This is a genomic window from Billgrantia zhangzhouensis (genome assembly GCF_021404465.1).
GTDB classification, from domain to species: domain Bacteria; phylum Pseudomonadota; class Gammaproteobacteria; order Pseudomonadales; family Halomonadaceae; genus Halomonas; species Halomonas zhangzhouensis.
The window spans coordinates 170,666-226,298 of record NZ_JABFTT010000007.1 but is presented as its reverse complement, the minus strand read 5'-3'; the positions used below and the strand labels follow the sequence as shown (position 1 = coordinate 226,298).

54 protein-coding genes (2 of these 54 cut by a window edge) are annotated in these 55,633 nt (G+C 64.7%); 23 read left to right on the top strand and 31 right to left on the bottom strand.

What is annotated here, in order from left to right:
- Positions 1–114 carry the 3' end of an SIMPL domain-containing protein gene (locus tag HOP51_RS11200; protein WP_234273987.1) on the top strand. Its footprint begins 651 nt before the window's first position, so 114 of the gene's 765 nt are visible here — the last part of the coding sequence; the start codon falls outside the window, past its left edge; it ends in the stop codon at positions 112–114.
- Here the strand turns inward: HOP51_RS11200 and serS are convergent.
- Positions 92–1,381 carry a serine--tRNA ligase gene (serS, locus tag HOP51_RS11195; RefSeq protein WP_234273986.1) on the bottom strand — a complete coding sequence of 430 codons (1,290 nt, stop codon included), beginning with the start codon at positions 1,379–1,381 and terminating at the stop codon, positions 92–94. The two genes, HOP51_RS11200 and serS, sit on opposite strands and share 23 nt — an antisense overlap.
- A gap of 182 nt (positions 1,382–1,563) precedes the next feature.
- Here serS and HOP51_RS11190 point away from each other — a divergent pair, with 182 nt between their 5' ends.
- Entirely contained in the window at positions 1,564–4,836 is a 3,273-nt protein-coding gene (locus HOP51_RS11190; protein ID WP_234273985.1) for an FAD-binding and (Fe-S)-binding domain-containing protein, read from the top strand.
- 366 nt (positions 4,837–5,202) lie between these two features.
- Here the strand turns inward: HOP51_RS11190 and trpC are convergent, their stop codons facing one another.
- On the bottom strand, positions 5,203–6,009 hold the full coding sequence (gene trpC / locus HOP51_RS11185) for an indole-3-glycerol phosphate synthase TrpC (protein WP_234273984.1): 807 nt from the start codon (positions 6,007–6,009) through the stop codon (positions 5,203–5,205).
- Positions 6,010–6,190: 181 nt separating this feature from the next.
- Here trpC and HOP51_RS11180 point away from each other — a divergent pair, with 181 nt between their 5' ends.
- Positions 6,191–7,054 (top strand): 4'-phosphopantetheinyl transferase family protein, encoded by an 864-nt coding sequence (locus HOP51_RS11180; protein ID WP_234273983.1) that lies wholly within the window; start codon positions 6,191–6,193, stop codon positions 7,052–7,054.
- On the opposite strand, the gene trpD is transcribed toward HOP51_RS11180, so the two are convergent.
- The gene (gene trpD, locus HOP51_RS11175; protein WP_234273982.1) at positions 7,032–8,051 is read right to left on the bottom strand and encodes an anthranilate phosphoribosyltransferase; all 1,020 of its coding nucleotides are present in this window, start codon (positions 8,049–8,051) and stop codon (positions 7,032–7,034) included. The two genes, HOP51_RS11180 and trpD, sit on opposite strands and share 23 nt — an antisense overlap.
- Before the next feature lie 26 nt (positions 8,052–8,077).
- Entirely contained in the window at positions 8,078–8,662 is a 585-nt protein-coding gene (locus tag HOP51_RS11170; protein WP_234273981.1) for an anthranilate synthase component II, read from the bottom strand.
- A gap of 349 nt (positions 8,663–9,011) precedes the next feature.
- On the opposite strand from HOP51_RS11170, the gene HOP51_RS11165 reads away from it, so the two are divergent.
- Positions 9,012–9,980: a metal ABC transporter solute-binding protein, Zn/Mn family gene (locus tag HOP51_RS11165; protein ID WP_338073044.1), complete on the top strand. Its 969-nt coding sequence runs from the start codon at positions 9,012–9,014 to the stop codon at positions 9,978–9,980.
- Between the two features lie 86 nt (positions 9,981–10,066).
- Here the strand turns inward: HOP51_RS11165 and trpE are convergent, their stop codons facing one another.
- The 4 genes from trpE to rpe all read right to left on the bottom strand — a co-directional run bounded on the left by trpE (position 10,067) and on the right by rpe (position 13,444).
- A complete protein-coding gene (trpE, locus tag HOP51_RS11160) occupies positions 10,067–11,551 on the bottom strand; it encodes an anthranilate synthase component I (protein ID WP_234274005.1) in 1,485 nt (494 codons plus the stop codon).
- 240 nt (positions 11,552–11,791) lie between these two features.
- Complete coding sequence (locus tag HOP51_RS11155) at positions 11,792–12,457, bottom strand: phosphoglycolate phosphatase (protein ID WP_234273980.1); 666 nt, start codon at positions 12,455–12,457, stop codon at positions 11,792–11,794.
- Positions 12,458–12,468: 11 nt separating this feature from the next.
- Entirely contained in the window at positions 12,469–12,702 is a 234-nt protein-coding gene (locus tag HOP51_RS11150; RefSeq protein ID WP_234273979.1) for a GIY-YIG nuclease family protein, read from the bottom strand.
- 43 nt (positions 12,703–12,745) lie between these two features.
- Entirely contained in the window at positions 12,746–13,444 is a 699-nt protein-coding gene (gene rpe / locus HOP51_RS11145; RefSeq protein ID WP_234273978.1) for a ribulose-phosphate 3-epimerase, read from the bottom strand.
- Between the two features lie 180 nt (positions 13,445–13,624).
- Here rpe and cysP point away from each other — a divergent pair, with 180 nt between their 5' ends.
- From cysP to HOP51_RS11125, 4 genes are read left to right on the top strand one after another with little or no spacing between them, the layout of a single operon-like run.
- Positions 13,625–14,635 carry a thiosulfate ABC transporter substrate-binding protein CysP gene (cysP, locus tag HOP51_RS11140; protein WP_234273977.1) on the top strand — a complete coding sequence of 337 codons (1,011 nt, stop codon included), beginning with the start codon at positions 13,625–13,627 and terminating at the stop codon, positions 14,633–14,635.
- A 40-nt stretch (positions 14,636–14,675) separates the two neighbouring features.
- Positions 14,676–15,539, top strand: a complete 864-nt coding sequence (cysT, locus tag HOP51_RS11135) for a sulfate ABC transporter permease subunit CysT (RefSeq protein ID WP_234273976.1) — start codon at positions 14,676–14,678, stop codon at positions 15,537–15,539.
- Positions 15,539–16,366 carry a sulfate ABC transporter permease subunit CysW gene (gene cysW, locus HOP51_RS11130; protein WP_234273975.1) on the top strand — a complete coding sequence of 276 codons (828 nt, stop codon included), beginning with the start codon at positions 15,539–15,541 and terminating at the stop codon, positions 16,364–16,366. The genes cysT and cysW overlap by 1 nt, the downstream gene beginning before the upstream one ends.
- A complete protein-coding gene (locus tag HOP51_RS11125) occupies positions 16,363–17,460 on the top strand; it encodes a sulfate/molybdate ABC transporter ATP-binding protein (RefSeq protein WP_234273974.1) in 1,098 nt (365 codons plus the stop codon). Before cysW ends, HOP51_RS11125 begins: the two co-directional genes overlap by 4 nt.
- A 12-nt stretch (positions 17,461–17,472) precedes the next feature.
- Here HOP51_RS11125 and HOP51_RS11120 read toward each other — a convergent pair whose 3' ends face one another.
- The gene (locus HOP51_RS11120; protein WP_234273973.1) at positions 17,473–17,925 is read right to left on the bottom strand and encodes a GNAT family N-acetyltransferase; all 453 of its coding nucleotides are present in this window, start codon (positions 17,923–17,925) and stop codon (positions 17,473–17,475) included.
- Between the two features lie 193 nt (positions 17,926–18,118).
- Here HOP51_RS11120 and HOP51_RS11115 point away from each other — a divergent pair, with 193 nt between their 5' ends.
- On the top strand, positions 18,119–18,709 hold the full coding sequence (locus HOP51_RS11115; protein ID WP_234273972.1) for a YajG family lipoprotein: 591 nt from the start codon (positions 18,119–18,121) through the stop codon (positions 18,707–18,709).
- Between the two features lie 55 nt (positions 18,710–18,764).
- Here HOP51_RS11115 and HOP51_RS11110 read toward each other — a convergent pair whose 3' ends face one another.
- From HOP51_RS11110 to HOP51_RS11100, 3 genes are all read right to left on the bottom strand, one after another.
- A complete protein-coding gene (locus HOP51_RS11110) occupies positions 18,765–19,406 on the bottom strand; it encodes a class I SAM-dependent methyltransferase (RefSeq protein ID WP_234273971.1) in 642 nt (213 codons plus the stop codon).
- Between the two features lie 20 nt (positions 19,407–19,426).
- Positions 19,427–20,008: a TIGR04211 family SH3 domain-containing protein gene (locus tag HOP51_RS11105; RefSeq protein ID WP_234274004.1), complete on the bottom strand. Its 582-nt coding sequence runs from the start codon at positions 20,006–20,008 to the stop codon at positions 19,427–19,429.
- 198 nt (positions 20,009–20,206) lie between these two features.
- Positions 20,207–20,536, bottom strand: a complete 330-nt coding sequence (locus HOP51_RS11100; RefSeq protein WP_234273970.1) for a DUF1820 family protein — start codon at positions 20,534–20,536, stop codon at positions 20,207–20,209.
- A 222-nt stretch (positions 20,537–20,758) separates the two neighbouring features.
- On the opposite strand from HOP51_RS11100, the gene miaB reads away from it, so the two are divergent.
- The 5 genes from miaB (at position 20,759) to lnt (ending at position 26,161) form a co-directional block, all read left to right on the top strand.
- Positions 20,759–22,102 carry a tRNA (N6-isopentenyl adenosine(37)-C2)-methylthiotransferase MiaB gene (miaB, locus tag HOP51_RS11095; protein WP_234273969.1) on the top strand — a complete coding sequence of 448 codons (1,344 nt, stop codon included), beginning with the start codon at positions 20,759–20,761 and terminating at the stop codon, positions 22,100–22,102.
- 127 nt (positions 22,103–22,229) lie between these two features.
- Positions 22,230–23,306, top strand: a complete 1,077-nt coding sequence (locus tag HOP51_RS11090; protein ID WP_234273968.1) for a PhoH family protein — start codon at positions 22,230–22,232, stop codon at positions 23,304–23,306.
- Positions 23,303–23,821 carry an rRNA maturation RNase YbeY gene (ybeY, locus tag HOP51_RS11085; protein WP_234273967.1) on the top strand — a complete coding sequence of 173 codons (519 nt, stop codon included), beginning with the start codon at positions 23,303–23,305 and terminating at the stop codon, positions 23,819–23,821. Before HOP51_RS11090 ends, ybeY begins: the two co-directional genes overlap by 4 nt.
- Positions 23,818–24,687, top strand: a complete 870-nt coding sequence (locus tag HOP51_RS11080) for an HlyC/CorC family transporter (protein WP_234273966.1) — start codon at positions 23,818–23,820, stop codon at positions 24,685–24,687. Before ybeY ends, HOP51_RS11080 begins: the two co-directional genes overlap by 4 nt.
- A gap of 4 nt (positions 24,688–24,691) precedes the next feature.
- Positions 24,692–26,161, top strand: coding sequence for an apolipoprotein N-acyltransferase (lnt, locus tag HOP51_RS11075; RefSeq protein ID WP_234273965.1), 1,470 nt, complete (start codon positions 24,692–24,694; stop codon positions 26,159–26,161).
- On the opposite strand, the gene HOP51_RS11070 is transcribed toward lnt, so the two are convergent.
- The gene (locus HOP51_RS11070) at positions 26,158–27,156 is read right to left on the bottom strand and encodes a LacI family DNA-binding transcriptional regulator (RefSeq protein ID WP_234273964.1); all 999 of its coding nucleotides are present in this window, start codon (positions 27,154–27,156) and stop codon (positions 26,158–26,160) included. The two genes, lnt and HOP51_RS11070, sit on opposite strands and share 4 nt — an antisense overlap.
- Positions 27,157–27,277: 121 nt before the next feature.
- Between HOP51_RS11070 and HOP51_RS11065 the strand changes: the two genes are divergently transcribed.
- The 5 genes from HOP51_RS11065 (at position 27,278) to HOP51_RS11045 (ending at position 31,946) form a co-directional block, all read left to right on the top strand.
- On the top strand, positions 27,278–28,255 hold the full coding sequence (locus HOP51_RS11065; protein WP_234273963.1) for an ABC transporter ATP-binding protein: 978 nt from the start codon (positions 27,278–27,280) through the stop codon (positions 28,253–28,255).
- Positions 28,256–28,269: 14 nt separating this feature from the next.
- Complete coding sequence (locus HOP51_RS11060; protein ID WP_234273962.1) at positions 28,270–29,400, top strand: extracellular solute-binding protein; 1,131 nt, start codon at positions 28,270–28,272, stop codon at positions 29,398–29,400.
- An 82-nt stretch (positions 29,401–29,482) separates the two neighbouring features.
- Positions 29,483–30,337 carry an ABC transporter permease gene (locus tag HOP51_RS11055; protein WP_234273961.1) on the top strand — a complete coding sequence of 285 codons (855 nt, stop codon included), beginning with the start codon at positions 29,483–29,485 and terminating at the stop codon, positions 30,335–30,337.
- The gene (locus tag HOP51_RS11050; RefSeq protein ID WP_234273960.1) at positions 30,334–31,158 is read left to right on the top strand and encodes an ABC transporter permease; all 825 of its coding nucleotides are present in this window, start codon (positions 30,334–30,336) and stop codon (positions 31,156–31,158) included. Before HOP51_RS11055 ends, HOP51_RS11050 begins: the two co-directional genes overlap by 4 nt.
- A 14-nt stretch (positions 31,159–31,172) precedes the next feature.
- The gene (locus tag HOP51_RS11045; RefSeq protein WP_234273959.1) at positions 31,173–31,946 is read left to right on the top strand and encodes a metallophosphoesterase; all 774 of its coding nucleotides are present in this window, start codon (positions 31,173–31,175) and stop codon (positions 31,944–31,946) included.
- 70 nt (positions 31,947–32,016) lie between these two features.
- Here HOP51_RS11045 and phaC read toward each other — a convergent pair whose 3' ends face one another.
- From phaC to prmB, 5 genes are all read right to left on the bottom strand, one after another.
- Positions 32,017–33,840, bottom strand: coding sequence for a class I poly(R)-hydroxyalkanoic acid synthase (gene phaC, locus HOP51_RS11040; protein ID WP_234273958.1), 1,824 nt, complete (start codon positions 33,838–33,840; stop codon positions 32,017–32,019).
- A gap of 121 nt (positions 33,841–33,961) precedes the next feature.
- Positions 33,962–34,429 carry a phasin family protein gene (locus HOP51_RS11035; RefSeq protein WP_234273957.1) on the bottom strand — a complete coding sequence of 156 codons (468 nt, stop codon included), beginning with the start codon at positions 34,427–34,429 and terminating at the stop codon, positions 33,962–33,964.
- A 215-nt stretch (positions 34,430–34,644) separates the two neighbouring features.
- Positions 34,645–35,028 (bottom strand): DUF6489 family protein, encoded by a 384-nt coding sequence (locus HOP51_RS11030; RefSeq protein ID WP_234273956.1) that lies wholly within the window; start codon positions 35,026–35,028, stop codon positions 34,645–34,647.
- A gap of 74 nt (positions 35,029–35,102) precedes the next feature.
- Positions 35,103–36,188 carry a chorismate synthase gene (aroC, locus tag HOP51_RS11025; protein ID WP_234273955.1) on the bottom strand — a complete coding sequence of 362 codons (1,086 nt, stop codon included), beginning with the start codon at positions 36,186–36,188 and terminating at the stop codon, positions 35,103–35,105.
- Between the two features lie 30 nt (positions 36,189–36,218).
- Positions 36,219–37,169, bottom strand: coding sequence for a 50S ribosomal protein L3 N(5)-glutamine methyltransferase (gene prmB, locus HOP51_RS11020; protein WP_234273954.1), 951 nt, complete (start codon positions 37,167–37,169; stop codon positions 36,219–36,221).
- A gap of 118 nt (positions 37,170–37,287) precedes the next feature.
- On the opposite strand from prmB, the gene HOP51_RS11015 reads away from it, so the two are divergent.
- Complete coding sequence (locus tag HOP51_RS11015) at positions 37,288–37,866, top strand: Smr/MutS family protein (RefSeq protein WP_234273953.1); 579 nt, start codon at positions 37,288–37,290, stop codon at positions 37,864–37,866.
- Here HOP51_RS11015 and HOP51_RS11010 read toward each other — a convergent pair.
- The 3 genes from HOP51_RS11010 to HOP51_RS11000 are packed head-to-tail and all read right to left on the bottom strand — an operon-like array spanning position 37,863 to position 40,619.
- Positions 37,863–38,924 carry a patatin-like phospholipase family protein gene (locus HOP51_RS11010; protein ID WP_234273952.1) on the bottom strand — a complete coding sequence of 354 codons (1,062 nt, stop codon included), beginning with the start codon at positions 38,922–38,924 and terminating at the stop codon, positions 37,863–37,865. The two genes, HOP51_RS11015 and HOP51_RS11010, sit on opposite strands and share 4 nt — an antisense overlap.
- A 19-nt stretch (positions 38,925–38,943) precedes the next feature.
- Positions 38,944–39,807 carry an alpha/beta hydrolase gene (locus HOP51_RS11005; protein ID WP_234273951.1) on the bottom strand — a complete coding sequence of 288 codons (864 nt, stop codon included), beginning with the start codon at positions 39,805–39,807 and terminating at the stop codon, positions 38,944–38,946.
- The gene (locus tag HOP51_RS11000) at positions 39,804–40,619 is read right to left on the bottom strand and encodes an alpha/beta fold hydrolase (RefSeq protein ID WP_234273950.1); all 816 of its coding nucleotides are present in this window, start codon (positions 40,617–40,619) and stop codon (positions 39,804–39,806) included. Before HOP51_RS11000 ends, HOP51_RS11005 begins: the two co-directional genes overlap by 4 nt.
- A gap of 218 nt (positions 40,620–40,837) precedes the next feature.
- On the opposite strand from HOP51_RS11000, the gene HOP51_RS10995 reads away from it, so the two are divergent.
- A complete protein-coding gene (locus HOP51_RS10995; protein ID WP_234273949.1) occupies positions 40,838–41,785 on the top strand; it encodes an AEC family transporter in 948 nt (315 codons plus the stop codon).
- 7 nt (positions 41,786–41,792) lie between these two features.
- On the opposite strand, the gene sixA is transcribed toward HOP51_RS10995, so the two are convergent.
- The 7 genes from sixA to HOP51_RS10960 all read right to left on the bottom strand — a co-directional run bounded on the left by sixA (position 41,793) and on the right by HOP51_RS10960 (position 49,706).
- Complete coding sequence (sixA, locus tag HOP51_RS10990) at positions 41,793–42,266, bottom strand: phosphohistidine phosphatase SixA (protein WP_234273948.1); 474 nt, start codon at positions 42,264–42,266, stop codon at positions 41,793–41,795.
- A complete protein-coding gene (locus HOP51_RS10985; RefSeq protein ID WP_234273947.1) occupies positions 42,263–43,336 on the bottom strand; it encodes an NAD(P)H-dependent glycerol-3-phosphate dehydrogenase in 1,074 nt (357 codons plus the stop codon). The genes sixA and HOP51_RS10985 overlap by 4 nt, the downstream gene beginning before the upstream one ends.
- 115 nt (positions 43,337–43,451) lie before the next feature.
- Complete coding sequence (locus HOP51_RS10980) at positions 43,452–44,894, bottom strand: NAD(P)(+) transhydrogenase (Re/Si-specific) subunit beta (protein WP_234273946.1); 1,443 nt, start codon at positions 44,892–44,894, stop codon at positions 43,452–43,454.
- Between the two features lie 16 nt (positions 44,895–44,910).
- Positions 44,911–46,482, bottom strand: coding sequence for a Re/Si-specific NAD(P)(+) transhydrogenase subunit alpha (locus HOP51_RS10975; protein ID WP_234273945.1), 1,572 nt, complete (start codon positions 46,480–46,482; stop codon positions 44,911–44,913).
- A gap of 242 nt (positions 46,483–46,724) precedes the next feature.
- Positions 46,725–48,629, bottom strand: coding sequence for a molecular chaperone HtpG (htpG, locus tag HOP51_RS10970; RefSeq protein ID WP_234273944.1), 1,905 nt, complete (start codon positions 48,627–48,629; stop codon positions 46,725–46,727).
- 92 nt (positions 48,630–48,721) lie between these two features.
- Positions 48,722–49,192 carry a PaaI family thioesterase gene (locus HOP51_RS10965; protein ID WP_234273943.1) on the bottom strand — a complete coding sequence of 157 codons (471 nt, stop codon included), beginning with the start codon at positions 49,190–49,192 and terminating at the stop codon, positions 48,722–48,724.
- Positions 49,185–49,706, bottom strand: a complete 522-nt coding sequence (locus HOP51_RS10960; RefSeq protein ID WP_234273942.1) for a PaaI family thioesterase — start codon at positions 49,704–49,706, stop codon at positions 49,185–49,187. The genes HOP51_RS10965 and HOP51_RS10960 overlap by 8 nt, the downstream gene beginning before the upstream one ends.
- Positions 49,707–49,900: 194 nt before the next feature.
- Between HOP51_RS10960 and HOP51_RS10955 the strand changes: the two genes are divergently transcribed.
- A complete protein-coding gene (locus HOP51_RS10955) occupies positions 49,901–51,853 on the top strand; it encodes a transglycosylase SLT domain-containing protein (protein ID WP_234273941.1) in 1,953 nt (650 codons plus the stop codon).
- A 14-nt stretch (positions 51,854–51,867) separates the two neighbouring features.
- Here HOP51_RS10955 and HOP51_RS10950 read toward each other — a convergent pair whose 3' ends face one another.
- Positions 51,868–52,509 (bottom strand): LysE family translocator, encoded by a 642-nt coding sequence (locus HOP51_RS10950; RefSeq protein ID WP_234273940.1) that lies wholly within the window; start codon positions 52,507–52,509, stop codon positions 51,868–51,870.
- A gap of 372 nt (positions 52,510–52,881) precedes the next feature.
- Between HOP51_RS10950 and HOP51_RS10945 the strand changes: the two genes are divergently transcribed.
- The gene (locus HOP51_RS10945) at positions 52,882–53,088 is read left to right on the top strand and encodes a cold-shock protein (RefSeq protein ID WP_111413787.1); all 207 of its coding nucleotides are present in this window, start codon (positions 52,882–52,884) and stop codon (positions 53,086–53,088) included.
- A 110-nt stretch (positions 53,089–53,198) separates the two neighbouring features.
- On the opposite strand, the gene HOP51_RS10940 is transcribed toward HOP51_RS10945, so the two are convergent.
- Complete coding sequence (locus tag HOP51_RS10940) at positions 53,199–53,900, bottom strand: hypothetical protein (protein WP_234273939.1); 702 nt, start codon at positions 53,898–53,900, stop codon at positions 53,199–53,201.
- A 149-nt stretch (positions 53,901–54,049) separates the two neighbouring features.
- Positions 54,050–55,633: the 3' portion of a M48 family metallopeptidase gene (locus HOP51_RS10935; protein WP_234273938.1), read on the bottom strand. The gene runs 324 nt beyond the window's last position; 1,584 of the gene's 1,908 nt are visible here — the last part of the coding sequence; the start codon falls outside the window, past its right edge — the gene reads right to left on this strand; the stop codon is at positions 54,050–54,052.

Below are 55,633 nucleotides of genomic sequence, written 5' to 3'. Positions count from 1 at the left end.
CGCATGATGGCAATGAGCGCTGACGCCCGGGAGAGTACCCAGCAGGCCGAGTACCGCCCCGGGACGATCGTCATCGAGGCGGGCGTCAGCGTCAGTTGGGAGATCGAGAATTGATAGTGGCGATGCCACCCAGATAGGGACGCAGCGACTCGGGCACGGTGATGGAGCCATCGGCATTCTGGTGGTTCTCCATCACTGCGATGAGGCAGCGTCCCACCGCCAGGCCCGAGCCGTTGAGCGTATGCAACAGCTGCGGCTTCTTCTGCTCGGGATGGCGGAAGCGCGCCTGCATGCGTCGCGCCTGAAAATCCTCGCAGTTGGAGACCGAAGAAATCTCGCGGTAGGTCTGCTGGCTTGGCAGCCATACTTCCAGATCGTAGGTCTTGGCCGCGCCAAAGCCCATGTCACCGGTACATAGCGTGACCACCCGGTAGGGCAACTCGAGCGCCTGCAGGATCGCCTCGGCGTGTCCACGCATCTCTTCGAGCGCCTCATAGCTCTTCTCGGGCTCGACCAGTTGCACCATCTCGACCTTGTCGAACTGGTGCTGGCGGATCATGCCGCGGGTATCGCGGCCGTGGGATCCCGCCTCGCTACGGAAACATGGCGTGTGAGCGGTAAGCTTTAGCGGCAGCACCTTATGCTCGAGGATCTCGTCGCGGACGAAGTTGGTCAGCGGCACCTCGGCGGTAGGGATGAGGTGAAAGCTGCGCTCGTCGTCCAGCCGAAACAGATCCTCCCCGAACTTGGGTAATTGGCCGGTGCCGAACAGCGAAGCCTCGTTGACCATGTAGGGGACGTAGCACTCCTCGTAGCCGTGCTCGAGGGTCTGCTTGTCGAGCATGAACTGCGCCAGCGCCCGGTGCAGGCGGGCGATCTGGCCACGCATCACGGCAAAGCGCGAACCGGTCAGCTTGGCCGCCAGTTCGAAGTCCAGCTCTCCCTTGAGCCCGCCCAGGTCGACATGGTCGCGAACTTCGAAGTCATATTCGCGCGGCGTACCCCAGCGGTGCAGCTCGACGTTGTCTTCCTCACTCTCGCCTGCCGGCACGCTGTCGTGGGGCAGGTTGGGAATGCCACTGACCAGGGCATCCCACTCCTCCTGTACTTCCGCCAGTTGCCGCTTGGCGGCATCGAGGCGGTCACCGAGATCATTCACCTCGTCGAGCAGCGGCTGGATGTCCTCGCCGGATGCCTTGGCCTTGCCGATCGCCTTGGAGCGGGTATTGCGCTCGTTCTGCAGGGACTCGGTCTCGGTCTGCAGCTCGCGGCGCCGGGACTCCAGCGCCTCGAGTCGCTCGGTGTCGAGGGCGAAACCCCGTTTGGCCAATCGTTGGGCAACCGTATCGAGGTCGCTGCGCAGCAGTTTGGGATCGAGCATGGAATCCGGTCCGTAACAGTCGGTGAATCGGAAAATCGAGCCGTCCATTGTAGGCAAAAGGCCGTGAGGGCGCCACGCGCTCACGGCCCGGGATGCGCATCACCGTCCTATCGCGGTAAAGTAGCGCCACTCCCTGCCGTCTCGCCCATCGGGCGGCATCCAACGACCGAATACGACTAGCCATGATCTCAAGACTGGACACCACCGGCTCTCCTGCCATCGCAGGCTTGGGCGCTCACTACCTGCGTTTTCTCGAGGCGCTGAAAGGCTCGGGCTTCGAGGGTGAGGTTGCCCCCGACTATGCCGATCGCACGGTGCTGGCCACCGACAACTCGATCTACCAGCGCCTGCCCCAGGCGGCACTGTTCCCGCGCCACGCCACCGACCTCGAGCGCATCGCCCGGCTCGCCGCCGACCCCGAGCATCGCCAGGTGGTGCTCACGCCCCGAGGTGGCGGCACCGGTACCAACGGACAGTCTCTCACCGATGGCCTGGTGGTGGACGTTTCCCGTCATATGAACGCGATTCTCGAGATCGACGTCGAACAGCGCCGGGTGCGCGTGCAGGCCGGCGTGGTCAAGGATCAGCTCAACGCAGCGTTGAAGCCTCACGGACTGTTCTTCGCCCCTGACCTCTCCACTTCCAATCGCGCCACCATCGGCGGCATGATCTCCACCGACGCCAGCGGCCAGGGCAGTTGCGAGTACGGCAAGACCCGCGATCATGTACTCGAGCTCGACACCGTGCTGCTTGGCGGCGAGCGGCTGGTCAGCCGCCCGGTGGACGACGGCGAGCTGGAGACACTGTGTCACCACCGCGGCGTGATCGGCGACGCCTACCGTACCGCCCGCGAGATCATCGACACCCAGCGCGAGCTGATCGCAGCCAAGTTCCCGCCGCTCAACCGCTGCCTGACCGGCTACGATCTGGCGCATCTCAGGGACGCGGAAGGTCGTCTCGACATCAACAGCCTGCTGTGTGGCTCCGAGGGTTCACTCGGGTTCCTCAACGAGGCCGTGCTCAACGTGCTGCCGATCCCCAACCACTCGACCCTGGTCAACGTGCGCTATGCCGGTTTCATGGACGCCCTGCGCGACGCCAAGGCGCTGATGGCTTCCGCGGCCAGACCCACTTCCATCGAGACGGTGGACGACAGGGTACTGCTGCTGGCCATGGAGGATTTCGTCTGGGACAGCGTGGCGGAATTCTTTCCCAGCGAGGCGCCCCTGGGCACTTCCGAGGACGAACCCGGCACTGCCGAGGGCGATGCCGTCACGGTCGAGCGCCAGGCGGTGGCCATCCGCGGCATCAACCTGATCGAGTTCAACGACGACGATCCCGAGCGACTCGCCGAGCGCGTCGCCGCCTTCTGTCGTCATCTGGAAGCGGATGAGAGCGTGCCACGCCTCGGCTACACCCTGGCGCAAGGTCGCGATCAGATCCAGCAGGTCTACGGCATGCGCAAGCGCGCCGTGGGACTGCTGGGCAATGCCAGGGTCGATGCCAAGGGCGAGAAGCGTCCGATTCCCTTCGTCGAGGACACTGCGGTACCGCCGGAGCATCTGGCCGATTTCATCGCCGAGTTCCGCGCCGCGCTGGACGCCCGCGGGCTCAGCTACGGCATGTTCGGCCACGTCGATGCCGGCGTGCTGCACGTGCGCCCGGCCATCGACATGAAGGACCCGGAACAGGAACGGCTGATCCGCGAGGTCTCCGACGAAGTGGCGGAGCTGACCCACAAGTACGGCGGCCTGCTGTGGGGCGAGCATGGCAAGGGGGTGCGCTCCGAGTATGCGCCCAAGTTCTTCGGCGAGCTCTACCCCAGCCTGCAGCGGGTCAAGGCCGCCTTCGACCCACACAATCAGCTGAATCCCGGCAAGATTGCGACTCCATCCAATCCGCCCGCAGCCGCGGGGCTCTCTATCCCGCCCGATGCCGCGGGCAAGGCGTCTACCGCCAGTGCCCCTCTCCAAGCGGAGGCGGTAAGACTGGTCGACCCGGGCCTGCTGACCATAGACGGCGTGCCCACCCGCGGCCAGTTCGACCGCCAGATCGACGAGCGCGTGTGGCAGGCTCATGCCGCCACGGTGTACTGCAACGGCAACGGCGCCTGCTACAACTACGATCCCTTTGATGCCATGTGCCCCTCATGGAAGGCGACACGCGATCGCATCCACTCGCCCAAGGGACGCGCCAGCCTCGTTCGCGAGTGGCTGCGCCTGCAGGGCAATGCCGGGATCGATCTGGTGGAAGAGGCACGCCAGCAGCGCCAGGAGGGCGCCTGGGGCTTTCTCAAGCACCTGCCGGCTCGGGCACGCAACACCTGGCGCCGCCGCAACGAGACCGACTTTTCCCACGAGGTCTACGACGCCATGGCGGGCTGCCTGGCTTGCAAGTCCTGCGCCGGGCAATGCCCCGTGAAGGTCAACGTGCCGGACTCGCGCTCGCAGTTCCTCGAGGTCTACCATGGCCGCTACCTGCGCCCGGTGCGGGACTACCTGATCGGCGGCATGGAGTTCTTCGTGCCCTATCTCGCCTACGCCGCGCCGCTGTACAACGCCGCGCTGAACCAGCGCCTGGTGGACCGCCTGCTGTCACGGCACATCGGCCTGGTCGACAGCCCACGCCTGTCGCGCGCACGGCTGGCCAAGCAACTGCGCACCTGGGGCGTCGCCGAGGCTACACCGATCTCACTGGGCCTGCTCAGCGAGGCGCAGAAGGCCAGCAGCGTGGTCATCGTGCAGGACGCCTTCACCAGCCACTTCGAGGCCGAACGGGTGATGGACATCGTCGAGCTGCTCTCGCGCCTGGATATCAAGGTGTTCGTCGCCCCCTACTCAGCCAACGGCAAGCCGCTGCACGTGCAGGGCTTCCTTGGGGCCTTCGAGCGCACGGCAGCGAAACAGGCCCGACGGCTGCGCGCCCTGGCCGAGTTCGACGTGCCGCTGGTGGGTATCGACCCGGCCATGACCCTCACCTACCGCCAGGAGTACGTGAAAGCGCTGGGGCCCGATGCCGTGCCCGAGGTGCTGATGCTGCAGGAGTGGCTGGTGGCCCAGGGCACGCGCCTGGTGCCTCCCGCTCTCGCCCGGAAACTCGAGCAACTCGACGACCCGAACTTCCGGCTGCTCTCCCACTGCACCGAGAAGACCAACGCTCCCGGCAGCCCCAAGGCGTGGCAACAGGTATTCGCCGCCTTTGGCTTCGAACTCGAACTCCTCGCCACCGGCTGCTGCGGCATGTCCGGCACTTACGGTCATGAGGCGCGCAACCTCGAGACCTCGAAGACCATTTACGCCCAGTCGTGGCAGTCGGTGGTTGAAGACAAGATGAACCAGGGCCGGCTGCTGGCCACCGGCTACTCCTGCCGCAGCCAGGTCAGCCGCCTCTCCGGCCAGGCTCTGCCGCATCCGCTGCAGGGGCTGCTCAGCCACCTGCGTCAGCTAAGCTGGTAAACGGGCAAGGCTGGCGGGATACCCGCCAGCCTTGCTGGCCAAACAAGTCATACCAGCAGAAAAAACAAGCTGGAAGAGACTGAAACCCGAGCCTCGCACGCTGATACTGAGTTCGGCTCGGTCCATCAAAGCCCGCACCATCTTGCGCAGTTGCTCGACCTCGAGCTGTCACCGCGGCACCGGCTGGGATGCTATAGCTCGCGGCGCTTGCTATCTCGACCCCGAACTTGGCAGTGCCAATACCTGCAATGACAAGGCGCTCCCTGCCGCGCTCCGGCTTTTCCGGAGCAGATGCCTCGCCTGGCGCATCAGCGCGAGGACTATCTCGCTCACTATGAGCCTGTCGAGGAGTAATTCGCGCAACGCTCAGTAGAACAGCCGCCGCAGCGCTTCGCCCGGTTCCTGCGCGCGCATGAAAGCTTCGCCGACCAGAAAACCATGCACGTCGTGCTCGCGCATGCGCAGCACGTCGGCCTGGGTATGAATGCCGGATTCCGTCACCACGGTCACCTCGGCGGGAATCCGCGGAAGCAGCTCCAGGGTGGTTTCCAGGCGGGTCTCGAAGGTGTGCAGGTTGCGGTTGTTGATGCCCACCAGGCCGATGCCGAGCTTGAGCGCGCGCTCGAGCTCCAGGGCGTCATGCACCTCGACCAGCACGTCCATGCCCAGCGCCGTCGCCTGCTGGTAGAGGTCGGTCATCCGGGCATCGTCTAGCGCTGCGACGATCAGCAAAATGCAATCGGCACCAATGGCGCGTGCCTCGCTGACCTGATAGCCGTGCACGATGAAATCCTTGCGGATGACCGGTAGATCGCACGCCTCGCGGGCCGCGATGAGGAAGTCCTCGTGGCCCTGGAAGAAATCGGCGTCGGTCAGCACCGAAAGGCAAGCGGCACCGCCGGCGGCGTAACTCGCGGCGATCTCGGCGGGGCGAAAGTCTTCGCGGATGACGCCCTTGGAGGGCGAGGCCTTCTTGATCTCGGCAATCACCGCCGGATCGCCCTCGGCGATGCGTCGGTCCAGGGCGGCGATGAAGCCGCGCGGGGCGCTCTGGCGCTGAGCCAGCTCCAGCAGCTCGGCTTCGGACACGGCGCGGCTGCGCTCGGCCACTTCTCTGTCCTTGCGGGCCAGGATGCGGGTGAGAATGGTCGGGGCGTCCTTGGTTGGGCTCATGGTACTGTCTCGGTGCAGGCGGCGCAGGCCGCGGGTGATGCCGGTAAGCGTTCCATCTTACCTAGCCCCGGCTCGACATGGAAAGTCACAGTGCCCAAAGTCGGCGCGTAGCCTCCCTACCACCAACTCTAATACCAGCACGACATGGCGCCGACACTCCGGCCCATGCCAGAATCCGCTCATGGACACGCTCCCTTCCTTTATCGGCCCTTTTACCAGCGACTGGCCCTGGGATTCCCCCCTGCCGGGTATCCGTCTGGTCGCGACTCGCTTCGACCCTGCGCTTTTCGATGAGCAGGCAGGCGCGTGCGCCCCTTCAGACTGCCATGGTGTCACCCTTCCACCCCGCCTGCATGGTGCCATTGCCAAGCGGCAGGCAGAGTATGTCGCCGGGCGCCTTTGCGCCCAGCGTGCACTGTGGCTGCTGGACGGTCGGGACGCCTGCCCGGGAATGAACGATGATCGCTCCCCCCGCTGGCCCGTGGATTGCGTGGGCGCCCTCACCCATAACGACGGCTGGGCCGCGGCCCTGGTCGCCCACCGGCAGGCCTATCTAGGACTCGGGCTGGACGCCGAGCGGCTGCTTGGCACCGAGGAGGCCTGGCGACTGGCCAGAAGAGTGCTTGCACCGGGGGAGGCCACTCGACTGGCGCAGTTGGCCCCGTCGAACGTAGGGCTAATGGTCAGCGCGACTTTTTCCCTCAAGGAAAGCCTGTTCAAGGCCCTCTACCCTCTGGTGGGCCGCATGTTTCATTTCCAGTCCGCCGAGCTGGTGGCCTGGCACGGTCTCGGCGCTGTGCGCTTGCGCCTGCGGGAAGACCTGGGCAGCGGCTGGGTGGCTGGCCGGGAAGTGACAGGTATGGTCTGCCTGAACAACGGCAGGATCCTGAGTCTGGTGGCACTACCAGTCACTGGTGCGGAAGCGGGACACCCGCCTGAGCCACCCATCGCTGCTGATCCGAACGGAGGACACCACGATGGGGTCGTAACGAGAAGGGAGGCGCCGCATGGGCGCCCCGGTCTTAGGAAATCAGCACGCGGGTGAAATCCGCCAGTTCCTTCATTTTCTCCAGCGGCAGTTTGGAAGCCTGGGCGTCCTGGGCCATCATCACGCCCTCTTTCAGGGTATCGGCGATACCCGCGCAGTAGAGCGCCGCACCGGCGTTGAGGGAGACGATATCGGCCCCCGGCCCCTCGCCCACCAGCGCCTCGCGCACCAAGCGCAAACTATCCTCCGCACTGACTACCTTGAGCGGGGCCAGCTCCTGGCGCTCGATGCCGAAGTCCTCGGGAGCGATGGTGTAGCGGCGAATCTCACCGTCCTTGAGTTCGGCCACCTGGGTGGGAACGGCCAGGGATATCTCATCCAAGCCATCCTCGGCATGCACTACCATGACGTGGCGACTGCCAAGCTGACGCAACACCTCGGCCATCAGCGGCACCAGTTCGGCAGCGTACACACCCAACACTTGGTTAGGCGCGCCTGCGGGATTGGTCAAGGGACCGAGAATGTTGAACAGGGTGCGTACGCCCATCTCGCGGCGCGGGCCGATGGCGAAGCGCATGGCGGGATGGTGATTGGGGGCGAACATGAAGCCGACCCCCACCTGTTCGATACAGCGCGCGACCTGTTCCGGCTTGATATCCAGATGGATGCCAGCCATGTCGAACAGGTCGGCACTGCCGGAAGAGGATGAGACGCTGCGGTTGCCGTGCTTGGCCACGTGGGCACCGGCCGCAGCGGCAACGAAGCTCGAAGCGGTCGAGACGTTGAACAGGTTGGCACCATCGCCGCCGGTACCGACGATGTCCACCACGTTCTCGGCAACCAGATGCACCCGCTTCATCAGTTCGCGCATGACCTGGGCGGCGGCACCGATCTCCTCGGCGGTCTCCCCCTTCATGGCCAAACCAACCAACAGGCCACCGATTTGAGCATCGGTGGCCTCTCCGGTCATGATCTGCTGCATCACCGAGTGGGTTTCATCGAAACTCAGGTTCTCGTGGCGCATCACCGCGGCAATGGCGTCTCGCATCTGCATGGACAGGAACTCCTCTTTCTTGCGGTTCAGCGGCGCTTCAGGAAATTGGCCAGCAGCTCGTGCCCCTGACGGGTCAGGATCGATTCTGGATGGAACTGCACGCCCTCGATGTCCAGCTCGCGGTGACGCAGGCCCATGATCAAGCCAGGCGTCACGTCGTCCTCATCGGTCCAGGCGGTAACCTCGAGGCAGCTGGGCAAGGTCTCGGCCTCCACCACCAGGGAGTGGTAACGGGTAACCTCGAGCGGGTCCTCGAGGCCGGCGAAGACGCCCTGCCCGGTATGGCGGATCCGCGAGGTCTTGCCATGCATCACCTGGGGCGCGCGCACCACCTCGCCGCCATAGACCTGGCCGATGGCCTGATGTCCCAGGCAGATGCCAAGGATCGGCAGGCGCCCGGCAAAATGCTCGATGGCGGAAAGTGAAATGCCCGCCTCGTTGGGAGTGCAGGGTCCCGGTGAGATCACCAAGTGGCTCGGCGCCAGCGCTTCGATCTGCTCCAGCGTGATGGCATCGTTGCGATAGGTCGCCACCTCGGCCCCCAGCTCCCCCAAATACTGCACCACATTGAAGGTAAAGCTGTCATAGTTATCGATCATCAGCACGGACATGGCGTAAGGTCCCGTTCCATCTTTGCAATGTTCATAAGGCTCGCCAGCCGCGCAGGGCCTGCTTCGGACACAAAAAAGCCGCCCCGACGGCGGCGTTTTCTTCAGTCGTCAGCGTGCCGCCCCTCGCTCAGGAGCGCCACCACTGGATCATGTTCGGCATGTAGGCGTTTGCGTTCATGACGCAATAGTGCCGTCGTGGCGGCCGGGCTGTCAACGCAAGATAGCGGCAAGCCGTACCGTGAGCGAACCGACATGCGCGAACGGGAAGCGACGCCCGCCTTTGCTGGCCAGCGTTCTTCCCAATCTCTATCATCGGGGCACATGCGCTACCGCAAAAAGGAGATTGACGATGCGCTATACCCGCCGAGCCTGTTTCTGGCTGGCCTTGCCTCTCGCTGCCATGGTTGGCGGCGTCACGGCTGCAGCGGCCAATCCCAAAGTGGTCGCCAGCTTTTCCCTCCTTGGCGATCTGGTCAATCAGGTTGGCGGTAACGATATCGAACTGGTTGTCTTGACCCCTGCCGGGGCCGAAGTGCACGAATGGGAGCTGACCCCGGATAACTTCATTGCCCTGGAAGATGTCGATGTCGTCTTCTACAACGGTTACCAGCTCGAGCAGTGGATGCGCCAGGTCTACGCCACCGTAGGCAACCGGGCCCCACTGATACCGGTTGCCGAAGCCACGGAATACCCGACACAGCCGATCGTCACCGGTGAATATACTGGCGAGCCCGATCCCCACCTATGGATGGACCCACGCGCGGTAGCAGACTACATGCAAGTGATCGCCGATCACCTGGCGGAACTCCATCCCCAGGCCGCCGACAACTTCCAGGCAAGAGCCGATGCCGCCAAGGAGAAGCTGGCAGCACTGCATGAGGAAGTGGGGGAAATCCTGGTGCAGATCCCCAAGGAGCAGCGAATCCTGATCACCACCGAGGCAGCCTTCGTTTATTTCGCCGAGGCCTACGGCTTTCGCCATGATGGCGTTTGGGGCAGCAATGCCGAGACCGAAGGCTCACCCCAGCAGATCATGCGCATTGTCGACCTGATCGACGAGACCCGACCCGGCGCCCTGTTCTGGGAAAGCACCCTGTCGGACCGCTACATTCGCAGCATCGCCACCGATACCGGCGTACCGGTTGCCGGCCCGCTCTACGTCGACTCGCTCAGCGAATCCGACGGCGAGGCCTCCAACTACGTAGCCATGATGCGCCACAATGCCAACCTGATTCGCAACGCCCTGATTCAGGAAGAGAGTGAAGACAGTGCGGAGGATGTCGAGCAGGAAACGGAAGGCGCCAGCGTGAGCGAGTGAGTACTCACCTCGTCTCGATGAGCCGGGTTTACCTTCGTTGAGAGAGCGGCCGCCCGCACCATGGACATGCCAGCGGCCGAAGTCGTCTAGAGGTTATCCAGCCCCTTCTCGGCCATCGCCACGGCACGGAAGATGGCACGCCCCTTGTTGAGGGTCTCCTGCCACTCGAGCTCGGGCACGGAATCGGCGACCACACCGGCTCCCGCCTGCACGTGCAGCTCCCCATCCTTTATTACCGCGGTGCGAATGGCGATGGCAGTGTCCATGTTGCCGTGCCACGACAGGTAGCCTACTGCGCCGGAATAGATGCCTCGCTTGACCGGTTCCAGCTCGTCGATGATTTCCAGCGCGCGAATTTTCGGCGCACCGGAAAGCGTGCCCGCCGGAAAAGTGGCACGAAGCACATCCATGGCACTTAGCCCCGGTTTCAGCTTTCCGGTGACGTTGGAGACGATGTGCATCACGTGGGAGTAACGCTCGACGGCCATCTGGTCGGTCACCTGCACCGACCCCGTCTCGCTGATACGGCCCACGTCGTTACGCCCCAGGTCGATCAGCATGAGGTGTTCGGCGATCTCCTTGGGGTCGGCCAGAAGCTCAGCCTCGAGCGCTCGATCCTCTTCCTCGGTCTTGCCGCGCACCCGGGTACCGGCGATCGGTCGCACGGTGACCTCGCCATCCTCCAATCGCGTGAGAATCTCGGGAGACGAGCCCACCACATGGTGATCGTCCAGGTTGAAGAAGAACATGTAGGGCGAGGGATTGAGGCTGCGCAGGGCGCGGTACAGGTCGAGTGGCGAGGCCTGGTAGGGGATCGACATGCGCTGCGAAGGCACGCACTGCATGACGTCGCCAGCCAGCACATACTCCTTGATCTTTTCCACCGCCGCCTTGAAACCGGCCTCGGTGAAACCCGAGGTGAAGTGCCCCTCCTCCACCGCACTGCGTCCGGTGCCAGGGCTCGCGGCCTGGACGCCCGCGCTGCGCAGGCGCCGCTCCAGGCTCTCGAGGCGCGCCACCGCCGTGGCAAAGGCATCCGGAGCGGCGGGGTCGGCATGGGTCCATAGCGTCAGCCGGCCTGAGAGGTTATCGAACACCACCAACTCGTCGCAGACCATCAGCAAGATATCCGGCACACCGAGCGGATCGGGCTTTTCGACGCCCCTGAGACGCGGTTCGATGTAACGGATGGTGTCGTAGCCGAAATAACCCACCAGGCCACCATCGAAACGCGGCTGGTCATCGAGGTTGGGCACGCGGAAACGCGCCTGGAACTGCTCGATCCAGGCCAGTGGATCCTCCACCTCCAAACGTTCGATCCACTCACCCTGCCGCACGTGGCTGACGGTGAAACCACGCACTTCGATACGCTCCTGGCACGGCAGGCCAATGATCGAGTAGCGCCCCCACTTTTCGCCGCCCTGTACCGATTCGAGCAGGAAGGTCCAGGGTTCGTCGGCCAACTTCAGGTAAGTCGACAGGGGCGTGTCGAGATCGGCCAACACCTCGCGGGTGACCGGAATGCGGTTGTAGCCGGCGTCAACCAGCGCACGGAAACGTTCGGGAGTCATCATGACCAGGCCCTCGAAAACAAGACGGTGACGGTAGGTGAATCAGGGCGATGCTTCGGCAAGCTTCACCATCGCCAGCCGGGGGGCTGGGCAGAAAGTGGCACCGTCAGGGTGGCGGCCGAGCGAAGGCAGCCACGGGCAGAGGAGTCGTCATGCAGCATCATGCTGTCCATCGAAGCGTTTCCCCGCAGGAGGCAAACGGAAGGATTCCAAGGTCATTGATAAAGACCGAAAATTACCCTAAACGAGTTCCGCCAGTGAATCAACCAGCGCATCCGGGCGGCTGTCGCGCACTGGTTCGCCGTGGTTATAGCCATAGGGAACGGCCAGAGTACGGAAGCCGGCGGCCCGGCCGGCAGCAACGTCGTGGCGGGAGTCGCCCACCATTAGGCAGGCCGACGGCGGCAGGCCGAAGTGAGCAGCCACATGCAGCAGCGGGGCCGGATCGGGCTTCTTCTGCGGCAGGCTGTCGCCCCCCAGGCACAAGGCGAAATGTGCTTCGAGCCCGAACTGCGCCAGGATCGGCTGGATGAAGGCGAACGGCTTGTTGGTGACCAGCGTCAGGACCCAGCCGCCGCCACGCAGTCCATCCAGCGCTTCGCGCACGCCGGGATAGAGTCGTGTGCGCGAGCCGGGGTCACGGCCGTAGCATTCGAGAAATACCTCATGGGCGCGAGCCAGCAGTGCCTCGTCGGGAGAGCCGTGCCGAGCACAGGTCAGCGCTCGCTCCATCAGCTTCAACGAGCCGTTTCCCACCCAATCGCGAACCCGCGCTTCACCGGCCGCCGGCAGCCCGAGCCGTTCCAGGCTGGCATCCACGGCCACGGCCAAGTCGGGTACCGAGTCGACCAGGGTACCGTCCAGATCGAAGCTGATCAGACGGATGTCGTTCAGGATGGGGTGCATGGTGACTCCTCTTAGCCCTGCCGATCTTTCAACCAGATCCTTTTGCGCGCTGCCGAGAGGCGCTTGACCTCAGCCTCTAGCCGCAGCGCTTCGCCGTGGCTGCCCACCGGCTCATGATGAACCAGCGCCAGTGGCCCGCGCCCACGCAGGGCCTTGGCCCCCCGCCCAGTCTCATGCTGCGCCAGGCGCCGCTCGACATCGGTGGTGATGCCGGTATAGAGCACCCCTTGCCGGGTTTCGACCATGTAGAGGTACCACAAAGGCGACGGATTTTTCATCGCTCGCCGACTATACCGTCGCCAGTTGCTCGCGAAATGCGCGAATGACGCTGTCGTAGCGATTCGGGTCGCTGTCGCGGCCAGCATTGAACACCGCCGAGCCGGCAACGAAGGTATCGGCGCCGGCACGCGCGATCTCGGCGATGTTGTCGACCTTTACCCCGCCGTCGATCTCGAGGCGAATCTCGTATCCCGAGGCGTCGATACGGCGACGGGCTTCGCGCAGCTTGTCCAGCGTTCCCGGAATGAAGGCTTGCCCACCGAACCCGGGGTTGACGCTCATCAGCAATATCATGTCGACCTTGTCCATGACGTAGTCGAGATAGGACAAGGGCGTTGCCGGGTTGAATACCAACCCAGCCTTGCAGCCGCCGCTGCGGATCAGCTGCAGGGAGCGGTCGACGTGTTCGGACGCCTCTGGATGGAAGGTGATGTAGGTGGCTCCCGCCTCGATGAAATCACCGATCAGCCGATCTACCGGCTTGACCATCAGATGGGCATCGATCGGTGCGGTGACACCATGCTTGCGTAGCGCCTGGCAGACCATCGGTCCGATGGTCAGGTTGGGCACGTAGTGGTTGTCCATGACGTCGAAGTGGACAATATCTGCCCCGGCGGCCAGGACTTGATCCACTTCCTCGCCCAGCCGGGCGAAGTCGGCGGAGAGTATGGAGGGGGCTAGCAGAAAGTCGCGGTTCGCGTCGTTCATCGAGTTACCAGTCATCGCACGGATAGAAGTCGCCATGTTACCAGACCCGCCTGTCCCTCGAGCAGCGGGAGAGGTATTTCATCATTAGCCTTATAGAAAAAAAGAATAAAAACACGGATTGTAATTCCACATCTGTAATCTTACTCTTGCTAACCAAGTTCCCTTCGTCGGAGACATCGAATGCGATTCCATACCCTTCGTCGCACCCTGATTGCCACTGCTCTGGGCATTGGCCTGGCGACACCGGCGCTGGCTGCCGAGCGCGAAATTCTCAACTCCTCCTATGACATCGCCCGCGAGCTGTTCGCTGCGATCAACCCCGAGTTCCGCAACCACTGGCAGTCGGAGCACGGCGAAGAGATCGGCATCCAGCAATCCCATGGTGGCTCCTCGGCCCAGGCCCGCGCGATCTTGCAGGGACTGCGCGCCGACGTCGTCACTTACAACCAGGTCACCGACGTACAGGTACTGGCCGATGCCGGCCTGGTTGCAGAAGACTGGCAACAGCAACTGCCGAACAACGCCTCGCCCTATTACTCCACCACCGCCTTCCTTGTGCGCAAGGACAATCCCAAGGGCATCGAAAGCTGGGACGACCTGGTACGCGACGACGTCAAGATGGTCTTCCCCAACCCCAAGACCTCCGGTAACGGCCGCTATACCTATCTGGCCGCCTGGGGCTTTGCCGACCAGCACTTCGACGGCGACGAGGAGCAGATCCACGACTTCATGCGCACCTTCCTGCGTAACGTGGCAGTCTTCGATACCGGAGGCCGCGGCGCCACGACCAGCTTCATCGAGCGCGGCATCGGCGACGTGCTGATCAGCTTCGAGTCCGAAGTGAACAACATTCGCCAGGAGTACGGCGAGGACGACTACGAAGTGATCGTGCCGCCTGTGAGCATCCTGGCCGAGTTCCCGGTGGCCGTGGTCGAACCCAACGCCGAGCGCAACGGCAACCTGGACCTGGCCCAGGCCTACCTGGATTACCTCTACAGCGAAGAAGCCCAGCGCATGCTGGCCGGTTTCAACTACCGCGTACACCACGAGGCAGTGGTCGAGGAGTTCGCCGACCGCTTCCCCGACACCGAACTGCTGTTGGTCGAGGACATCGCCGGCAGTTGGGAGGAGGCAATGGAAACGCACTTCGACAGCGGCGGCCTACTCGACCAGCTGCAGCGGCGTCGCTGATGGCCAAAGCGCCTGACGTGCACGACGCAAGCGAGACATCATGAGCGTTCGTTCTTTAGCCATCGGCCTCGGCAGCACCCCCAAGCGGGTGCTGCCGGGTTTCGGTTTGTCGCTAGGCATCAGTCTGACCTTCGTCTCGCTGATGCTGTTGTTGCCCATGACCGGACTGTTCGGACAACTGGCCGGACTCAGTCTGGCCGAGTACTGGGCGATCATCACCAACGACCGGGTGGTGGCGAGCTATGTGGTCACCATCGGCGCCGCTGCCGTGGCAGCCATCGTCAACGCTGCCTTCGGCCTGCTGCTGGCCTGGGTCCTGGTACGCTACGAGTTTCCCGGCAAGCGTCTGCTCGACGCACTGATGGACCTGCCCTTCGCCCTGCCCACCGCGGTGGCGGGTATCACCCTGGCCACGCTCTACTCCAGCAATGGCTGGATGGGGCAACTGCTCGAGCCGCTGGGGCTGCAGGTGGCCTACACCTGGGTCGGCATCGCCCTGGCCATGTCCTTCACCAGCATTCCCTTCGTGGTGCGCACGGTACAGCCAGTGCTGGAGGACATGCCCCACGAGATGGACGAGGCCGCGCTGACGCTTGGCGCCTCGGACTTCACCGGCTTCCGCCGCGTGGTCCTGCCGCACCTGTGGCCGGCGCTGGTGACCGGCACCGGGCTTGCCTTCGTGCGCTCGCTGGGCGAGTTCGGCGCGATCATCTTCATCGCCGGCAACATGCCCTACGAGACCGAGATCACCGCGCTGATGATCTTCGTGCGGTTGCAGGAGTATGACTATGCCGGCGCTTCGGCCATCGCCTCAGTGGTGCTGTTCGCCTCGCTCGCCCTGCTGCTCGCCATCAACATCTGGCAGGGCCGCTTCATCAAGCGCCTGCATGGAGGACATGGCTGATGCAACGGATTGGTGATGCTCCCGCCGTCAGGCGCCTGTTGATCAGCGCCGCAGTTGTCTTGGCGGCCCTGTTCCTGTTACTGCCGCTCGTGGCAATCTTCGCCCAGGCTTTCGCCCGGGGTATCGACGTGTTCTGGGCCAATGTTACCAACCACTACACGCTGGCAGCGATCCAACTGACGCTGTTTATCGCCGTGCTGACGATTCCAGTGTGTCTGGTGTTCGGCGTGGCGCTGGCCTGGCTGGTGACCCGCTTCCGCTTCCCGGGACGACGCATCCTGCAGACACTGATCGACATACCCTTCGCTGTCTCTCCGGTGGTGGCGGGCCTGGTCTACCTGCTGCTCTACGGACGCAACGGCTGGCTCGGGAATTGGCTCGACGGCTACGACATCCAACTGATGTTCGCCTGGCCCGGCATCCTGCTGGTCACCATCTTCGTCACCTGCCCCTTCGTCGCCCGCGAGCTGATTCCGCTAATGCAGGCCCAGGGCTCTCGCGAGGAGGAGGCGGCCGTGACCCTTGGCGCCCCCGGCTGGACCATCTTTCGTCGGGTGACGCTGCCCAACATCCGCTGGGCACTGCTCTACGGCGTGATCCTGACCAACGCCAGGGCAGTGGGTGAGTTCGGCGCCGTCTCGGTGGTCTCCGGCGCCATTCGCGGACAGACCAACACCCTGCCGCTGCACCTCGAGCAGCTCTATCAGGACTACAACACCGTGGGCGCCTTCGCCAGCGCATCGCTGCTAGCCCTCATCGCCCTGCTCACGCTGGTCGCCAAGGCCAGCCTGGAATGGCGCGCCGCGCGCCGGGAGGTTCACGCATGAGCATCCGCCTTCAAAATATCGGCAAGCACTTCGGCAAGACCCAGGCGCTGGAGCCGGTCGACCTGGACATCACCGAAGGCGAGCTGGTGGGGCTGCTCGGCCCCTCGGGCTCCGGCAAGACCACCCTGCTGCGCATCATTGCCGGACTGGAGACGGCCGATCGCGAGCCCGGCGGGCGCATCCTGTTCGGCGAGCGCGACGTGACCCACCTGCACGTGCGTGATCGCCGTATCGGCTTCGTGTTCCAGCACTACGCGCTGTTCCGTCACATGACGGTGTTCGACAACGTGGCCTTCGGCCTCACCGTGCTGCCGCGCAAGCAGCGCCCCTCTAGCGGCGAGATCCGCAGCCGGGTGCATCGCCTGCTGGAAATGGTCAAGCTCGAACATATGGCCCAGCGCTACCCGGCCCAGCTCTCCGGCGGTCAGCAACAGCGCGTCTCCCTGGCGCGTGCCCTGGCCCTGCGCCCCGACGTGCTGCTGCTCGACGAGCCCTTCGGCGCGCTCGACGCCAAGGTGCGCCAGGAGCTGCGCCGCTGGCTACGCCACCTGCACGACGAACTCAACTTCACCAGCCTGTTCGTCACTCATGACCAGGAAGAGGCGCTGGAACTCTCTGATCGCGTGGTGGTGATGAGCAATGGCCGTATCGAGCAGATCGACACGCCAGACAAACTCTATCGCCACCCGGCCAACCGCTTCGTGTTCGAGTTCCTGGGCGACGTCAACCATCTCGAAGGCACGGTGCGCGATGGTGTGCTGACCTGCGGCGATGCACGCCTGGCAGTGGACTTGGCCGATGGTCCCGAAGAGCTGCTGCTGCGATCCCATGAGCTGGAGCTGGCGGAGAGCCCCTCACCCGAGGCTCAGTTGCCGGTCACCGTAGCGGCCATATCGCCGGTGGGTGCCGAGGTGCGCGTGGAGCTGGAAGCCGACTGGCTGGGCGAACCCTGGCTCGCCACAGTGAACCATGCCAATTACGAGCGGCTGGCGCTCACCCGCGGCGCGCGCCTTTACGCCCTGCCCCGCCGCTGGCATCGTTTTCCCGCCGAGCGGGTCAAGCAGCCATCGAGAGCGCCAGAGCCCGTGAGCTGAGCGGGCAGGCGACTACGCCTGACCCGCTGCGCCTTCCTGCCGCTGCGTCCAGAGCATCAGGGTTTCGTTTTCGCCACTGAGCGGTTCCAATCGCTCCTCGATGACCCGAAACCCTAGCCGACGGTAGAAGGAGACGGCACGCACGTTGCGCGAGTAGACGCACAGGGTGATGCGCTCCCGCTGGCCCATGGCATGTGCCATCAGATGAGTGCCGTGGCCGAAGCTCTGCAAGTCAGGGTCGATGAACAGCGCCTCGAGATGGTCGCCGTTCAGCGCGGCGAAGCCCACGGCGCGACCTGCCGCCTCCAGCACGTAGATTTCCGCCCCGGGCAGATAGATCCGCGCCATGTCGTCAGCGCGCTCATGCCAGAACGTCGCGGGAATGAAGTCGTGGGCCAGCAGCGAAGCACGCAGCCAGATGTCGACGAGCTGCGGTATGTCCTCGGGAACAGCAGGACGAATCATGAAGCATCTCCCTCACCTGAGGGAGCTAGTGTAACCGCTTCCATTGCCAAGAGTGTAACGCTGTTGTCATTCCGCGTACGGCGATATACTGCGCAAGTGCCTGAAACTAGTGAACGGAGGTACCCGACGAGGCTTCGGGCACCAAGCGTTCCGGGCCCTGGCCTACCCCGTACGACGACTTCCGGGAGGGAGAATGAACCGACGTCATGTCCTGCGTGCCGCAGCCGTGCTGCTCGCGACCGCCCTGCTGGCCGGCTGTGCCAGCCCCCATTATCTGCAGTTGAATCCGCAACGCAGCGTTTCGGTTCCACAGGTCGGTAGCGGCCAGGCCGTCACGGTAGCGGCCATGGACGAGCGCGACGATGACGTGATCGGCACACGTACTGGCAGCGCCATGTCCACTGCGGTCATTACCGTCAGTGCCCACGAGCTGGTACCGCAACTGCAGCGCGAAGCCGAGCGCGCCGTGCGCGACATGGGCTTTGCACCGACCACTCAGCCCGGCAACGGGCGCCCCGGCCTGACGGTGTCCCTGCTCCACCTCGGCTACGAGCGCGGCGACAGCCGGCCAGTGATCGACGAGGCCCACCTGGAGGCCGTGCTAGAGGTCAAGGTGACCAATCAGGGCACGACCTACACTGGCACCTACACTTCGCGTCGCTCGCAGAGCTACGCCTTGCGCCCCGGCCGTGACGCCAACCGGCGCATGCTCAACGACCTGATTGCCGACGCCCTTGACCGCGCCTTCAGCGACCCGGAACTGGCCCAACTGCTGGCCCGCTGAGGCTAGCAGATATCGGTACACCAAGGGCGGTCCTTTCCCGTTACGCCGGTACCGCTCAAGTTAGCGGGCCGCGCCGGGTCAGCGCCCATACGCTTTCGCGAAAGCCACTGCCCGCTTCCAGCTCCCCATCTTCCAGATGAGCGACCAGGAAGTTGGGCTCGAACAGCTCACGGACCTCCTCCGCCGAGACGTGATAGGGAGGCCCGACCGCTTCGTCCCCAGTTGCCCGCGACAGCGCGATCAATAGCCCGCAGGAGCCCGGCGGTATGAGCTGGGCGAGATGGAAGGCGTAACGCTGGCGAGTGGCCGGCGGCAGAGCGATCAGGGCGGCGCGATCATAGAAGGCACCAATCTCAGCCGCCTGATCGATATGGAAGTGGAAGAAGTCCCCGCACCATAGCTCCACGCTGCCTTGGCGATAGATCGAGAACGGCTCCTGGCGGTAGCGGGAAACATCCCCTACCCCTTCGGCCATGAACTGCTCGATCGCCTCTTCGGCAAGCTCGATGCCAAGCACCGGGTGGTCATGGCTCGCCAACCAGCGCATATCGAGACTCTTGCCACACAGTGGTACCAGTACCTTGGTACCCGCCCGCACGCCGAGCCGCGGCCAATGGCGCACCAACGCCGGATGCGCCGCATGGAGATGGAAACCGATGCGTCCCTCGCGCCAGCGCTCGAGCCATTCACGCGTCATGGTTGCCCCGCCTCATCCGCTCAGAACCAGCGATCGCGCCTGCGCCGCTTGCGCGGCAGGTGCGGAACGATCAGCCCCACCAGCAGACCGGCGCCGGCCACACCGCCACCGTACATGAAGTAGCGCATCAACAGATCCTCCTCCTGGGTATCCAGGCGGGCCTGCAGCTGCCGAATGGTCTGCCGCGACTGATCGGCCTCGCTGTCGAGCTGACGATTGCGCTCTTCCAGTTCGGCAATACGCCGTTCACGGGCCTCGAGTGTCTCGGTCATGGCCGCGACGCGTCCTTCCCAGGTCTCGTTGATACCACCGAGCTCCGTTTCGAGTTGCTCCACCTGCGCCTCCATGCGGGGCAGGCGCTCGCGAGCACTGGGAGTCTCCTGCAATTCACTGCTGAGCACCCAGACTCTCTCGCCATCGCCATTCTCCACCCGGCTGTAATCGCCGCTGGTCTCGAGCAAAGTGACTGGCTCACCCGCCGTCAGCGTGCCAACAATGCGGTAGCCGTCGGTCGGCCCGCTGCGCACGTAGGTCGTCAACTCGTCGGAAACCCAATGGGCGGCGTCATCCGTCTGCTGCGCATGCAGCGGCGAGACCATCATGCCCAGCGTGACGCCTGCAAGGAGAAACTTGAATTGATACTTCATGCCGTTGTCCTGGCTCGTGTCGTTCAGCGGCCTATCCACAGAGTCTGTGGATAAGCCCCGGGAAAACCGCTGGAAAGGCAGCGCCATGGCGCTCCGGTGCGGGCTCGCCCCTGGCTGGTCATTTCCTGAGCAGCCGGAACACGGCGCTGCCGGTCAACGCTCGCCTCTGGGAGGAGGCAGCGGACCCCGCGGAAATTCAGCAATGCGTCCCTCGCTCTTGACCGCTCTGGCCGGGCCTTCGCGCTCCACCTCATCGATACGCACAATGGCGTTGAGCGGCAGATAGCTGCGCTTGACGCCATCGAAGGTGTGTCGCAAACGGTCGGCCGAGGGATCGACCACCAGCTTCGAGCCGTCTTCGAAGACGAATTCCTCGACCTCAATGAAGCCCCAAAGTTCGCTCTGGTAGATCTCCCTGGCGTAGAGCTCCCAGATTTCGCCCTGTTGGTGAAAAACCACCCTATAGATCGGCTTGGCCGCCATATGGCCTTCTGTCCTCAACGTTCCGTTACGTCTGGAGCCCGCACTGCAGGGCCTGCCAAAGCGCAAGCGTAACACAGTCCCGAAGCCGCGCGGTGCCCCACTGGCTCCATGGAGCCTGCTTACGTATAATGCTGCCACCTTCGAGAACGGCTTGAACAAGCCCATTCCCGCGACACTCCACTCACCGGTGACGCACGCGTCGGACGACCGACCCTCAATCCTATGGCGAAGAAACTCTTCATCAAGACCCACGGCTGCCAGATGAACGAGTACGACTCCGCCCGCATGGCGGACCTGCTCGGCGAATCGCACCAGCTCGAATTGACCGACGACGAAGGCGAGGCCGACGTCATCCTGCTCAATACCTGCTCGATCCGCGAGAAGGCTCAGGAGAAGGTGTTCCATCAGCTCGGCCGCTGGAAGAAGCTCAAGCAAGCCAACCCCGATCTCGTGATTGGTGTCGGCGGCTGCGTGGCCAGCCAGGAAGGCGAGGCGTTACGCAAGCGAGCGCCCTACGTGGACATGGTGTTCGGCCCGCAAACCCTGCACCGGGTGCCGTCAATGCTCGATGCCAGGCGCAACGACCAGATCTCCGTCGTCGACGTGACGTTCCCCGAGATCGAGAAATTCGACCACCTGCCCAAGCCCAGCTCCGACGGTGCCACCGCCTTCGTCTCGGTGATGGAAGGTTGTTCCAAGTACTGCACCTTCTGCGTGGTGCCCTACACCCGCGGCGAGGAGGTCTCGCGCCCCTTCGAAGCGGTAATGGACGAGGTGATCCACCTGGCCGACCAGGGCGTTCGCGAGATCAACCTGCTGGGTCAGAACGTCAACGCCTATCGCGGCGAGAACCAGCTCGGCGACGAAATCGATCTGGCCGAACTGATCGCCTGCGTGGCGGCGGTGGAGGGCGTCGACCGCATTCGCTTCACCACCTCTCACCCGGTGGAATTCAGCGACAGCCTGATCGAAGCCTATGGCGAGATTCCCGAACTCGTCAGCCACCTGCACCTGCCGGTGCAAGCCGGCTCCGACCGGATACTCGCGGCGATGAAGCGCGGCCATACGGTCGAGGAGTACGTGGCCAAGATGGAGCGCATTCGCACGCTGCGCCCCGACATCAGCTTCTCGTCCGACTTCATCGTCGGCTTCCCCGGCGAGACCGCGGAGGACTTCGAGGCGACCATGGACCTGATCCATCGCATCGGCTTCGATCACTCCTTCAGCTTCGTCTACTCGGCTCGTCCCGGCACGCCGGCAGCCGCATTGCCCGACGACACTCCCGAGAGCGTCAAGAAGCAGCGCCTGGCGATCCTGCAGGAGCGCATCAATCAGCAGGCGATGCAGATATCGCGGCGCATGGTGGGCACTACCCAACGCATCCTGGTCAGCGGTTTCTCGCCCAAGGATCCGGGACAGCTGTCGGGCCGCACCGAGAACAACCGTGTGGTCAACTTCCACGCCGCCAACCCCACCGAGCTGATCGGTTACTTCGTCGACGTGACGATCACCGAGGCTTTGCCCAATTCTCTACGCGGCGAGCTGGCTTCCCCGGCGCTACACTGACGACAGGAAAGCATCATGGCCTCCCATGCACCGCGTTGGAGGGATGATGTTTCCGCAAGGATTGCCCTGCCGAGAGGCAGGGCAGTAAGCTGAGTGCCAAACCACGCAACGCAGGAACTTCGCCACCTTGAGTCAACACGCCGCACAGGCCAACCGCATCATCACACTGAGCCTCGAGCCCAATGATCCACAGCGTCTCGCCAACCTCTGCGGTCAGCGGGACGAGCATTTGAAACTGGTCGAATCGCGCCTCGGCGTCACCCTGCGAAATCGCGGCAACGTCTTTCAGTTGGCAGGCCCCGGTCACCGGGTCAAGGCTGCCGCCAACGTGCTGGAACATCTCTATCGCGAAGCCGAGGCCAGCGAACTTTCGCCGGATACCGTCCACCTGTTCCTACAGGAGTCAGGACGCGAGGCTCTCGATGAAGAAGAGGGTCCCGCCGAGGACGAGGTACTGCTACGTACGCCCAAGGTGTTGATAAAGCCACGCGGCCAGAACCAGCAGAGCTACGTCACTAGCATCCGTCAGCACGACATCAACTTCGGTATCGGCCCGGCCGGGACCGGCAAGACCTACCTGGCCGTCGCCGCGGCAGTGGAAGCGCTCAATCAGCAGGAGGTACGCCGCATCCTGCTGGTACGCCCCGCCGTGGAGGCCGGCGAGAAGCTCGGGTTCCTGCCCGGCGATTTGGCGCAGAAAATCGACCCCTATCTACGCCCGCTCTACGATGCGCTCTACGAGATGCTCGGCTTCGAGCAGGTGGGCAAGCTGATCGAGCGCCAGGTGATCGAGATCGCCCCGCTGGCCTACATGCGCGGGCGTACCCTCAACAACGCCTTCATCATCCTCGACGAGAGCCAGAACACTACCCGTGAACAGATGAAGATGTTCCTGACTCGCATCGGTTTCGGCTCCACCGCGGTGATCACCGGCGACGTCACCCAGGTCGACCTGCCACGCGGGCAGAGTTCCGGGCTGATCCAGGTTCTCGAGGTGCTCAAGGATACCGCCGGCATCGGCGTGACCCACTTCGCCGCCAAGGACGTGGTGCGCCACCCGCTGGTGCAACGCATCATCGAGGCCTACGACAGCTTCGAAGCCGCCGCGGAGGCCCAGGAGCGGGCTCGCCGCGAAGCGCGTGAGCGTGAGCGGGAGGCGCTGCGCCTGGAGCGCGAGCGTAACAGGGAAGACGACGGAAAATGACCGCGGTTCCCATCGTCGACCTTCAGTTGGTCACCACGGGCCAGGGCGCACCTGGTCAGGCCGAGCTTGAGGCCTGGGTCGGTGCCGTGCTGGTACGCTTCCCGCAGGAAACGCGCCACGAAGTCACCGTGCGTATCGTCGACGCCGAGGAGGGCCAGGCATTGAACCGCGACTATCGTGGTCGCGACAAGCCTACCAACGTGCTTTCCTTCCCCTTCGAGTGCCCACCTGGGGTCCCGCTGCCGCTGCTTGGCGATCTGGTACTTTGCCACCCAGTAGTGATACGTGAAGCCTCCGAGCAAACCAAGCGTGTCGAGAATCACTATGCCCACCTGGTGGTGCATGGCATGCTGCACCTGCTCGGCCACGATCATCTCGAGGAGGAGGAGGCAGAGGCAATGGAGCAATTGGAACGCGAGATCCTTGCGGACTTCGCCATTGCCGATCCCTACACCACGCCTCCGGGCAGCGATGAACAACAAGACGACAGCAGGAACGAGAGACACGATCGATGAGTGACGACCGAACGAACGGCCAGGGCGGCAAGTCCTGGCTCGACAAATTGCTCGGCGCCCTCTCGGGCGACAGCGAGGGTCCCAGTTCGCGGGAGGAACTGATGGAGTTCCTGCGCCAGGCCGCCACCCGCCTGAAGCTGGACCAGGACGCCATGATGATCATCGAGGGCGCTCTGCAGATCAGCGACCAGCAGGTGCGCGAAGTCCTCATTCCCCGCTCCCAGGTGGCCGCCATCGCCGTCGACCAGCCCGCCGAGGAGTACCTGGCCCTGATCAACGAAACCGGCCACTCACGCTACCCGGTGATCGGCGAGAACCTCGACGAGGTCAAGGGCCTGCTGCTGGTCAAGGATCTGCTGCAGCTGCTCACCCGCCCCGCCGAGGAGCGCGAGCGCTTTCGTCTGGAAGACGTGCTGCGCCCCGCCATGTTCGTTCCCGAATCCAAGCGCCTCAACAGCCTGCTCAAGGAGTTCCGCGACACTCACAATCACATGGCCATCGTGGTCGATGAGTATGGCGGCACGGCGGGCATCGTCACCATCGAGGACATCCTCGAGCAGATCGTCGGCGATATCGAAGACGAGCACGACACCGACGAGGACGACGACATCCGCGCCCTGGGCGAGGGCCGCTACGCCATTCGCGCGCTGACCCCCATCGAGGATTTCAACGAGCGTTTCGGCACGCGCTTCTCCGACGACGAATTCGATACCGTCGGTGGCCTGGTGATGCAGCGCTTCGGCCACCTGCCGAGCCGCGACGAGCATACCGAGATCGGCGGCTGGCGCTTCACCGTGCTCAATGCCGACAACCGCCGCATCCGCCTGCTGGAGGCCGAGCCCTGCTCCGGCTCGGAGGATGCCTGAGCCCATGGCGATGCCGCGTCTCTCCCCGGCCGTGGGCTGCCTGCTGGCGCTGGTCGCCGGCCTGCTCACCACGCTCACCGCCTCGCCCTTCGAACTCTGGTGGCTAGGCCCACCGGCCGTGGCCCTAGTCTATCTTGGCCTCCATGCCATCACCCCCGCCCAGGCCGCGCTGCGCGGCTGGTGCTACGGCGTCGGCCTGTTCGGCTCCGGGGCTTCCTGGGTCTACGTCTCGATCCATGACTACGGCTACACCGGCGTGCCGCTGGCACTGTTGCTCACCGGGCTGTTCGTGGTCGGCCTGGCACTCTTCTTCGCCGTGCCCTTCTGGCTCTATCGCCGCTTCACCGGCCCGCGCCTGGCGTTTCTCACCTTCGCCGGCGCCTGGGTGCTGGCGGAGTGGCTGCGCACCTGGCTGTTCACCGGCTTTCCCTGGCTATTGCTGGGATCGTCCCACGTCGACTCCCCGCTGGCCGCCTGGGCCCCCGTCGGCGGCGTCTATCTGCTCTCGCTGATCACCGCTCTCTCGGGCACCCTGCTGGCGGAGTTTCTGCACCGGCGCTGGTGGGCCGTCGCCCCCATCGCCGCCCTGTGGCTCGCACCGCTGGCGCTTCCCGCTCAGTGGACCACGCCCGTCGGCGAGCCGCTGCGGGTCTCGCTGCTGCAGGGCAACCTGCCCCAGGAGATCAAGTGGACCCCGGAAGGGCGCCGGGTCGCCGCCAATACCTACAGCGAGCTGACCCGCCGCCAACCCGACGTCGATCTGATCGTCTGGCCCGAGGCCGCGCTGCCGATGTTCGAGGACGAGGCACGCCCGATCCTCGAGCGCATCCAGGCCAACCTGGCACCGCATGGCGCCCTACTCACCGGCATCCTTCAGCGCGAGTCGGGGCGTTACTACAATAGTGTGATCGGCATCGGCAACAGCGAAGGGGAGTACCGCAAGGAGCGCCTGGTGCCCTTCGGCGAATACCTGCCGCTGGAGCGCTGGCTGGGCGGCATCGTGGCCTTCCTCGACCTACCACTGCCCGCCGTGCACCCTGGCTCCGGCGGGCAGCCGCCCATCCACGCCGCGGGGCTCGCCATCGGCAACGCCATCTGCTACGAAATCATCTATGCCGACCTGGTGGCACGCCAGGCACGCCAGTCGGAGTTGTTGATGACGGTCTCCAACGACACTTGGTTCGGCGAGTCCATCGGCCCACTGCAGCACCTACAGATGGCCCGCCTGCGCGCGCTGGAGAACGGCCGCTACCTGATTCGCGCCACCAGCAACGGCGTCACGGTGATTGTCGACCCGCAAGGCCGGGTCGTCGAGCGCGCTCCTCAGTTCGAGACCGCCAGCCTGACCGGCGAGGTACGCGCCATGCAGGGCCTCACCCCATTCTCCCGAGTCGGCAGTTGGCCGGTCTGGCTGCTGGCGGCGCTGCTGGTGGTGCCGGGCTTGCGCCTGCGGCGTGAGCACACCGGCACCTAGGCGCTGCGCCGTCTGACCAGGCGCGGTGTGAGGCGCACGACCTCGTGAGGGCGTGCACCGTCATCGATGCGCTGTTCCAGCAGGCGCAACGCCTGGGCGGCGGTCTCCGCCACCGGGTTGCACACCGTGGTCAACAGGTAAGGCTCCCAAGCCGCGGCGGGGATGTCGTCGAAACCGGCGATGGCGATCTCCTCCGGCACGCCCAGGCCCAATCGCCGCGCCGCCGAGATGGCCCCCAGCGCCATGGCATCGTTGCCACAGAGAATGGCATCGGGACGCTCGTCGGCCGTCAACAGGGCCAGCGCCTGTAGCATGCCACCCTCCACGGAGTAGTCGGCGACCCGGCGAGCCCATGGCTCCAGACCCCATCCGCTTAACGCCTCCAGCAGCCCCGCCTGGCGCTCAACATTGGAGAACGCCTCGGCCTTGCCGCCAATCCAGGCGATACGGTGACGCCCCTCGGAGACCAGCAGTTCCACCAGTTGGCGCATCCCCAGTGCGTTGTCGCAGCACACCGCATCCACGGCCACACCATCGAGGATTCTGCCCACCATCACGATGGGCGCACCCAGAGCCGCGCAGCGCTCGGCCAGGGTCCGGCTGACCGAACCCGCCGCCACGATGGCACCGTCCACCTGGTAGGAAAGAGCGTGGGCCAGCGCACCATCCAGCTCACCCTCGGGAAAGGCGGAGAGCAGCAACGGCCATTTGCCCCGCGCACGAATGGCCTGGCTCAGGTGATCCAGCAGCCACGCTTCGTAGGGGCTCGAGACACGCCCGAAAACCAGGGCCACGAGCCCGGTCCGGCGGCCACTCAAGCCCCGCGCGATACGGTTGGGCTGGTAGCCCAGCATGCTGGCGATGGAGAGGATACGCTGGCGCTTCTCCGGCGCGATGCTGGCCCCCTCGGTGAAGGCCCGGGACACGGCGGAGCGGGATACGCCGGCGGCCTCGGCCACGTCGTGGGCCGTCACTCTCATATGTTCCTTCATCATTTGCGCTCGCGTGCAATCAATGGCCTGGAATACGGTTGCGTCAATTTAAAGCTTTTAACACGAAAACGTCATCCTATCCCGCCTATATTGCACACGTGTTCAATACGGGAGCCAGGGTGACATGGCGGCACTGGAACTGGAGAACGTTTCGATTCGCATCGGTCAGGCACGCATCCTGAACGACGTTTCCCTGCAAGTGCCCGCGGGCAGCTTCACCTGCCTGCTCGGGCCCTCCGGCTGTGGCAAGACCACCCTGCTGCGCAGCGTGGCCGGCTTCGCGCCGTTGAGCGCCGGCGACATTCGCATCGGCGACCGCTCCATCGCCGGCCTGCCGCCGGAACGGCGCGAAACGGCCATGGTGTTTCAGTCCTACGCCTTGTGGCCCCACATGAATGTCGGCGAAAACCTGGCCTATCCGCTCAAGCTGCGCGGCGTATCGCGCGGTGAACGCGAGCGCAGGGTCGCCGCCATGCTCGAGCGGCTCGACCTCGCCCACTGCGCGAAGCGCCCGATCGGGGCGCTCTCCGGCGGCCAGCGCCAGCGCATCGCCCTGGGCCGGGCGCTGATCATCGATCCGCCCATCCTGCTGCTCGACGAGCCCCTCTCCAATCTCGATGCCGCCATTCGCCGCACCCTGCGTACGGAGCTTCGTGACCTGCAACGCCGCCTCGGCATTACCACCCTGATGGTCACCCACGACCAGGAGGAGGCGTTATCGCTGGCCGATCGCATCGTACTGATGCGCGATGGCCGCATCATCCAGGTGGCGGATCCCGAAACGCTTTATACCGCCCCCGCCGACCTCGACACGGCGCGTTTCCTCGGTGTCGACAACCTGGTGCCGGAGGGCGGTGCCACCCTGGCCTTCCGTAGTACCCAGGCCCATGCCGGCCCCCGGGCGCTTCACGCGGGCCTGCGCCGCCAGGGCCGCGTGATCGACAGTACCTATGCCGGCGGCGCCTGGCGGATTCGCCTGGCGGTGGCGGAACTGGAGTTGACGGCCATGGGGGAAGCCTCCCTGGCCGCGGGGACGCCGGCCTGGATCAGCGTGCCCGACCACGCCCTGATGCGCTTCGATGCGCATCGTGATGCTGCATGAACAGGAGGATTCGGATGAAACGCCTTGCCCTTGCCATCACCCTTGCCCCGGCGCTGGCCGCCGGCCATGTCCTGGCGCAGACGCTCAACGTCAACACCGCCGGCGACGTCAACATGGTGGAATACATCAACGATTACCTCGGCCCCAAGTTCGAGGCGCTGCACCCCGGCGTGACGGTGCGCGCCCTGGGCACCGGCCCCGGCGATGCCGGCAGCCAGGCGATCTACGAAAAGCTTGCCGCCCAGCGCGACGCCGAGACCTGGGACGTGGACGTCGCCGTGCTGCACCAGCGCATGACCGGCCAGATGGTGCGGGAGGGCCTGCTCGCCCCCTACCGCGACGAGATCGCCACCGGCGACCTGGTCAGCGCAGAGAATGCCGAGGTCGCCCTGGGCGCGGATGTCAGCGGCTACGTCATGCCGATGTTCCAGAGCCAGGTCGCTATCGCCTACAACCCGTCGCTGGTCGCCACCCCGCCGCAGAGCTATGCCGAACTGGCGGAGTGGGTGAGTGAGCACCCGGATCAATTCGGCTACAACGGCATTACCGGCGGCATGGCCGGGGTCGGCTTCGTGTTCGGCTGGCTCTACGCCTTCACCGACATGGCCGAGGAGATGCGCAACGGTCCATGGCGGGAAGACGCTCCGCAGGAGTGGCAGGATGCCCTGGCCGCGCTGCGCGAGTTCAACCGCCACGTCACCCTGACGCCGGGCAACGCCGGCACCCTGGACGCCATGAACCGCGGCGAGATCGCCATGGGCCCGGTGTGGATGGACATGTTCCACGCCTGGATCGACGACGGCCGTCTCAATCCCGACTTCGAACTGCTGATCCTCGAGCCCGGCATGCCCGGACAGCCGATGTACTACACCCTCCCCGCCCGCGCCGCCGAGCCGGAGCTGGCCCGCGCCTTCATCGAACTCGCCACCAGTCCGGAGGTGCAGGCCGAAGGCATCGTCGGCATGTTCAGTTGGTTCCCCGGCATCGACGCCGAGCACGTGCGCGCCGAGCTGGACGCCGAGACCTGGGAACGTTTCTATGCCGATGTGGCGCCGGAGATACTGGCCGAACGCGGCGTATCGATGCCCCAGGCGGATTACTTCAACGCCATCCTGGAAGCCTATGAGCTTCACGTCGCCAACTAAAGGGCATGCACCGGCCCCATCCCGGCAAGGATGGGGCCGCTCTCCTTCCCGGTTCATCTCCTTCTTGGCTCGCGTATCGCCCATGACTCCCAATGCCATCGCCATCCTGCGACGCCACGGGCCTGGCCTGCTACTGGTGCTGCCGGCCCTGGCCGCCATCGGCTTTCTCTACGCTTATCCGTTGCTGCGCTCGGTGATCTTCGCCTTCCTCGACACGCAGGGCGGTGTCACGCTGGCGCATGTTTCCCGCGCCCTGGCGTTCTATGGCCGCGACATCCTGTTCTCCATCGGCGTCGCCCTGGCGTCGCTGGCCCTGATCGCCGTGGTCTCCATCACCATCGCCGGTTACCTGACGCTCGGCGCGACCCCCTGGGCGGTGGCTCTGCTGCGCTGGCTCTATCGCTGGCCGCTGTTCATCCCGTTCATCGTCGCCGCCCAGACCGCGCGCAGCTTTCTCTCCCGCAACGGCTTGATGAACAGTGTCTTGATGGAGTTGGGACTGCTCAGCCCCGCCGCCGCCCAGAGCCTGCTCGACTGGCGCGGTCTGATACTCACCTTCGCCTGGAAGCAGGTGCCTTTCGTCACCCTGCTGCTGGCCGGCGCCATGGCCTCGCTGGACCGCGCCACCATCGAAGCGGCGCGCAACCTCGGCGCCGGACGGCTGCGCTGCCTGCTCGGCATCGTGCTGCCCCAGGTACGCCCCAATCTCCTGGTGGGGCTGATTCTGTCGCTGGTGGTCATCATGTCGGTCCTCTCGGTGCCGATGATGATCGTCGCCGGCAACCCGACCATGATGACCGCCATGATGGCGCATCGCGTCACCTACTACGGCGACTACGCCGTGGCCAACGCCCTCGGCCTGTTCTCCTACCTGCTGACCGCCTTCGCCGCCTGGCTCTATCTGCGCACCACCCTGGCGCGGGAGGTGCGGCGATGACCCTCCTCCGTCTTCCCGCGCGCCTGCTCGGCGGCCTGATGTTACCGTTACTGCTGGGACTGACCGCGTTCGTGGTGTTCGGACCGCTCATCAACCTGGCCATGTGGGCCTTCACCGAGCAGTGGTTCTTCCCCAACCGCTTTCCCAGCCAATGGGGCTTCGCGTTCTGGGAACGCGTCTTCCGCCCCCGCGCCGGCGCCTGGGAGGCGCTCTACCACTCGGTGACGGTCGCCCTGGCGGCGGTGGCGCTATCGCTCGCCCTGGCCATTCCCGCCGCCTATGCCCTGGCGCGCCTGGCGCTGCCCCTGCGCAGCCTGATCATGCTGGTATTCCTGCTTCCCCAGGCGTTTCCCAACCTGCCCATCTTCGTCAACATCGCCGCGATGTTCTATGGGCTGGGGCTCAACGGTACGCTGTTCGGCGTGGTCCTGGTGCACTCCTTGCCGGGCCTGGTCTATGCGGTGTGGATCGCCACCGCCGCCTTCTCCGCGGTGGACCGCAGCCTGGAGGAGGCGGCGCGCAACCTGGGCGCCGGCCCCCTGCGCACCTTCTTAGGCGTCACCCTGCCCCAGGCGCTGCCCGGTTTGATCGCGGCGTCGATCTTCGTCTTCCTCGACAGCATCGATGAGTTCACCGGCACCTACTTCGTCGGCACCCCCGACATCACCACCCTGCCGATCCTCATGTTCAACGCCTCCATGGGCGGCAACTACCAAATCGCGGCCATCACCGCCCTCATCCTGCTGGTGCCCTCGGTGGGCTTCATGCTGATCATCGAACGCTTTCTCAAGGCCGACGTGCTGGCGCGCATCGGCCGCTGACCTGGAATTTCCCCATGCTCATCGTCCACCTTTCCGACCTGCACATCTTCGCCGACGTCCCTGAAACGCCCAAGGTACGCCGCGACATCGCCGCGGTAGTGGCGCGTATCGTCGATGACATTCTGAGCCTGCCCCAGCGCCCCGACGCGGTAGCGATCACCGGTGACCTCACCGATGGCGGCAGCCACGCCGACTATGCCCTGGCCCGCCGCCTGCTGGCCGCCCTGCCCATGCCCCTGTTCGTGGTGCCGGGCAACCATGACCGCCGCGAGGCCATGCGCGCCGCCTTCGGCGACCGGGTCCCCTTTGCTCAAGGCGAGTTCCTGCATTTCGCCGCGCGCCTGGGCGACCTGCGCATCCTCGGGCTGGACAGTGTCATCCCCGGCCGCACCGAAGGCGAGTTATGTCCCGCCCGCCTCGACTGGCTGGCCCGCCAACTGGCGACAGACACGACGCCGACGCTGCTGCTGCTTCATCATCCGCCCTTTCCCTCCGGCAACGCCTTTCTGGATGCCGGCAACCTGTTGCGCGGCGGCACAGAGCTGGAGCGCCTGCTCGCCCGCACCCCCGCCGAGTGTCGGCTGCTCTGCGGCCACGTGCATCGTCCCATGCATACCCAATGGGCCGGCGGCTACGCTGCCATCGGCGGCAGCCCGGCCTCGCATTACGCCCTGGATCTGGGCGAACGCGAACCGGCGCTCATCGAGACGCCCTATGCCTACGCGCTGCATCACTGGCGCCCGGACGGCGGCTGGACGGTATATCCTCGCCATCTGCCGCAGCCATGATCCAACGCAAGAGGCCCAACGCAAGAGGCCCGCGCTTGGCGGGCCTCGTCGGCGATGATCGCCGCGCGGCTCAGGCTTCGCCCAGCACCTCGGGAATGGTCATGCGCACGTAACGCCCTGGCGCCTCCTCGAGCAGCTTGAGCTCACCCTCGCCCGGCTGACGAGCCGGCACCCTCTTACCGGTATCGGCGTAACCGCCCTCGGTCATCCACTGCTGCCAATGCGGCCACCAGGAGCCTTCGTGGAACTCCGCCCCGGCAAGCCACGCTTCGTGATCGTCAGGCAGCGTGCCGTTGGTCCAGTAGCCGTACTTGTTGCGTGCCGGCGGGTTGACGATACCGGCGATATGGCCGGAACCGCCCAGCACGAAGGTGACCGGTCCTTTGGGCAGCAGCGCACCGTAGTAGGTGCTGTTCCACTTGGCGATGTGATCCTCGCGGGTGGAAATGAAATAGCTCGGCACGGAGATCTTGCGCAGGTCGATCTTGACGCCGTCGAGTTCGATACCGCCCGGCTCCACCAGGCGATTCTCCAGGTACATGTGGCGCAGGTACCAACCGTGGGTACCGGCAGGCAGGTTGGTGCCATCGGTGTTCCAGTAGAGCAGGTCGAACGGCGCCGGGTTCTCCCCCTTCAGGTAGTTGCTGACATAGAACGACCAGAACAGGTCGTTCTCGCGCAGCAGATTGAAGGTGTAGGCCATGGAACGGCCATCCAGGTAGCCATCCTGCTCCATGCGCGCCTCGATCCCTTGCAGGATCGGCTCGCTGAGCAGCACACCCAGCTCTCCCGGGTCACGAAAGTCCTGTAGCGTGGCCATGTAGGTAACCGACTTGACCTTACGTCCGCGCCGGGTGCTGGTGAGGTAAGCCACGGTGGAGGCGGCCAGGGTGCCACCGATGCAGTAGCCGAGCAGGTTGACCGACTTCTCGCCGCAGGCCTGCTCGATGGCCGCCAGCGCGTCGATGGGCCCCAACTGCATGTAGTCGGCCCAGGTCAGGTCGCGCTGCGCGGGTCCCGGGTTGCGCCACGAGATCAGGAAGACGGTGTGACCCTGGTCCACCAGCCACTTGACCAACGAGTTGTCCTGACGCAGGTCGAGAATATAGTACTTGTTGATCCACGGCGGCACGATCAGCAGCGGGGTCTTGAATACCGTCTCGGTGGTCGGCGTGTACTGGATCAGCTGGATCAGCTCGTTCTCATGGACCACATAGCCGGGAGTCACGGCGATGTTGCGTCCGATTTCGAACGCGCTGCGGTCGGTCATGGCCACGTTGAGACCATCGGAGGAGTTGGCCAGGTCACGACGCAGTTGGGCAAGCCCCTCGATCAGGTTCTGTCCCTTGGTCTCCAGGGTACGCCGTATCACTTCGGGGTTGGTAGTGACGAAGTTGGTCGGCGCCATGGCGTTGACCATTTGGCGAGCATAGAACGCCAGGTTGCGCTTCTGCCGCTCGGGCAACCCCTCCAACTGCTCGACCAGTTCCTCGACCGCGTTCGAAAACAGCAGGTACTGCTGCAAGATGGCACGGTAGAACGGCTCCTGCTGCCAGGCCGGATCCTGGAAACGACGATCGCTCTTGGGCGGAGCAATCAACGGCTCGTCCAGTTCACCGCCAAGCGCCTTCAGGCCCTGTTGCCAAAGCTGGAACTGATCCTGAAGAAGGCGCGCCTGGGTCTGCCACAGCAGCTGTGGATTGCTCATCAGTGACTCGGCGCCCGCCCGAAAGGCATCACGCATGTCGGCCTGGATGGAGTCGGCGGCCGTGTCGGGCGCCATGCGTTGCAACAGTTCCTGCATCAATGCCTGGTAGTGCTGGCCCAGTTTTTGAAGCTGTTCGTTCCACTCCTCCAGTTCGACCTGGGAGGAAACCGCATCCCCTGACTGCATCGCCCTCTCCTGTTTTTCAGCCCCTCTTCTTAGATTCGGTGCGAGTGTTGCCGGCCCGCCTCCACGAAACGCACATCGATCCGTGGAGGCGAACCGCCATCACTCGCAGAGGCACGCGGCCTCAGCTCTTGCGAGATGCCTGGCTGCTAGCCTTGGCCGGAGCGTTGGACTTGCTCGATGCGGCCGGCTTGGCGCTCGCTTCGGCCTGTTGCTGGGTCTGCTGGGTCTGCTGGGTCTGTTGGGTCCGCTCGGTCAGCTCCTGGCTGACTTCGCCGAAGAGCTGCTCCAGCTCGGTGCGGAACTGCTGGCTCATCTCGCCGAGGGCCTGGGCGTCTTCCATCATCTGATGCGAGAGTTCGTTCATCATCTCAGCCTGCTTGGCCCCAAAGGCCTGCAGATCCTGGACGTCGCGAATCTCGGAAGCGCTGCGCATGCGCTCGGTGCCCATCTGGCTATAACGCTTCATCGCTTCGAGCTGATACTCGGTCATCTTCTCCATGTTGCCGAGCATCAGCGAGTTCAGCTTGCGCATGGGTTCGAAAAAGCGCCGTGTCTGCTGGTTGAATTCGTCGAGCATCTTGTCCTGCATGGGGGTAACCTCCTGTGGACCGGAAACATGCGGGGGCAGCACCTTTCGAGGCAACTCGACCAGCGCCCTTCCCTATTTGCCACACAAGCCGATAGTGCGTGGCACGGCACCTATGCTGCACCGCACAAAGCGTAGCCCGGCAGGGCTCTCGCTGCAATACCCTTCCACTGCAAGCAGAGCCTCACTCAGCAAGGAGGCTCGCCATTACGTCACGGCTACTCCGAGCGCCGGGAGCGCGACCGCGCACTGGCCGTCCCGCTCTTGCCTGTCGGCTTTGACGGAGCCTCCGGCTCACCGGTCTCGCCAGGCTCACGCGCCTTGTCCATGGCACTTCCCGCCTGGCGCAGCATGTCGAGCATCATCTGCTGGTAGGTGCCGAAGCTGGCCAGCCCCTGGGAGAGCCCTTGGCTCATGTCCTGAGTGAGACCTTGTTGCAGGAAGGGTTTCATCAGGCTCATGGGATCGTAGCCTTCGACGCCGGACTCCATCTGCTTCTGGATCCGGTTCAGCAGATCCTGCTGGAAGGCCTCGACATCCGGCAGACCGAGGGCACGACGAAACTCCTCGGGGGTCAAGTCGAACTCGACGTTAATCTTCATGGCATCACCTGCTTGAGTATTCCCTCAGTGTAGCAACCCGGCACCAGGCGCAACGCGCGCCGGGGCCAGACTCCTCAACGCAAGACCGGCGTTTCGACTCTCACCGCGGCATTCTGCGCCCGATGACGCAGAAGGTGGTCCATCAGTGTTAGTGCCATCATCGCCTCGGCGATCGGCGTGGCGCGAATACCCACGCAGGGGTCGTGACGCCCCTTGGTCACCACTTCGACCGGGTTACCGTGGATGTCGATGCTGCGTCCGGGGATAGTGATGCTGGAGGTGGGCTTGAGCGCCAGGTGGGCGATCAGCGGCTGCCCGGAGGAGATGCCGCCGAGCACGCCACCGGCATGGTTGGAGAGAAAGCCTTGCGGTGTCATCTCGTCACGGTGCTCGCTGCCACGGCTCGCCACCGCGGCGAAGCCGTCACCGATCTCCACGCCCTTCACCGCATTGATGCTCATCAGGCCATGGGCCAGGTCGGCATCCAGACGGTCGAAGACCGGCTCGCCCAAGCCCGGGGGCAGCCCTTCGGCAACCACGGTGATCTTTGCCCCCACCGAATCCTGGTCGCGGCGCAGTTGGTCCATGAATGCCTCGAGCTCTGGCACGCGCTCGGGATCGGGGCAGAAGAAGAGGTTCTCGTTCACGGCCTCCCACTGCTTGAAGGCGATCTCGAGCGGACCGAGCTGACTCATGTAGCCACGCACGGTGATGCCCTGGGTCGCCAGGAATTTCTTGGCAATGGCGCCGGCGGCCACCCGCATGGCGGTTTCCCGCGCGCTGGAGCGGCCACCGCCGCGATAGTCGCGGACCCCGTATTTGTGGTGGTAGGTGTAGTCTGCGTGGGCGGGACGGAACTGGTCCTTGATGTTGCCGTAGTCCTTGGAGCGCTGGTCGGTATTCTCGATCAACAGACCGATGGCGGTGCCGGTGGTCACGCCTTCGAACACACCGGAAAGGATGCGCACCTGGTCGGGCTCACGGCGCTGGGTGGTATGCCGCGAGGTGCCGGGGCGGCGGCGATCCAGGTCGCGCTGCAGGTCGGCTTCGCTGAGCGGCAGCCCCGGCGGGCAGCCGTCGACGATGGCGCCTAACGCCGGGCCGTGGCTCTCGCCGAAGGTGGTGACGGTGAACAGTTTGCCGAAGGTATTGCCGGACATGGACGTGCCTCCCGATATCTTGGGTGTGGATCAGGCGAAGGACGCCGCATGGGCGTCGAGTTCCGCGGCGGTGAGGGCGAACACGCCCTGGCCGCCGCGCTCGAAGTCGAGCCACAGGAAGGGCACCTCGGGAAAGGCCGCCTCCAGGTGACGGTCGGAGTTGCCGACCTCGACGATCAGCACGCCGTCGTCGCTGAGGTAATCACGCGCCTCGCGCAGGATACGCCGCACGATGTCGAGCCCATCGGCCCCGGCCCCCAAGGCCAGCTCGGGCTCGTGGCGATACTCGGCGGGCATGATGGCGAGATCACGGGCATCCACGTAGGGCGGGTTGGAGACGATCAGGTCGTAGCGCTGTCCAGCCAATCCTTCGAACAGATCCGAGAGCACCGCCCGCACCCGCGCGCCGACATCGTGACGCTGGATGTTCTGCTTGGCGACCGCCAGGGCATCGGCGCTGACGTCGGAGAGGTCGACCTCACAGGTCGGCAGGTAGAGCGCGGTGGCGATACCGATGCAGCCCGAACCGGTGCACAGGTCGAGCACCCTGGCGGGCGGCTCTTCGGGAAACCAAGCGGCAAAGCCGGTCTCGATCAGTTCGGCGATGGGTGAGCGTGGAATCAGCACGCGCTCGTCGACGTCGAATGGGAAGCCGGCATAGAACGCCTCCCCGAGCAGGTAGGGCAGCGGCCGGCGTGAAGAGATACGCTCGCGCACCAGGCCGACGATGCGCGCACGCTCCATAGGCAGCAGCCTGGCTTCGAGCACTCCCGGGTCGACGTTCCAGGGCAGATGCAGCGCGCCCAGCGTCAGGGCAACGGCTTCGTCCCAGGGAGAATCGGTGCCGTGGCCGTGAAACAGTCCGGCCAGGTGAAATTCACTGGCCGCCCAGCGCAGGAAATCGCGCAGGGTGACGAGATCACGACACAGCGCCTCGTCGTCCAGGGTGAGGGTCGAGCGGGAAACGATGGAATTGGCCACGAAAGGTCCTGCCGGGTCGTTGTAGGTCGATGGCTAGATTGTACCCGCGGCGGCAGGCGGTTCACAGCCACGCTCAGGCCGCTATACTGGGCCGCTCGACGACACCATACGAGCGCTCATGAGCCAACGCCGCCCACCCGACGACGAAGACGACGATACCAATGCCTTTCGCCGGGCACTGCGTGAGGCCGGCGTGCACCGTATCAAGGTCAACCGCGCCGACCCGGGGCGGCCCAAGCGTCGCGACCCGGCGGCGGCGGAACGTCGCGCTGCGGCAGTGGCAGCCGACACGGCGGAAAGCGCCAGCCACACCAGCGATGGCCGCGTGGAGCCGGTTCGCCCTTCCGAATATCTCGACTTCGCCCTGCCCGACCTGCCCTACCGCACCCGCAGTCAGCTCAAACGCGGCCAGATCGCCTGGGAGGCAGGCCTCGATCTGCATGGCTACAGCCTCGACGAGGCGCGCCTCGAACTCGAGAGCTTTCTCAAGGAGGCAGTCGGCAGCCATATGCGCTGCGTGCTGGTGGTCCATGGCAAGGCGTGGGGTAGCACGGCGGATTACCCGGTGATCAAGAGCCACGTCAATGCCTGGCTGCGTGAGTGGCCCACGGTGCTGGCCTTCTGCTCTGCCCGCGAGAGCGATGGCGGCACCGGGGCCATCTATGTGCTGTTGCGGCGTCGCGGACAGGCCCTCTAGCTCCCTCCTCCCGACTCACTATCGGCCGGCATCTGCGGCGGCTCGACGATCATGCCGCCGCTGCCGCCATCGCCGCTGCGGCTGCGCCCTTCGTAGCGGTCCAGGGCCTCCATGGCCAGGTGGCGCCCCAGGCGAACCAACGCTTCGGCCCGATGGAACTCGAAGGCACCGCACACCGTCTTGGGCACCTCGATCAGCACGTCGGGTGGATAGCCTGCCACCTTGTACTTGGCTAAGGAGGCCTGGGTGATGTCGAAGGAAGCCAGGATCATGTCCAGCCGCCCCCAGGCGCGTCGTCCGGTGGCGGCACGCCCGCCTTTGCCAGTGGTCTCGGTCTCGCCGAGATCGGCCCCCCCGAGGCCTTCGAACAGCCAGCGGGTCGCACCGCGTACATCCATCCACTTGCGCGCCGCGGCCTCCGCCTCAGCTTCGTTTTCAGCCTGCTCTTCGGCGGGCAGCAGGTCTTCGAGCGCCACCGGCCGGGCGCTGTGGGCAGTCACGTTGACTGCCAGCATCATGTCGGCATGGGCCGAAACGGTTGGCGTGATCGGCAGCGGATTGAGCAGGCCACCATCGACCAAGGTGTTGTCGCCGATATGCATTGGAGTGATAACGCCCGGAATGGCAATGGAGGCACGAATCGCCCGCAGCAGCGGTCCCGACTGGAACCACACCTCGCGCTGACGCACCAGGTCGGTGGCTACCGTGGTCAACGGAATCGGCAGGTCCTCGATCAGAATGTCGCCCACCAGTTCCTCGAGCTTGCTCATTACCTTACTGGCGCGCATCGCCCCCATCGGGCTCCAGGTGACGTCGACCAGCTTGAGCACGTCGAAGTAGTCGAGCTGGCAGACCCAATCACGGTAGGCCTCGAGCTGCCCCGCAGCGTAGACGCCAGCGATGACCGATCCCATCGAGCAACCCGAGATGGCGACGATCTCGTAGCCGCGCGCCTCGAGCACTTCGATCACGCCGATGTGGGCATAGCCGCGCGCACCGCCGCTGCCCAGCGTCAGCGCCACTTGCTTGCCCATTCCCTCCGCCGCCCCGTTGCTCATCGCGCCCTCCAGCCTCTGCCTACTCCGCCGAGGCCAGCCACGCCTCGATCGTCTCTGCCACGCAGGATACACTGCCGGGCTCGAGATGCAGATGGTGCCCGCCTGGCAATACCCGGCGCGCCAGATGCGACACCGCCGCTCGCGCCGCCCGGGCCATGTCGCGCTCGCCGAGGATGCCGCCCTCACCCTCGACCAGCAGGGCCGGCGCCTGGATTGCCCCTAGCAACGCCAGCGCCTGCTCGGGGCTCAGCCGCATCGGCGATGGCCACAGTAGCCTGCCGTCGGTGCGCAGCCGCACATGGCCATCGGGCTCTCTCACCAAGTTGCGCTCGACGAGCGGCGTGGCCGTTGCCGTGTCGATCGGCGTCACGCCTCCCGCCACACGTGCGGCAATGGCGGTCCTGCTATCAGGATAGCGTGGGGCCGCTGAACGCGGACGTCTGGCCGCGCGTAATCCCTTGCGCAGTTGGGCTGTACTCTCGTTGATTGGAGTGGTCACGGCTCCCAGGCCGTCGATGAGGACTAGCCGCTCGACCCGCTCAGGGAGTGCCGCCGCGGTCAGGCAGGCCACCCCGGCTCCCATCGAGTGCGCCAGCAACGACACCCGCTCCAGGCCCAGTCCGTCGGCGGCATCGAGCAGATCGTGGCAATAGTCCCACAGGGCATAGTCGCCCTCGCGATGGGACGAATGGCCATGGCCGGAGAAGTCCAGCGCCACGATGCGGATACCGAGCCGCGCCACGAGCATTGGCGCCAAGCGCGAGAAGCTGGCCGCGTTGTCCAGCCAGCCGTGCAGCGCCAGCCAGGTCGGTGCCGCCTCGTCGCCCCAGGCTAGCGCCGCCAGGCGGCCCTCGGCCAAGATCAGCGGCTGCGCCTCGCTCATGCCTCGCCCTCCAGCAATTCGTCGAGCATCGTCAGCAGCGCCTGGCGGGTCTCTTCTGGGTGCTCCATGGGAAACATGTGGGTACCCGGCACCATGGCCAGCGGAATGCCCTGGGCGGCCAGACGCTGGCGCCGCTTGGGGGTGATCAGATCGGAGTCGCTGCCGGCCAGCACGGCAAAGGGAATCTTCAGCCGTCGGGGCAGGCGTCCGAGGTGATCGGGAAGATTGCGGAAGATCTCGGTCTCGATGGCCGGATCGTAGATCAGCTCGGCAACACCGTCGTCGCGCAGTCGGGTGCCACCCTCGACGTAGTCGTGCAGGGCATCCGGCGTGAAGCGCCGAAACAGCCCGCGGCGGCGCAAATGATTGGCCATGGCCTCGCGGTCGGGCCAGGAAGCACGACGCCCCTTGCTCTTGCCGGCCGGCGTGACCCGGTCGACGAAGCCGAAGCGCTTGGCGACCTTCATGCTCCAGGCATCGAGGCCCAGCATCAATGGCGGGTCGAGCATCACCACGCAACGGAAGCTCTCGGGGGCATGCTCCGCCGCCATGGCCATCAGTACACCGCCCATGGAGTGTCCCACCCCGACGACTGGGCCATCGCCGGCCAGCACATGTTCGAGCAGCTCGTCGCGCAGCGCCAGCCAGTTGGTACCCACGGGGTAGTCGGGATGGTGCCCGAGACGATCGACCGGATGTATGTCGAAGCGCTCGTGCAGCGGAGCGAGCAGGCTGCGGTAGCTCATGCCGGGAAAACCGTTGGCATGGGCGAAGACCAGTCGCGGACGCGAGTGAGTAGCAGGGTCGTTCATGACGGGATCCAGTAGCGGTTCTGGCGAGTCGCCAGTGGCGATAGCAGGCTAACGGGTTTACTCTATCTCGCCAAGTCGACCTCCGGCCCATGTCGTCCGTTTTATTCTGGAGTCAGCCATGCCCCGTCCTCCCCGGCGCGATACCCGCGCGCGCAACCGCCTGTTTTGGATCACCGTGACTGCCGCCATCCTCGTTGGCCTGTGGCTGGCACGCTGACATGGGCTTGTACGAACTCTTCTTCGCCACTCTCGAAATCACCCTGCCGGTGTTCGCCATGGTCTTCATTGGCCAAGGGTTGAAGCGCCTGGGCTGGATCGACCAAGCCTTCATCGCCACTGCCTCGAGCCTGGTCTTCAAGGCTACCATGCCGACGCTGATCTTTCTCAGCATCATCAAGGCCGACCTGGACACCACGCTCAATCCCGCCTTGCTCGGTTTCTTCGCCCTGGCCACCCTGGCCAGCTTCCTGCTCGTCTGGGGTTGGGCCATCCTGCGCGTGCCCTACGCCGAGCGCGGCGTCTACGTGCAAGGGGCCTTTCGTGGCAATTGCGGGATCGTCGGCCTGGCGCTGGCCGCCGGCATGTACGGCGACTACGGGCTCTCCTCCGGCGGGCTACTGCTGGGTGTGGTAATCCTCACCTACAACGCCTTCTCGGTCATCGTCCTGGCCACCTACCAGGAGGGTCGGAGTGCCGACTGGCACAGCATTGCCAAACATATCGCACGCAATCCGTTGATCCTCTCCGTGGTGGCCGCCGTGCCGGTGGCGGCGCTGGAGCTGCGCCTGCCCGGCTGGCTGATGACCTCGGGACAGTACTTCGCTTCGCTGACCCTGCCCCTGGCCCTGATCTGCATCGGTGCCACGCTGTCGCTGGGCTCGATCCGGGCATCGGGCGAGTTGGCCATGGGTGCCAGCCTGATGAAGATGGTCACGCTGCCGCTACTGGCTACCCTGGCGGCCTGGCTGATCGGATTCGAAGGACGCGAGCTGGGCGTGCTGTTCCTGTTCTTCGCCAGCCCCACGGCCGCAGCCAGCTTCGTGATGGTCAAGGCGATGGGAGGTAATGCCACGCTCTCGGCCAATATCATCGCCCTGACTACGCTGATGGCCAGCCTGACCATTACCGTTGGCGTGTTTGCCCTGAAAGTGGTCGGCTGGATCTAGCTGCCAGCTAGCGCAAGTCGGCAGGCGTGGTGAAGCGATGCAGTCGTGCACAGCCCGCCGCCCACACCGTGCTGTCGAGCTCGACCACGGCAGCGGTGGGAAAGGCGAGCCCGTGGTCGCCGCGCCCTTCCACCAGCAGCCCGGTGAGCAGCCCAACCAGCGGCATATGGCTGACCAGCACGATGGGAGCCTCGTCGGCATTGGCGAGCAGCCATACGCAAACCGCCTCTGGCGCGTCGTCCGGCGTGATGATGGGCAGGACTTCAGGCTCTGCGCCCAGCGCCTCGGCCAGCGGCAGTGCCGTCTGGCGCGCCCTCACGTAGGGGCTCACGTAGAGACGCGCGCCTTTCGCCACCCGCGCTCCCAGCCAGCGCGCCATGCGCTCGGCTTCACCGCGGCCGCGAGCGGTCAGTTCGCGCTCGCTGTCCGGATAGCCCGGCGCCGCCTCGCCGTGTCGCATGATGTAGAGTCGTCCCGTCATGACTTGCCCTCGCCCGCTTCGACCCGGCGGTGAGCCCGCCGCACGTCCTCGCGCGGCAGCACGAACTCGACATCGCTGCTCTGTTCGCCGCGCATCAGCATGCGTGCCATCTCCCGTGCCGGCACGCCCTCGAAGAGCACCTGATAAAGTCCTTCGGCCAGTGGCATGTAGCCCCCCTCCGCACGTGCCTTGTCGCGCACCAGGCGGATGGTATTGACCCCCTCGGCAACCTGGCCCAGTGTCTCGACCGCTGCATCGAGACTCTTGCCCTGGCCAAGCGCATAGCCGACCCGGTAGTTGCGCGACAGCTGCGAGGAGCAAGTCACGATCAGATCACCCACTCCAGCCAGCCCGAGGAAGGTCATGGGGTTGGCCCCCAAGCTCACGGCAAAACGCCCCATCTCGGCCAGAGCCCGGGTCATCAGCATACTGCGGGTGTTCTCGCCCATGCCCAGTGCCGCAGCCATGCCGGCAGCGATGGCGTAAATGTTCTTCAGCGCCCCGCCCAGTTCGACGCCATAGCGGTCATTACTGGCGTAGACGCGAAAGTAGTCGCAGCCCAGCGCCTGCTGGACCCGGGTACGTGTCAGCGCATCGTCGCTGGCAATCACAGTGGCTGTGAGCTGCTTCTGGGCGATCTCGGTGGCCAGATTCGGCCCGGAGATGACGCCGATATGAGAAAACCCCGTCTCCTCCTCGAGGATCTGGCTCATCAGCTTGAAGCCCTCCTCCTGGATGCCCTTGGTGGTGCTCACCAGGATCTGCTCCGCATGCAGCCAGGGCCGGGCCTGGCGTACCACGTCGCGAAAGGCCTTGGAGGGAATCGCCACCAGCACCAGCTCGGCCCCCTCGAGCACCTCCTGTATGTTGCTGGAAGCACGCACTGCCGGGTTGATGGCATAGTCCGGCAAATAGCGCAGGTTGCAGTGTTCGCGGTTGATCTGCGCCGCCAGCTCGGGGTCACGCAGCCACTGGCACACCTTGGCCCCGTTGTCGGCGGCGATGCTGGCCAGTGCCGTACCAAAGCTGCCGCCCCCCAGAACTGCCACCCGCATGGGATCGTCTGACATGTCTGCCCCGTGAGTCGATCGATGGAAACAGGAGGAATCGACCAGAGTGTAACGAAAAATGCCCCCGTCAGGGGGCATGTGTTTGGAGTGGACGCCTCAGGGCGCCGCACCTGGCTCAGTCGATCAGCGACAACAGCGAGTCGATGCTTTCGCGTGCGTCGCCATAGAACATGCGGGTGTTCTCCTTGTAGAACAGCGGGTTCTCGATGCCCGAGTAGCCCGTGCCCTGGCCGCGCTTGCACACGAACACCACCGAGGATTTCCATACTTCCAGCACCGGCATGCCGGTGATGGGGCTGTTGGGATCCTCTTGGGCAGCCGGGTTGACGATGTCGTTGGAGCCGATGACGATGGTCACGTCGGTCTTGGGGAAATCATCGTTGATCTCGTCCATCTCCAGCACGATGTCGTAGGGCACCTTGGCCTCGGCCAGCAGCACGTTCATGTGGCCTGGCAGGCGACCGGCCACCGGGTGGATAGCGAAGCGTACCTGCTTGCCCGCGGCACGCAGCTTGCGCGTCAGCTCGCTCACGGCGTTCTGGGCCTGGGCAACCGCCATGCCGTAGCCCGGCACGATGACCACGCTGTCGGCATTGTTGAGCGCGCTGGCCACCCCTGCCGCATCGATTGCCACTTGCTCGCCCTCGATTTCTGCGGCGGGCCCCTGGGTGCCGCCGAAACCACCGAGAATGACGCTGACGAAATTGCGGTTCATCGCCTTGCACATGATATAGGAGAGAATCGCACCCGAGGAGCCTACCAGGGCACCGGTGACGATCAGCAGATCGTTCGACAGCGTGAAGCCGATGGCTGCCGCGGCCCAGCCCGAGTAGCTGTTGAGCATCGATACCACTACCGGCATGTCGGCGCCGCCGATACCCATGATCAAGTGCCAGCCGATGAAGAACGACAGTGCCGCAAGCAGCAGCAGCGTCCAGAAGCCCGCGCCGTTGAGGTAGAGCACCGCCAGCAGCAGACAGAGCGCTGCGGCCCCGGCGTTGAGCAGGTGCCCGCCGGGCAGCTTGTGCGGCTTGCCGTCGACCTTGCCGGCCAGCTTACCGAAGGCAATCACCGAGCCGGTGAAGGTCACCGCGCCGATGAAGATGGCGAACACGACCTCGAGCTGCAGGAAGGTAAGTTCATCCGGTGCCTTGGTGGCCACCAGGGCAGCAAAGGCGGAGAACTGCTCCGCCGTGGCGCCCATCGCCTGGGCAGCCAGCACCCGGCGCCGCTCCAGATCGGCGTTCCAGGCCACGAACACCGCCGCCAGGCCGACAAAGCTGTGCAGTGCCGCCACCAGTTGGGGCATCTCGGTCATGGCCACGCGCTTGGCCACATGCCACCCGACGACCGAACCGATCGCAACCATCGGAATCATCAGCCAGTAGTTGCCGATCCCCGGGCCGAAGGCGGTAAACAGCACCGCTACGGCCATGCCGACGATGCCATACCAGACCGCCCGCTTGGCCTTCTCCTGATTGCTCAGCCCACCCAGGGAAAGCACGAAGAGAACACTCGCCGCGATCGCCGCGGCCGATACGAAACCTTGTGCCAACATGACTTGTCTCCGCCGCTCAGGACTTCTGGAACATGGCCAACATACGACGGGTGACCAGGAAGCCCCCCACGATATTGATGGTCGCGATCAGCACCGAGATGGCCGCCATCAGCACGACGAGCCAATTCCCCGAACCGATCTGCAGCACGGCGCCGAGGATGATGATGCCGGAAATGGCATTGGTGACCGCCATCAAGGGCGTATGCAGCGAGTGGCTGACGTTCCAAATGACCTGGAAGCCGACGAAGCAGGCCAGCACGAAGACGATGAAGTGCTGCATGAACGAGGCCGGTGCGATCTGGCCGAGCAGCAGCATCAGCGCCCCGCCCACGGCCAGCAAGGTGACCTGACGCTTGGTCTGGGTCTTGAAGGTGGCCAGCTCGGCGGCACGCTTCTCCTCCGGGGTGGGCTCCTTCTCCTTGGGCTTGGGTTTCGCCGCGGCAATCGCCTTGACCTTGGGCGGCGGCGGAGGGAAGGTGACCTCGCTCTGATGGGTGACGGTGGCCCCACGGATCACGTCGTCTTCCATGTCGTGCTTGATCGCGCCGTCCTTCTCGGGCGTCAGATCGGTGAGCATGTGACGGATATTGGTGGCGTACAGCAACGAAGCCTGGGTCGCCATGCGCGAAGGGAAATCGGTATAGCCAACCACCACGACGCCGTTGTCGGTCACCACGCGTTCATCCGGCACGGTGAGATCGCAGTTGCCGCCCTTCTCGGCGGCCAAGTCGACGACCACCGAGCCCGGCTTCATCGCCTTGACCATGTCCTCGAGCCACAGCTTGGGCGCCGGTCGCCCCGGAATCAGGGCGGTGGTGATGACGATATCGACTTCGGGTGCCTGCTCGCGGAACAACGCCAGCTGCTTCTCGCGAAACTCGGGGCTGGAGGGCGCGGCATAGCCGCCAGTGCCGGAACCGTCCTGTGACTCTTCGAAATCGAGGAACAGGAACTCGGCGCCCATGGACTCGATCTGCTCGGCCACTTCCGGGCGCACGTCGAAGGCACGCACCACGGCACCGAGGCTAGTGGCGGTGCCAATGGCGGCAAGGCCGGCCACACCGGCGCCGATGACCAGCACCTTGGCCGGCGGCACCTTGCCGGCAGCGGTGACCTGGCCGGTGAAGAAGCGGCCGAACTGGTTGCCCGCCTCGATCACCGCACGGTAGCCGGCGATGTTGGCCATGGAGGAGAGCGCGTCCATCTTCTGGGCTCGCGAAATTCGCGGCACCATGTCCATGGCAACGACGGTCGCGCCCTTGGCCCGACACTTCTCCAGCAGCGCCTCGTTCTGGGCCGGCCAGAAGAAGCTGATCAGCGTCTGGTCCGCGCGCAGCCACTCGGCCTCCGCCTCGCTCGGCTCGCGAACCTTGATCACCACCTCTGCCTCGCGCCACAGCGCCTCGGCGCTCTCCACCACCGTGACGCCGGCGTCGCGATAGGCCTCGTCGTCGAAGCCGGCGGCGATGCCAGCTCCGGTTTCGATCAAGCACTCGTGTCCAAGCTTCTGGATGAACTGCGCACTGTCGGGGGTCAGCGCGACACGCGCTTCTCCCTTGGCGAGCTCCTTGGGTGCACCAATCTTCACGTTGGATCTCCCTTTATGGTTATTGAACTTTCTGGCTAGGCAATCCAACTATTCATACCTGACCCTACTGCGATGCACAACAGCAGTGCAGCCCTTTCCTACCGGCTCGTGGGAAATACTATCCAGCTGAAATATCGAAAAAAAAGCTTGCTGACGTTTACGTCAAGAGAGGACAAGAAGACGCGAATAGATACGAAGAGGCCGCCCGAAAGCGGCCAAAAGTGCTATGTCATCAGCCTATGTCAGGCGATCAACAGGGTGTTGAGGCGGCGTACGTAGGCGGCCGGGTCGTCGAGATGACCGCCCTCTGCGATGATCGCCTGGTCGAGCAGCACCCGGGCCAGATCGCCGAAGCGCTCACCCTCGGCGGCCTCGAGTCGTTCCACCAGGGCATGGGTCGGGTTGAGTTCGAGGATCGGCTTGACTTCGGGCATCTTCTGGCCCGCCGCTTCCATGATGCGGCGCATCTGGTAGCCCATCTCGTGCTCAGGCAGCACCACGCAGGCCGGTGAGTCAGTCAACCGATGGGTCACCTTGACCTCCTGCACGGCATCGCCTAGCGCCTCCTTGACCCGCTTGATCAGATCCTCCTTGGCCTTGGCAGTCTCCTCCTGGGCCTTCTTCTCCTCCTCGCCCTCGATCTCGCCGAGGTCGAGCTCGCCCTTGGCCACGTCGACGAAGCGCTTGCCCTCGAATTCGTGCAGGTGGCTCATCAACCACTCGTCGATGCGATCGTGCAGCAGCAGCACCTCGATGCCCTTCTTGCGGAAGATCTCCAGGTGCGGGCTCGATTTCGCCGCGTTGAAGCCGTCGGCAACGATGTAGTAGATCTTCTCCTGGCCCTCCTTCATGCGCGCGACGTAGTCGGCCAGCGACTGGTCCTGAGTGGCGCTGTCGGTATGGGTGCTGGAGAAGCGCAGCAGAGCGGCGATCTTCTCGCGATTGGCGAAGTCCTCCGCGGGGCCCTCTTTCAGCACGCTGCCAAAAGTGTTCCAGAAGGTCTGGTAGGCCTCCTGGTCCTTGGCCAGCTTCTTGAGCATGTCGAGCGCACGCTTGGTCAGCGCACTCTTGATCTTCTCGACCTTGGGATCCTGCTGCAGCAACTCGCGGGAGACATTGAGCGACAGCTCACGGGTATCGAGCACACCCTTGACGAAGCGCAGGTAGAGCGGCAGGAACTGCTCGGCATCGTCCATGATGAAGACGCGCTGGACGTAGAGCTTCACGCCGCGGGAGCCATCGCGCTCATAGAGATCGAAGGGCGCACGTCCCGGCACGTAGAGCAGGCTGGTGTACTCGAGCTTGCCCTCGACCTTGTTGTGGCTCCAGGTCAGCGGATCGGCGAAGTCGTGAGCCACGTGCTTGTAGAAGGCCTTGTACTCGTCGTCGGAGATCTCGCCCTTGGGTCGCACCCACAGCGCCGTGGCCTCGTTGACGGTCTCCCAAGTGGTGACCTCGCTGCCCTCTATCTCCTTGCCCTCGTCGTCCTTGGCGGTTTCGACCTTGGGCATGCGCACCGGCACCTCGATATGATCGGAGTACTTGCGCACCAGGCTCTTCAGGCGGAAGTCGTCGGCAAACTCCTTAGCGTCTTTCTTCAGGTGCAGGACGATCTCGGTACCGTGCATCTCGCGCTCGAGATCGGCGACGGTGAATTCGCCCTCGCCCTTGGAACGCCACTCGACACCCTCGCCCTTGTCGCTGCCCGCCTTGCGGGTACGCACCGTGACTTCATCGGCAACGATGAAGCTGGAATAGAAGCCTACGCCGAACTGGCCGATCAGCCGCGCGTCCTTCTGCTGCTCGCCCGAGAGCTGCTTGAGGAACTCGGCGGTGCCGCTACGGGCGATGGTGCCGAGGTTCTTGATCACCTCCTCACGGCTCATACCGATGCCATTGTCGCGTACGGTCACCGTACGCGCTTTCTCATCGTGCTCGATCTCGATGCGCAGCTCGCTGTCACCCTCATACAGCGCATCGTTGTCGAGCGCCGCGTAACGCAGCTTGTCGCAGGCGTCGGCGGCATTGGAAATCAGCTCGCGCAGGAAGATCTCCCGGTTGGAGTACAGGGAGTGGATCATCAGGTGCAGCAGCTGTTTCACCTCGGTCTGGAAGCCGAGGGTTTCCTCGTGAGCAGTAGTGGACATGGATCGCTTACCTCATGGCTTGAACCCGCAGCGGCGCGCGACGCACCGCCGTTTCAGAACTGTTCAGCGATATGGGGTTCACATCCCGCTTTTCAAGCGTCGCTTGGCTCCGGCGCTGCCAACACCAAGTGCAGGCGGGCCGTGGCCACCGGCTGATCCTCGGCTTCCTGCCAAGCCGTGACCTGGACGTTGGCCAAGCGCCGTCCCTCGCGAAGGAGCTGGCAGCGTGCGTAGGTGGGTACGACCCGGGCCGTGCGCAGGTAATCGATGGAAAAGTCGACGATGCGCGGCAGCCGCGGCTCGCGTGCCGAAAACATCAGGTCAAGAGTGCCGGCGGTCTCCATGAAAGCCGCCACCACGCCACCGTGCAGGGCCGGCAGCAGGATGTTGCCGACATTGTGCTCGTGCGGTTCGAGACGGAACACCAGGCCATCGCCGGCGGCATCCCGCGACGCCGAAACGCCGATATGACGCGCATAGGGAAGTCGCTCGAGCCAGGCACTCACGTCTCCCTGGTCACGGGTCCTGGCCAGCCAGGCCACGTCGTGGAATCCTTCAGGCATGGTCGGCCTCCCCAAACAGCGCTTCGGCAAAGCCCGGCGGCGTATTGCGCGGCCCGAGCCGAACGAAGTTACCGATGCCGCGGGCGATGGGACGCTGCGGGTCCTGCCACAGCGTCCCCTCGGTGAAGACCATGGCGCCGGTCACGCGCAGCACGCGAGCCTCGGCCATGATCGGCTGGCCGGCCAAGGCCGGGCGATAGTGATCGACCCGCAGATCGAGCGTGGGGCAGACCTCCGGCGACGGCAGTCCACACAGCACCGCCGAGCCGCACACGGTATCCAGCAGCATGGTCAGCACGCCGCCATGCACCAGACCGTGATCGACGTCGCCCAGCAGTTCGTCTCGCCACGGCAGGCGCATGCGTACCCAGGGCGGACTGGCCTCTTCGACCTCGAGCCCGAGGTTGCGGGTGTGTGGAATGATAGTGACGAAACGGCTCAGGCCGGCCCGCCAGCTGTCGGGACTTCGGCCTGCCACGACAGCCCCCTTCTGCAGCTCCTCGCGTTCGTTCACCCCACCCTCCAACAAGCGTTTGATCAAGTTTCTAGACTAGTCCGAGCCCGGTTGGGAAACAAGCGTCGCACGGCCACTACCCACGAGAGGAAATGCCGTTGACGCAGCGAGAAAACGTCACGACGGTCTACTCAAGACGGCCCCAATAAGCGAGGATACAGTGGGTTCGTCACCGCCTTCCGGAGACCGTCAACATGCGCCATTTCTTATTTTTTCGCCGCGCGACGAGCTGGCTCGCCGTAGCCGCCCTGAGCGTTTCCGTCACCGCGCATGCCCAGCCCCGCGACAGCGCCATGCGTACGGCACTCGAAGCCGCGCGCAATCAGCAGTGGCAACGTATCGACGAGGCTGCCATCAGCGGCCACGTGCTGGAGGGTTACGTCGAATATCATCGGCTGCGCAGCCGCCTTCCCCAGGCCGAGCCGGGCCAGATTCTGGAGTTCATCGAACGCCATCGCGGTGCTCCCGTCGCCGACTGGATGCGCGGCCAGGCGATCAGCCGCTATGGTGCCGCCGGCCGCTACGGCAGCCTGCTCGCCGTAGCCGATGGCGAACCAAGCGGCACCGAGCGCCAGTGCCATTACTACACGGCGCTGCTCGGCAGCGACCCGCAGGCCGCTGCCGAAGGGGGGCGCGCCCTGTGGCATGTCGGCAGTTCCCAGCCCTCAGCCTGCGACACCCTGTTCGACCAACTGCGCGCCAGCGGCGAGATCAGTGAGTTCGATATTTGGGAACGCAAGATGCTGGCCTGGGAGCAGGGCGAAACCGGACTGGTCAGCTACCTGGGCCGACTGCTTGGTAGCCGCTGGCAAGAAGGCCGCGACGCCGTGGAGCGGTTACAGCGCAGCTATGCCGACATTACTCGCATTCCCACCTGCATCGGTCCCGAATGCCACGGCAGCGGGCCGCTCTTCGTTGCCGCCATGCACGGCTTCATCCGTGCCGATACGGAAGCCGCCATGGAGGCATGGCGCAAGATCGCTGCGCACCTGCCGATCGAGGAAAGCCACCGCCACGCCATCGAAGAGGATCTTGCCTTCTATTCACTGGTGCGCGGCATAGAGCACAACATGGGCTGGGTCGACGAGGCACTGCCGCGAATCGGCACTACTCGTGTTCTCGAGCTTCGCATCCGCCACGCTCTGGCCCAGCGCAACTGGAACGACGTGCTACGCTGGAGCGAACTATTGCCCGAGGAGTCCCGCGACGACAGCCGCTGGCAATACTGGAAGGCACGCGCTCATGAGCAGCTTGGCGATCAGGAGCGTGCCGAGGTGGCCTATGCACGGGCCGCCCAAGGGCGCAACTTCTTCGGCTTCGCCGCTGCCGATCGTATCGGCCGGCCCTATTCCCTGAACCTGGAGCGCAGCAGCTTCAACGCTGACTTCCGCGACCAGGTGGCGCAGTGGCCTGCCGTGCAGCGCACCGAGGCATTGCTGCGCATCGGCGAGGATGGCCTGGCCAATAGCGAGTGGCTACATGCGGTGGCCGCGGCATCGCCGCGTGAAGTGCGAGCCTTGGCCGACTACGCCGCACGGCGCGGCTGGCATGCCCGCCTGGTACAAACCACCATTACCGCCCAGCTATGGGACGCCCTCGACTGGCGTTTCCCCGAAGCCTATCGCGAGCAATTCCTGCATTGGGGACAGCAGACCGGAGTCGATCCTTACCTGCTGATGGGCATCGCTCGGCGTGAGAGTGCTTACAATCCCTCGGCATTATCGCCGGCCGGTGCCCGCGGTCTGATGCAGATCATGCCGGGTACCGCTACGCTGCTCAGTCGCCAGTTGGGTATCAGCGACCCCGGCCCTTATGGCGTGCTGGACCCTGAGCTCAACATCCGTCTTGGCAGCACCTACATTCGCGACATGACCAACCGCTACCGGGGCAACCGCCTGGCAGCGACGGCGGCCTACAACGCCGGCCCCGGCAGGGTGGACCGCTGGCTGCGCGATGCCCCCGAGGAGTTCGACCTATTCGTCGAGTCGATTCCCTTCCGTGAAACCCGCGACTACGTACAGGCGGTGCTCTCCTATCGGGTGATCTTCGAGAGTCTGGCCAACGGCGGCAGCAGCGAAGGCGTATCGATGCTCAGCCAGGCGGAGAAGACGGTGCGCTACGATGCTTCGCTGCTCGCCAGGAACTGACACTCACCTTCGGCTCAGGCAGGCTGGCGCTCCAGCGCCAGCCTAATGCCGAATAGGATCAGTACCGCGCCTGTCGTCCCGTTCAGCGCGCGGGCGAAGAAGCGACTGCCGAGCCAGTGCCCCGCACTGCCGACCATGAACACGATGGCGATCTGCCACAGGTTGGCGATGACGAAGTGCACCCCGGCAAGCCACAGCGACTTGAGCAGCGCAGGGTCCGTCGGTGCGATGAACTGCGGCAGGAAGGCCATGTAGAACACTACCGTCTTGGGGTTGAGCACATTGGAGAGCAGCCCCTCGCGCAGCGGGCGCCATACCGGCACGGCCTGGCGCCCGCCCTGCACGGCCCCCAGCGGCAGGGCACTGCCGCGCTGGGCGGCCAGCAGACCATTGATACCCAGCCATATCAGGTAGGCCGCCCCCGCCAGCTTGAGCGTGCTGAATGCCCAGGCCGATTGCAGCAGGATCAGCGAGATGCCCAGCGCCGAGATCGTGGCATGTACGAACAGGCCGCAGCAGATCGCCAGGCTGGTGAGCACGCCATCACGCACTCCCCCGCGAGCGGTATTGCGAATGACCAGCAACGTGTCGACTCCCGGGCTCATCGACAGCAGCGTGATGGCAATCAGGAAGGGCCAGATTTGTGCGTCCAGCATACAGAGGACTCCGGTACTGGGTAGATGACGAGGCACAGTGGCCAGGCATGGGCTCCGCCCAATAGAGGCCTGGTTCGTGCCAATTGTGGCATGAAGCACGGCCAAGGTAAGGCAACGGAATCTCTGGACGCTTGGAATTTTTCTATCTACAGTGGATTGAGCGGATGGCATGGTGGGAGTGGGAACTCACTGCAGATTGCAACCTGCTTCACCGGATGCTCCGCTGCGTTGGCCTGGAAGTGGAAAGTCGTCCGTAGTATGTCGAGTTTTCGATACACCCGAAGCGCACTTTTCGTCTCTTGCCCACGCACTTCGGGCTCCGGTATTGCCGAGTGCCCAGCACGATCAATCAGTAAGTAAGGAAAATCGACAATGGCAACTGGCACTGTCAAGTGGTTCAACGATACCAAGGGCTACGGCTTCATCTCTCCGGACGACGGTGGTGATGACCTGTTCGCGCATTTCTCCGAGATTCAGGCTGAAGGCTTCAAGACCCTGCAGGACGGTCAGAAGGTTACCTTCGACGTGACCCAGGGCAAGAAAGGCCTTCAGGCCTCCAACATCCGGGTTTCCAACTGAGGCAACGCCTCGGCTCGGAAGACTTGGTGTCTGGCCTGGCAACGTAAACGGGGCCAGCTAGTCAGACGAAAGGCCCACCTTCAAGGTGGGCCTTTTTCATGAGTTGGCATTTACTCATTCTCGTTCACGAGCCGCGATGAGTCGCGTCTCGAATCGCTCTGCTCCGCTTCACGGAATTGCTCATCGAGCTGACGCTGTGCCTCCTCGAAACGGCGTTCGGTCTCTTCAAGCCAGGCATCGACATCGGACTGAGTGACCTCGCCGGTTCGTTCCGCCTCTCGTTCGATGTCCGAGGTCGTACCAGCCCCGCTGTCTTCCATCGGCTCGAGCGACGGCTCGAAATCGGCGCCACTCTCCATTGGCTCGAGAACCGGCGAATCCCTCTCCACTTCCTCGAACTGCTGGTCGATCTGACGCTGCGCTTCTTCGAAGCGTCGCTCGGTATCTTCGAGAATGGCATCGATATCGGAGCGAGTAGGCTCACCAGGCAGTGCGCCGCCCTCCTCCAGCGTATCGACGGGTGATTCACCCAGGGTGTCGGTATCGGCTTCGATCTCCTCACCTGGCTCTAGCGTCGTTTCCTCTTCCGGCACGGCAGGCAGCGATTCATCGGCAGTATCGGCTTCCTCTTCCGCCGCCGGAGGCGGTGTGGTGGGCTCTTCATCGTTCGCCTCTAGCCCAGGTTCGGCTTCCGTAACAGGCGCGTCGGCCTCAGTCGGAGCGGCAGCCTCCTCGTCACTTTCTCCGCAGCCCGCCAATCCCAGGGCAAGGGTCAGCGCTACGGCGGCAGGGATCCAGGGTGTCTTGGCCATCGGCTTTCTCCCATCCATATGAGACCAGCAAAAGGGCTCTATTCCAGCAGAGCCCGACGGTCGCTGCAAGCCGCCGGGCAAGTCTCTCCCCCTTGGACAGCAAAGGCGGAAAACGATCCCGCTCCGGTCTCAGGGGGATGAGCTCCTCTTCAATCCGTGGCGCTCATCGGCAAGGGGCAGTCGAGCGCCCAGGCCACGGCTCGCAACAGCTCGGCTTCCTGCGGATGGACACGACCGTCATAGGACACACAGCGTGCCATGGCATCAAGTAGCCTGGGGCGCTCCGCTGCGGCCAACTGACGACAATGCTTCAGGGCCTCGTCGAGATCCCCGGGCGCAGCTGGCCGAGGAGCGAAGGCCACGGACAGGCCCAGCGTATCGGCCGCCTGGCGAAATGCCGCTGCAGCCTTCGTTTCATCGCAGTTCCCCGCCAGCGCCAGACTCGACAGCAGACAGACGACCGCGCCCTCGACCTGTGCCAGATGCTGATTCCCACGCCGCGGCACGACGCCTTCGCTACCACTGATGACCAGGCGGTGCAAAGCCCATTGCAGGGCACCGGGGTCGTCTTCGGCCCTCATCAGCCGCTCGAGACAGTCGCGGAAACGGGCATACTGGGCGACCGACAGTTGCCGCAACATGGGCAGGCAGAGCTCGATCAGCGCCAGCCGCTGGCCCGGCCGGACCGCGGCAAGAGGCTCGGCGAGGCGATCCAGTTCCACCAGCACTTCCGGTACGGCGGCATGGACCAGGGCCTCGTGCTGCCGTGCCCGGCTGCTCGGCTCGGCGCCCATGAGGATGCCGTACACGACTGCACGCGCCGCGTAGGGATCGTGAGCGGCCTCGAGCAATATGGGATCGATGCCAGCCAATACCCGTCGGGCCTGCTGTAGATCCTCATTATTCGGCTCACCGACCCGCCGTGCCACGCTCATCGCCAACAGCGGGGCCATGCCAGCGGCCGGCGCGGCAGCCCGAGCCTGATCCGCCGGCTCTTCGAGGCCGGCTGCGGCAACGGTCCCGGGCTCGCGCTCGATGCTCGGCTCAGGCAGGTGTCCATCCCAAGCGGGATCGAGGCGACGGATGCGAGTGGCAAGCGGCGGATGGGTAGCGGTAAGGCCGCGTAGGCCCGGCAGGCCTCGACTGAAGTAGAGGTGGCTGAATTCCTCGGCACGGCTGGCACGTAGTTCGGAGCCATGGGCATGGGCCGCGACACGCTTCAGCGCATCTGCCAACCCCGCCGGGTTGCGGGTGTACTGCACCGCGCTGGCATCGGCTAGAAATTCACGCTGGCGGCTTACCGCCGCCTTGATCAGGTTGCCACACACGGTGCCGACGAAGCCCACCAGCATCAACGCCAGGCCAGCCCCCAGCAGCACGATCTGGCCGTTGTTCTGGCGCGAGCCACGCGTCATGCGCCGCGCCGCCGTGCCCCGCAGCAGCATGCGCCCCACGAGCCCAATCACCAGAATGCCATAGAGCAGCGCGACCAAGCGCATGTTGAGCCGCATGTCGCCATGCAGCACATGGCTGAACTCATGGGCGATCACCCCCTGCAGCTCATCCCGTGTCAGGCAACGAACCGCCCCGCGTGTCACGCCGATCGCGGCGTCCTGCGGCGTATGGCCGGCGGCGAAGGCGTTGATGCCGGGCTCGTCGAGCAGGTAGGTCGACGGCACCGGCAGCCCCGAGGCAATGGCCATCTCCTCTACCACGTTGAGCAGCCTACGCTC

What these genes read in the sequence shown, in the direction of transcription:
- serS (WP_234273986.1), bottom strand. Translation starts at nt 1,381, where the DNA reads ATGCTCGATCCCAAACTGCTGCGCAGCGACCTCGATACGGTTGCCCAA.
- HOP51_RS11190 (WP_234273985.1), top strand. Translation starts at nt 1,564, where the DNA reads ATGATCTCAAGACTGGACACCACCGGCTCTCCTGCCATCGCAGGCTTG.
- trpC (WP_234273984.1), bottom strand. Translation starts at nt 6,009, where the DNA reads ATGAGCCCAACCAAGGACGCCCCGACCATTCTCACCCGCATCCTGGCC.
- HOP51_RS11180 (WP_234273983.1), top strand. Translation starts at nt 6,191, where the DNA reads ATGGACACGCTCCCTTCCTTTATCGGCCCTTTTACCAGCGACTGGCCC.
- trpD (WP_234273982.1), bottom strand. Translation starts at nt 8,051, where the DNA reads ATGCAGATGCGAGACGCCATTGCCGCGGTGATGCGCCACGAGAACCTG.
- HOP51_RS11170 (WP_234273981.1), bottom strand. Translation starts at nt 8,662, where the DNA reads ATGTCCGTGCTGATGATCGATAACTATGACAGCTTTACCTTCAATGTG.
- HOP51_RS11165 (WP_338073044.1), top strand. Translation starts at nt 9,012, where the DNA reads ATGCGCTATACCCGCCGAGCCTGTTTCTGGCTGGCCTTGCCTCTCGCT.
- trpE (WP_234274005.1), bottom strand. Translation starts at nt 11,551, where the DNA reads ATGACTCCCGAACGTTTCCGTGCGCTGGTTGACGCCGGCTACAACCGC.
- HOP51_RS11155 (WP_234273980.1), bottom strand. Translation starts at nt 12,457, where the DNA reads ATGCACCCCATCCTGAACGACATCCGTCTGATCAGCTTCGATCTGGAC.
- HOP51_RS11150 (WP_234273979.1), bottom strand. Translation starts at nt 12,702, where the DNA reads ATGGTCGAAACCCGGCAAGGGGTGCTCTATACCGGCATCACCACCGAT.
- rpe (WP_234273978.1), bottom strand. Translation starts at nt 13,444, where the DNA reads ATGAACGACGCGAACCGCGACTTTCTGCTAGCCCCCTCCATACTCTCC.
- cysP (WP_234273977.1), top strand. Translation starts at nt 13,625, where the DNA reads ATGCGATTCCATACCCTTCGTCGCACCCTGATTGCCACTGCTCTGGGC.
- cysT (WP_234273976.1), top strand. Translation starts at nt 14,676, where the DNA reads ATGAGCGTTCGTTCTTTAGCCATCGGCCTCGGCAGCACCCCCAAGCGG.
- cysW (WP_234273975.1), top strand. Translation starts at nt 15,539, where the DNA reads ATGCAACGGATTGGTGATGCTCCCGCCGTCAGGCGCCTGTTGATCAGC.
- HOP51_RS11125 (WP_234273974.1), top strand. Translation starts at nt 16,363, where the DNA reads ATGAGCATCCGCCTTCAAAATATCGGCAAGCACTTCGGCAAGACCCAG.
- HOP51_RS11120 (WP_234273973.1), bottom strand. Translation starts at nt 17,925, where the DNA reads ATGATTCGTCCTGCTGTTCCCGAGGACATACCGCAGCTCGTCGACATC.
- HOP51_RS11115 (WP_234273972.1), top strand. Translation starts at nt 18,119, where the DNA reads ATGAACCGACGTCATGTCCTGCGTGCCGCAGCCGTGCTGCTCGCGACC.
- HOP51_RS11110 (WP_234273971.1), bottom strand. Translation starts at nt 19,406, where the DNA reads ATGACGCGTGAATGGCTCGAGCGCTGGCGCGAGGGACGCATCGGTTTC.
- HOP51_RS11105 (WP_234274004.1), bottom strand. Translation starts at nt 20,008, where the DNA reads ATGATGGTCTCGCCGCTGCATGCGCAGCAGACGGATGACGCCGCCCAT.
- HOP51_RS11100 (WP_234273970.1), bottom strand. Translation starts at nt 20,536, where the DNA reads ATGGCGGCCAAGCCGATCTATAGGGTGGTTTTTCACCAACAGGGCGAA.
- miaB (WP_234273969.1), top strand. Translation starts at nt 20,759, where the DNA reads ATGGCGAAGAAACTCTTCATCAAGACCCACGGCTGCCAGATGAACGAG.
- ybeY (WP_234273967.1), top strand. Translation starts at nt 23,303, where the DNA reads ATGACCGCGGTTCCCATCGTCGACCTTCAGTTGGTCACCACGGGCCAG.
- HOP51_RS11080 (WP_234273966.1), top strand. Translation starts at nt 23,818, where the DNA reads ATGAGTGACGACCGAACGAACGGCCAGGGCGGCAAGTCCTGGCTCGAC.
- lnt (WP_234273965.1), top strand. Translation starts at nt 24,692, where the DNA reads ATGGCGATGCCGCGTCTCTCCCCGGCCGTGGGCTGCCTGCTGGCGCTG.
- HOP51_RS11070 (WP_234273964.1), bottom strand. Translation starts at nt 27,156, where the DNA reads ATGATGAAGGAACATATGAGAGTGACGGCCCACGACGTGGCCGAGGCC.
- HOP51_RS11065 (WP_234273963.1), top strand. Translation starts at nt 27,278, where the DNA reads ATGGCGGCACTGGAACTGGAGAACGTTTCGATTCGCATCGGTCAGGCA.
- HOP51_RS11060 (WP_234273962.1), top strand. Translation starts at nt 28,270, where the DNA reads ATGAAACGCCTTGCCCTTGCCATCACCCTTGCCCCGGCGCTGGCCGCC.
- HOP51_RS11055 (WP_234273961.1), top strand. Translation starts at nt 29,483, where the DNA reads ATGACTCCCAATGCCATCGCCATCCTGCGACGCCACGGGCCTGGCCTG.
- HOP51_RS11050 (WP_234273960.1), top strand. Translation starts at nt 30,334, where the DNA reads ATGACCCTCCTCCGTCTTCCCGCGCGCCTGCTCGGCGGCCTGATGTTA.
- HOP51_RS11045 (WP_234273959.1), top strand. Translation starts at nt 31,173, where the DNA reads ATGCTCATCGTCCACCTTTCCGACCTGCACATCTTCGCCGACGTCCCT.
- phaC (WP_234273958.1), bottom strand. Translation starts at nt 33,840, where the DNA reads ATGCAGTCAGGGGATGCGGTTTCCTCCCAGGTCGAACTGGAGGAGTGG.
- HOP51_RS11035 (WP_234273957.1), bottom strand. Translation starts at nt 34,429, where the DNA reads ATGCAGGACAAGATGCTCGACGAATTCAACCAGCAGACACGGCGCTTT.
- HOP51_RS11030 (WP_234273956.1), bottom strand. Translation starts at nt 35,028, where the DNA reads ATGAAGATTAACGTCGAGTTCGACTTGACCCCCGAGGAGTTTCGTCGT.
- aroC (WP_234273955.1), bottom strand. Translation starts at nt 36,188, where the DNA reads ATGTCCGGCAATACCTTCGGCAAACTGTTCACCGTCACCACCTTCGGC.
- HOP51_RS11015 (WP_234273953.1), top strand. Translation starts at nt 37,288, where the DNA reads ATGAGCCAACGCCGCCCACCCGACGACGAAGACGACGATACCAATGCC.
- HOP51_RS11010 (WP_234273952.1), bottom strand. Translation starts at nt 38,924, where the DNA reads ATGAGCAACGGGGCGGCGGAGGGAATGGGCAAGCAAGTGGCGCTGACG.
- HOP51_RS11005 (WP_234273951.1), bottom strand. Translation starts at nt 39,807, where the DNA reads ATGAGCGAGGCGCAGCCGCTGATCTTGGCCGAGGGCCGCCTGGCGGCG.
- HOP51_RS11000 (WP_234273950.1), bottom strand. Translation starts at nt 40,619, where the DNA reads ATGAACGACCCTGCTACTCACTCGCGTCCGCGACTGGTCTTCGCCCAT.
- HOP51_RS10995 (WP_234273949.1), top strand. Translation starts at nt 40,838, where the DNA reads ATGGGCTTGTACGAACTCTTCTTCGCCACTCTCGAAATCACCCTGCCG.
- sixA (WP_234273948.1), bottom strand. Translation starts at nt 42,266, where the DNA reads ATGACGGGACGACTCTACATCATGCGACACGGCGAGGCGGCGCCGGGC.
- HOP51_RS10985 (WP_234273947.1), bottom strand. Translation starts at nt 43,336, where the DNA reads ATGTCAGACGATCCCATGCGGGTGGCAGTTCTGGGGGGCGGCAGCTTT.
- HOP51_RS10980 (WP_234273946.1), bottom strand. Translation starts at nt 44,894, where the DNA reads ATGTTGGCACAAGGTTTCGTATCGGCCGCGGCGATCGCGGCGAGTGTT.
- htpG (WP_234273944.1), bottom strand. Translation starts at nt 48,629, where the DNA reads ATGTCCACTACTGCTCACGAGGAAACCCTCGGCTTCCAGACCGAGGTG.
- HOP51_RS10965 (WP_234273943.1), bottom strand. Translation starts at nt 49,192, where the DNA reads ATGCCTGAAGGATTCCACGACGTGGCCTGGCTGGCCAGGACCCGTGAC.
- HOP51_RS10955 (WP_234273941.1), top strand. Translation starts at nt 49,901, where the DNA reads ATGCGCCATTTCTTATTTTTTCGCCGCGCGACGAGCTGGCTCGCCGTA.
- HOP51_RS10950 (WP_234273940.1), bottom strand. Translation starts at nt 52,509, where the DNA reads ATGCTGGACGCACAAATCTGGCCCTTCCTGATTGCCATCACGCTGCTG.
- HOP51_RS10945 (WP_111413787.1), top strand. Translation starts at nt 52,882, where the DNA reads ATGGCAACTGGCACTGTCAAGTGGTTCAACGATACCAAGGGCTACGGC.
- HOP51_RS10940 (WP_234273939.1), bottom strand. Translation starts at nt 53,900, where the DNA reads ATGGCCAAGACACCCTGGATCCCTGCCGCCGTAGCGCTGACCCTTGCC.